32 protein-coding genes are annotated in these 46,085 nt (G+C 65.9%); 8 read left to right on the top strand and 24 right to left on the bottom strand.

Translation table 11 applies throughout. From position 1 onward, the window contains the following. The 3 genes from atsR to G3N93_RS04095 all read right to left on the bottom strand — a co-directional run. Positions 1-1,437: hybrid sensor histidine kinase/response regulator AtsR (gene atsR / locus G3N93_RS04105; RefSeq protein WP_206132317.1), on the bottom strand; the 1,437-nt coding region annotated here is incomplete at its 3' end. Beyond that, entirely contained in the window at positions 1,434-1,937 is a 504-nt protein-coding gene (locus G3N93_RS04100) for a molybdopterin-dependent oxidoreductase (RefSeq protein ID WP_206121798.1), read from the bottom strand. The genes G3N93_RS04100 and atsR, both read right to left, overlap by 4 nt. Positions 1,938-1,979: 42 nt before the next feature. Beyond that, positions 1,980-2,852 carry a helix-turn-helix domain-containing protein gene (locus G3N93_RS04095; protein WP_174939507.1) on the bottom strand — a complete coding sequence of 291 codons (873 nt, stop codon included), beginning with the start codon at positions 2,850-2,852 and terminating at the stop codon, positions 1,980-1,982. A gap of 360 nt (positions 2,853-3,212) precedes the next feature. Here G3N93_RS04095 and G3N93_RS04090 point away from each other — a divergent pair, with 360 nt between their 5' ends. The 7 genes from G3N93_RS04090 to G3N93_RS04060 all read left to right on the top strand — a co-directional run bounded on the left by G3N93_RS04090 (position 3,213) and on the right by G3N93_RS04060 (position 13,883). Beyond that, a complete protein-coding gene (locus tag G3N93_RS04090) occupies positions 3,213-3,800 on the top strand; it encodes a tetratricopeptide repeat protein (RefSeq protein WP_039369757.1) in 588 nt (195 codons plus the stop codon). 120 nt (positions 3,801-3,920) lie between these two features. Further along, positions 3,921-4,748 (top strand): hypothetical protein, encoded by an 828-nt coding sequence (locus G3N93_RS04085; RefSeq protein ID WP_206132316.1) that lies wholly within the window; start codon positions 3,921-3,923, stop codon positions 4,746-4,748. A 129-nt stretch (positions 4,749-4,877) separates the two neighbouring features. Further along, positions 4,878-5,891, top strand: a complete 1,014-nt coding sequence (locus G3N93_RS04080; RefSeq protein WP_174939503.1) for a hypothetical protein — start codon at positions 4,878-4,880, stop codon at positions 5,889-5,891. A gap of 342 nt (positions 5,892-6,233) precedes the next feature. Further along, entirely contained in the window at positions 6,234-9,293 is a 3,060-nt protein-coding gene (locus G3N93_RS04075; RefSeq protein WP_206132315.1) for an ATP-binding protein, read from the top strand. A gap of 109 nt (positions 9,294-9,402) precedes the next feature. Further along, on the top strand, positions 9,403-9,594 hold the full coding sequence (locus G3N93_RS04070) for a hypothetical protein (RefSeq protein ID WP_244132463.1): 192 nt from the start codon (positions 9,403-9,405) through the stop codon (positions 9,592-9,594). A gap of 442 nt (positions 9,595-10,036) precedes the next feature. After that, positions 10,037-10,711: a response regulator gene (locus G3N93_RS04065; protein WP_174939499.1), complete on the top strand. Its 675-nt coding sequence runs from the start codon at positions 10,037-10,039 to the stop codon at positions 10,709-10,711. Between the two features lie 133 nt (positions 10,712-10,844). Continuing rightward, entirely contained in the window at positions 10,845-13,883 is a 3,039-nt protein-coding gene (locus G3N93_RS04060) for an ATP-binding protein (RefSeq protein ID WP_206132314.1), read from the top strand. A gap of 114 nt (positions 13,884-13,997) precedes the next feature. Here G3N93_RS04060 and G3N93_RS04055 read toward each other — a convergent pair whose 3' ends face one another. The 18 genes from G3N93_RS04055 to G3N93_RS03970 all read right to left on the bottom strand — a co-directional run bounded on the left by G3N93_RS04055 (position 13,998) and on the right by G3N93_RS03970 (position 41,843). Beyond that, a complete protein-coding gene (locus tag G3N93_RS04055; protein WP_206132313.1) occupies positions 13,998-16,616 on the bottom strand; it encodes a fimbria/pilus outer membrane usher protein in 2,619 nt (872 codons plus the stop codon). A gap of 198 nt (positions 16,617-16,814) precedes the next feature. Continuing rightward, on the bottom strand, positions 16,815-17,558 hold the full coding sequence (locus G3N93_RS04050) for a molecular chaperone (protein WP_174939493.1): 744 nt from the start codon (positions 17,556-17,558) through the stop codon (positions 16,815-16,817). A 75-nt stretch (positions 17,559-17,633) separates the two neighbouring features. Further along, positions 17,634-18,179 (bottom strand): fimbrial protein, encoded by a 546-nt coding sequence (locus tag G3N93_RS04045; protein ID WP_307873385.1) that lies wholly within the window; start codon positions 18,177-18,179, stop codon positions 17,634-17,636. A 608-nt stretch (positions 18,180-18,787) separates the two neighbouring features. Continuing rightward, a complete protein-coding gene (locus G3N93_RS04040) occupies positions 18,788-19,798 on the bottom strand; it encodes a fimbrial protein (RefSeq protein ID WP_206132312.1) in 1,011 nt (336 codons plus the stop codon). Positions 19,799-19,915: 117 nt separating this feature from the next. Further along, on the bottom strand, positions 19,916-20,524 hold the full coding sequence (locus G3N93_RS04035; protein WP_206132311.1) for a hypothetical protein: 609 nt from the start codon (positions 20,522-20,524) through the stop codon (positions 19,916-19,918). Positions 20,525-20,694: 170 nt separating this feature from the next. Next, entirely contained in the window at positions 20,695-24,081 is a 3,387-nt protein-coding gene (locus G3N93_RS04030) for a GLUG motif-containing protein (RefSeq protein WP_206132310.1), read from the bottom strand. 163 nt (positions 24,082-24,244) lie between these two features. Beyond that, positions 24,245-26,797, bottom strand: a complete 2,553-nt coding sequence (locus tag G3N93_RS04025; protein ID WP_206132320.1) for a filamentous hemagglutinin N-terminal domain-containing protein — start codon at positions 26,795-26,797, stop codon at positions 24,245-24,247. Between the two features lie 172 nt (positions 26,798-26,969). Beyond that, positions 26,970-28,535 (bottom strand): ShlB/FhaC/HecB family hemolysin secretion/activation protein, encoded by a 1,566-nt coding sequence (locus tag G3N93_RS04020; RefSeq protein ID WP_241026389.1) that lies wholly within the window; start codon positions 28,533-28,535, stop codon positions 26,970-26,972. Positions 28,536-28,942: 407 nt separating this feature from the next. Next, positions 28,943-29,977, bottom strand: coding sequence for an acyltransferase (locus G3N93_RS04015; RefSeq protein ID WP_206132309.1), 1,035 nt, complete (start codon positions 29,975-29,977; stop codon positions 28,943-28,945). Between the two features lie 7 nt (positions 29,978-29,984). Then, entirely contained in the window at positions 29,985-31,097 is a 1,113-nt protein-coding gene (locus G3N93_RS04010; protein WP_206132308.1) for a hypothetical protein, read from the bottom strand. Then, entirely contained in the window at positions 31,087-32,379 is a 1,293-nt protein-coding gene (locus tag G3N93_RS04005; RefSeq protein ID WP_206132307.1) for a lipopolysaccharide biosynthesis protein, read from the bottom strand. The genes G3N93_RS04010 and G3N93_RS04005 overlap by 11 nt, the downstream gene beginning before the upstream one ends. Beyond that, positions 32,373-33,605: a polysaccharide pyruvyl transferase family protein gene (locus G3N93_RS04000; RefSeq protein ID WP_206132306.1), complete on the bottom strand. Its 1,233-nt coding sequence runs from the start codon at positions 33,603-33,605 to the stop codon at positions 32,373-32,375. The genes G3N93_RS04005 and G3N93_RS04000 overlap by 7 nt, the downstream gene beginning before the upstream one ends. Further along, positions 33,602-34,849, bottom strand: a complete 1,248-nt coding sequence (locus G3N93_RS03995; protein ID WP_206132305.1) for a glycosyltransferase family 4 protein — start codon at positions 34,847-34,849, stop codon at positions 33,602-33,604. Before G3N93_RS03995 ends, G3N93_RS04000 begins: the two co-directional genes overlap by 4 nt. Next, positions 34,846-37,140 (bottom strand): polysaccharide biosynthesis tyrosine autokinase, encoded by a 2,295-nt coding sequence (locus tag G3N93_RS03990; protein ID WP_206132304.1) that lies wholly within the window; start codon positions 37,138-37,140, stop codon positions 34,846-34,848. The genes G3N93_RS03995 and G3N93_RS03990 overlap by 4 nt, the downstream gene beginning before the upstream one ends. Next, complete coding sequence (locus G3N93_RS03985) at positions 37,137-37,616, bottom strand: low molecular weight protein-tyrosine-phosphatase (protein ID WP_206132303.1); 480 nt, start codon at positions 37,614-37,616, stop codon at positions 37,137-37,139. The genes G3N93_RS03990 and G3N93_RS03985 overlap by 4 nt, the downstream gene beginning before the upstream one ends. Further along, the gene (locus G3N93_RS03980; protein WP_206132302.1) at positions 37,613-38,782 is read right to left on the bottom strand and encodes a polysaccharide biosynthesis/export family protein; all 1,170 of its coding nucleotides are present in this window, start codon (positions 38,780-38,782) and stop codon (positions 37,613-37,615) included. Before G3N93_RS03980 ends, G3N93_RS03985 begins: the two co-directional genes overlap by 4 nt. Before the next feature lie 52 nt (positions 38,783-38,834). Beyond that, positions 38,835-40,247, bottom strand: coding sequence for an undecaprenyl-phosphate glucose phosphotransferase (locus G3N93_RS03975; protein ID WP_241026388.1), 1,413 nt, complete (start codon positions 40,245-40,247; stop codon positions 38,835-38,837). A gap of 579 nt (positions 40,248-40,826) precedes the next feature. Beyond that, positions 40,827-41,843 (bottom strand): 1-aminocyclopropane-1-carboxylate deaminase, encoded by a 1,017-nt coding sequence (locus G3N93_RS03970; protein ID WP_174939840.1) that lies wholly within the window; start codon positions 41,841-41,843, stop codon positions 40,827-40,829. A gap of 197 nt (positions 41,844-42,040) precedes the next feature. Between G3N93_RS03970 and G3N93_RS03965 the strand changes: the two genes are divergently transcribed. Further along, positions 42,041-42,541 carry an Lrp/AsnC family transcriptional regulator gene (locus tag G3N93_RS03965; RefSeq protein WP_174939459.1) on the top strand — a complete coding sequence of 167 codons (501 nt, stop codon included), beginning with the start codon at positions 42,041-42,043 and terminating at the stop codon, positions 42,539-42,541. Between the two features lie 178 nt (positions 42,542-42,719). Here the strand turns inward: G3N93_RS03965 and G3N93_RS03960 are convergent, their stop codons facing one another. The 3 genes from G3N93_RS03960 to mdeB form a co-directional block, all read right to left on the bottom strand. Beyond that, positions 42,720-42,923, bottom strand: a complete 204-nt coding sequence (locus tag G3N93_RS03960; RefSeq protein ID WP_174939844.1) for a hypothetical protein — start codon at positions 42,921-42,923, stop codon at positions 42,720-42,722. A 94-nt stretch (positions 42,924-43,017) separates the two neighbouring features. Continuing rightward, positions 43,018-43,389: a hypothetical protein gene (locus G3N93_RS03955; protein ID WP_241026387.1), complete on the bottom strand. Its 372-nt coding sequence runs from the start codon at positions 43,387-43,389 to the stop codon at positions 43,018-43,020. A 167-nt stretch (positions 43,390-43,556) separates the two neighbouring features. Continuing rightward, positions 43,557-46,085 (bottom strand): alpha-ketoglutarate dehydrogenase (mdeB, locus tag G3N93_RS03950; protein ID WP_206132301.1); only part of this gene is annotated, 2,529 nt, incomplete at its 5' end.

The following is a 46,085-nucleotide window of genomic DNA, read 5'->3' as shown; positions in this document are numbered from 1 at the left end:
GTGCGGCAGCGCGGGCGCGTCGCCGGCCGCGGTGCCGGCGGTGTCGATGCCGGGCACTTCGGCCGGCAGCGTCACGACGAACTCGCTGCCTTCGCCGACCACGCTGCGCACGTCCACATGCCCGCGCAGCGTCGTCACGATTTCGCGCACGACGGCGAGCCCCATGCCGATCCCGTCCACATGCAGCCCGACCGCGTCGTTCGCGCGATAGAACGGCTCGAAGATCTTCGACAGGTGTGGCTTCGCGATGCCCGCGCCCGTGTCGCGCACGGCGATTTTCAATTGCTGGCCGGCCGGTGCGTCGGCGAGCGTGATCGACACATCGATCGATCCGCCGAGCGTGTACTTGACCGAGTTCTCGATCAGGTTCGACAGCACCTGGCGCAGCAGCTTGCGATCGGAACGGATCTGGAGGTCGTGCGGCTCGACCTGCTGCGCGATCGCGATTCGCTTGGCCGCGATCCTCTCGCGCAGCGGGTCGAGCACCTCGGCCAGCAGCGACGCCATGCCGACGGTTTCCCGTTCGGCGAGGCGCTTCGTCGAGCGCAGCTTGATGTAGTCGGTCAGGTCCTTGACGAGCGCCTCGAGCGACAACGCGGAATTCTGCAGCCGCCGGATCGTCTTCAGGTTCGCATCGGACTGCGGGCGCGCGAGCAGGATCTCGACCGATCCGCAGATCGCCTGCAGCGGCGTGCGCAACTCGTGGCTGACCATCCCGAGGAACGCGTTCTTCGCCTCGATCATTTCGAACGCGCGGTCGGACGCCTTGCGTTCGGCGTCGAGCGCCGCGTCCTGCCGTTCGAGCAGGTCGTCACGCGTGCGCATCGTATAGAACAGCAGCAGGAACAGCGCACACAGGATCACGCCGAGCACGATGCCGAGGATCAGGATCGCGCGCTGCTTTTCCTTCAGCTGATGGAACGTGAAGTCGCGCTGCGCCATCTCGATCGCGCGGAAGTAGTTCGCGAGGCCGTTGACCTTCGGCCAGTACGCGTTGACCTCGTCGATGACCTGCTGCGCGCTTTTCGGCGAGTCGCGCAGCAACGGCACGCTGCGCTTCAGGCGCGTCATGAATTCGCCGAGCGCGTCGATCTCGTTGCGCGCGCGCGGGATGCGCAGCCAGTATTGGGACACTTCCGATGGCCGCTGCAGAAAGCCGAACGACACCGACAGGCTGTCGAGCTGCATCTGCACGTGATCGAAGTCGTCGTCCTGGTGCGTCGCGTAGAGGATCAGCTGCCGGTCGAACCGCGTATAGACGTTCCGGTATTGCGCGGCGGTCCAGAACACGCCTTCGCGCGGCCCTTCGAGCACGCCCTCGTTGACCGAGGTGGCGAGCAGGTCCCACAGCAGGAACGCCCACGCGGCGAACCCCATGATCCACAGCGAGCCGAGGACCAGGATGATTTTTCTATTTTTCCATCGCCCGCGTTTCATTTCACCGTCAGGCCGATGATCTGCCACGCGAACTTGGCTTCGCCGAGCGGCGTCTTCAGTTCATCGGGATACTGGTCGCGCGGGTACATGATCCACAGCGGGCCGTAGTTGTCGTTGCCGAGCACCTTGCCGTTCATCGTCCGCGCGAGGATCACGCCGTAGCGATCGGCGTCGGACACGGGAATCGTGAACGTGTACTCGTCGATACAGCGGAACTCGATCTGCGTGCCGTGCGCGCCGACGGTCTTCAGGATGTCGGACAGGCGCGGGCCGGTGAAGGTCGCCTTCGGCGTCCAGCTCGTCGACGTGACGATCGTGTGCTGCGGCAGCGCCATCAGCGCCTGCTCGGAAAACACGTACGCCTTATTGCCTTGCTGGTTGTGCTTGTCGATCTTGCCGTCGACGGTGAACGTGAACGACGAAGCGGCCCAGGTCGCGGCAGCCATGCCGAGCAGGCAGGCCGTCAGCAGGCTCTTGGTCCAGATGGTCGAAATTCGCATGTCTTGCCCTCGGTCGTGCGGTGGTGATTTGTCGTTGTGGTCTCAGTTCGCGGCGGCCGTGGCCGGCAGCGTGATCTTCAGTTCGCGCGCCACTTCGGCGAACAGGATCGGCAGGCGCACCGGCTTTTCCTCGCAGCGCGCGTTGTAGTGCGACACGATGTGCGCGATTTCGTCTTCGCTGGCTTCGCCGGTCGAGATCTTGCCGGTCAGCAGGAAGATCGGCGCGCCGCTGTTCTCGCTCGAGCGGATGCCGCGCACGAGTTCGGCGGCGGTCTGGTCGCCGAGCATCCAGTCGAGGATGTAGCCGTCGAAATCCTCGACTTCCAGTGCCTTGCGGAACGCCGCGCCGTCGAAGTACGGAATCGCGTTCACGCCTTTCTCGATGAAATATTCACACACGGTTTCGGCAACGTCCTGCGAATCGTCGACCACGGCGATCCGCGCCGCATACACGTTCGGCTGGGTCGAGCGCAGCTCGATGACGTCGACCGGATACGTGCGGCCCTCGCGCGCGTGCTGACGCTCGGTGATGAGCCATTCGCCCTGCCACTGCAGCGCGACGAAATCCGTTTCGATCTGGCTGCTGGCCTTGGTCGAGATCGCGGCGCGGCAGCGGAAGCGCCGCGACTCGATCACGAGCGTCGCGTCGATCATCTCGGCGGCGGCCGGCTGCGTGCCCTTGTCGTCGAGCAGGATCGCGGGCGGCACGCCGAAGTGCGTCGCGATGTCCTGCAATTGCGACAGGTTCCACGGGATCAGGCCTTTCATCTTGCGCGTGACGACCGAGAAGCTCAGGCCGAGCACGTTCGCGATCGTCGTGTTGTGACTTCGCGGCGGAATACCGTTCCGGTTCAGTAGGTCGCGCACCTTGTTGGCGGTGATCAGATCGACGTTGGCCTGCTCGGTGGTGGACATCTCGATGGGGTCTCCAGGGGTTTTTGGCGAGGGTGAGCATATCAAAACTGACGTGTCACGCAAACTTCGAAAAAGCGAATGACCTTGACATGCCATTTTTCTTCATTATTATTGCTCACCACGTCACTATTGTTTGTCGCGTCATGTTTGGAGATCATCGACGACAACAGTCGATACAGCGAAAAGCGACAACAATGAAACAGTGACGGAACGATTCGAAGAGAGAACCTGAGAGAGCCTTGGAGTGCGTGTCGGCGTCGGCGGATTGTATCCGTTGCGCCGCGCGCCACCGGGTGCGAGCTCGCGGGGGTGGGATAGCTCGAAGAATTGCGGCGCCAATAAAACTTGAGGAAGGTAACAATGTACCGCCGTTTACTCGCACCGGGGCTGCTGTTGCTATTGGCCGCGTGCGCGCAGGATCCGTCCATCACCAGCAACACGGTGCGGATCTGCGACGACACAGGTTGTTCCGACCGTCCTAAAGATCAGGTGTCCTATCAAAAAAGGGACGATTCGGAAGACCAGGAAAGCCCGCGCATCGCTGCGCTGAAGCAGACCGCGAAGACCCAGCCGAAGGCCGCCTACGACCTCGGCCTGCGTTATTTCCGCGGCGACGGCGTGCGCCAGGACAGCTACCAGGCACTCAAGTGGATGCGCGAGGCCGCCGAGCGCGGCGACCTGCAGGCGCAGAAGGCGCTCGGCAGTTTCTACCTGTTCGGCCTCGAGGAAATGGGTTCCGACGCGCGCGAAGCGGAAAAGTGGCTGTCGATCGCGGCCGGCCGTGGCGACAAGGAGTCGAAGAAGCTGCTCGACCTGGCGCGCAAGGCGAAGAAAGAAGACGAAGAAGACTGGAAATGGCGCACGGAATGGCGTGACCGCTATTACGGCTACTGGTACTCGGGCTATCCGTACTACGGCGTCTGGCAGCAGACGTACTGGTACTACTGACCGGGCCTGAAGCAACGGGGGCAGCAGCGGGGAGACCACCATCGCGCGCCAGCCGGGGGGCTTATCGAAGTTCGCACGAACACATAAGCCGAACAACGACTCTAATCGATCGACAACGACATGAAGACCATCCTTTCCCAACGTCTCACTCAAGGTGCGCTGGTGGCAGCGCTTTGCGCGTCCGTCACGGGCTGCGGCGGCGTGGTGAAGCCCGGCGGCCAGAACGCGGGCGTGACCGGTGCCGCTGCGGGCGGCACGAGCGCCGGCGCCGATTCGTGGCTGCAACGCTGCGCATCGCCGCTCGGCACGATCGCCGTCGATGACGGCCGCAACGCCGACTGGTGGGGCCCGTTCGGCAGCGCGACCAAGATGACGACGATCGACCCGCTGCTGCGCCTGGCCGTGCAACAGTCGAACTGCTTCGTGATCACGTCGATCGGCAACCAGAAGAGCGATGCGCGCCTGTCGCGCATCACGCAGCTGCAGCGCAACTCGGGCGAATACCGCGCGGGCTCGAAGCAGCAGAAGGGCCAGCGTGTCGCGGCCGACTACTACATGGAACCGCAGATCGTCATCAACGATTCGCCGATCGGCGGTATCGGCAGCATGATCGGCGGGCTGATCGGCAACGGCGCGGTCGCGGCGGTGGCCGGCCACCTGCAGACGAAGGCGTCGGTCGTCACGCTGACGCTGTTCGACGTGCGCTCGGCCGTGCAGATCGCGGCGTCGGAAGGCAGCTCGACGGCGACCAACTACGGTGCGGCGCTGGGCGGCTTCGGCGGCGGCGTCGGCGGCGCGCTCGCCGGCTTCTCGACGACGCCGGAAGGCAAGGCAACGGTCGTCGCGTTCATCGACGCGTACAACAAGATGGTCGTTGCACTGCGCAGCTACAAGGCGCAGGACGTCAAGGGCGGCCTCGGCCGCGGTGGCCAGCTCCAGGTCAACTGACGTTCCCGGGCCGGCGGTGCGCCGCCGGCCGGTTCCTGATTCGTGATTCGTGATTCGTGACTGTCCGTGCGCGCGGCGTGATCCGCGCGTACCGGCTTCGTTCGTCCTTTTTGCATTGAGGTGATCCCGATGAAAGCCGTTGCCCTGATCGCATTGACCTGTCTGGCGCTGACCGCTTGCGGCGGCGACGATTCCTCGCCCGCGGCGTCCGGTGGATCGGGCACGAGCAACAACGGCGGCACCGGTGGGACCGGCGGCACGGGAAGCGGCGGCAGTGGCGGTTCGGGCGGTTCCGGTGGCTCGGGCGGCGGCACGCTGACGTGGCGCTACGAGGCGCAGCCTGTCTCGGCCGACAAGGCGAGCTTCCTGACGCTGGTCAACAGCGAAGGCGCGAAGGGCTATCGCTATCTGGGCGACTACTACTACAGCTCGAGCAACGGCGGGACGCAATCGATCTTCGTGAACGACGGCACCGCGCAGACCTACACGTACCAGCTGCAGACGGCGCCGGCCGACATGACGTCTTTCGTCAACACGGCCAATGCGCAAGGGTCGAGCGGCTACCGCTACGAAGGGCCGCTCACGTACGGCGATCTCTACCGCAAGGATGGCGGCTCGTCGGCCACCTACACGTACACGACGACGGGCCTGCCGGCCGATGCCAATGCGTTCCTGACGCAGGCGAACGGCCAGGGCCAGTCGGGCTACTGGTTCCTGGGGCCGATCGCGGTGGCGTCGGTGCAGGCGAACATCTACATGAAGAACAACGCGTCGAGCGCGACCTATACGTACGACGCGCTGGCGCCGACGTCGACCGTCAACGACTTCATCGCGCAGGCCAACAGCGAAGGGGCGAAGGGCTATCGCGCGAAGGGCGCGATGGCGTTCGGCATGGCGATCTCGTGGGTCTATGTGAAGGACCAGACGCAGTCGCCGACCTTCACGTACCAGTCGGCCGCGATCCAGTCGACCGGCGCGAGCTTCGTCCAGCAGTCGAACACGTTCGGCGGGCAGGGCAGCGCGTATCTGAGCGACATTGCGCTCGGCACCACGCCGCCGCTCGCGATGGCATCGTTCTATTTCACGCCGAAGAACTGCACGGGCTTCCTGTGCACGACGCTGAATCCGCTCACGCAGAACTGAGCGAGCATGGCGGCTGCATCGCGCGGCCGCTTTTCTGATTTTTCCGAAGCGGGGTGGACGCCGACGGGACGGTATCCACTCCGCTTGCTTTTGCTCGCTCCCGATCGGGCCAGCGTCCGTAACGTTCTGACCCCTGCAGGCCGGATCGGCGCGCAAATATCGTTCAAGTTCAAATCTGCGTTCAAATCATATTGGACATGTACTAAACCGTTCATTCTGGACTGATTTTAGGCAGGCCGTTTGGCATGATCGTGGCATTCCAATCTTCCTGGGCCACCTTCCTGCACGATGCCGGAGCCGGATGCATATGCACGCCGGCGTCCGGCATCGTCGCATCGCGACATGCCTTACAGCCCGCTCCAATCGATCCGCCGTTATCAGAACATCTCGGTGTTCGGCGGCGGGATCGTCGTCACGATCCTGATCCTGATCGCCTGTGCGCTCGGGATGGGTTCGATCGTGTATGGCTATCTCGACGGCGAGCGGCACAATTTCCTGACGGGCATGGTGCAGACGCTCAACGAGATCAAGGTGAGCGAGACGTCGTTCCGCAACGGCGTGACCAATGCACAGCTGATCTGGCGGGAAACCGCGCCGGCACCCGACGGCGTGGTCGACGCGTTTTACGAAGGCGGGGAGCGGGCCGCGATCAAGCCCTATCCGTCCGTCGTGTTCGGCGTGTCGAAACAGCCCGCCGACCGAACCGAGGTGGCCCGCTACCTGTCGCTGTCGGTGCTGTTGGCGCGCATCTGCGCGGCGAGCTCGATCAATCGCGGGCAGACGCTCGTCGGCTATCACTACAGCACGCGCACCAGTCTGCTCGGGCTCGTGCCGGATTCGGGCGCCGGCGGCGGCGTGCTCGAGACGCCGGAGAGCCGCGCGCGCGTGATGGAGGCACTGCGGATCGATTTCGGTGCCGGCCCGACGCAGGTGGCCGGGTCCATCGGTCGCCCGCACGTGCGCTGGCTGCCGCCATTCAACGATCCGATCTCGGGTGCCGCACGCATCCGGCTGGCTGCGCAGGCGCAGGTCGACGGCGAGCCATTCGCGGTGCTTGTCACCGAATATGCGCCCGAGCACCTGCTGTCGTGGCAGCTCGAGCATCCGGTCGACGGCGCGTTCTTCATCACGACGGGCGACAACCGTCTCGTCGCGGCGAGCCCCGGCGTGGCCGGCGACGAAGCCCGCATCGGCCGCCTGCTGGCGCTCGATCCATCGCGCGACAACACGAAGCCCGAGCAGGCCGCATTCCGTGACGGCTTCGTGATCTTCCACGGCACCCTCGATGCAACGGGCTGGATGCTTGCGTATGCGTTGCCGTGGGCGGACGTCGTCGCGAACGTCGCGTGGCGTGCGAGCCTGCTGCTCGGCGCGTCGCTGCTCACCATCGCGATCATGTGGATCCTGCTCGTGCGCTTCCATCGCCGGGTGTTCGCGTCCGTCTATGCACGCTCGCAGCGCGTGTTCGACAGCGAAGCGCTGTGCCGCAGCGTGATCGAGACGGCACCGATCGGGCTCGGCCTGATCTCGCGCGCCGATGGCCACTTCATGCTCGTCAGCCCTGCGCTGGCCGAGATGCTCGCGCGGCTCGGCAGCGACTATCGCGCACTGTCCGCACAGGCAGTGGCGCGCTACGACGCGTTCATCGCAGGCGGCGCGGCCGGCGGTTCGCTGCAGACCGATTTCGTGCTGGCCGATGCGGATGCAGGTGCGACGCCGCTGCATCTGGAGGTGAGCGCGTGCGGCGCGCGTTACCAGGAGATCGACGTGCTGATCGTCGCGGTCGCCGACGTCACCGCACGGCGGCAACTCGTTCAGCAGCTCGAGGAAGCGGTGCGCGCGGCCGATTCGGCGAACGCGGCCAAGTCGTCGTTCCTCGCGGCGATCACGCACGAGATCCGCACGCCGCTCAACGTGATCCTCGGCAATCTCGAACTGCTCGCCCGTTCCGCGCTGGATGCATCACAGCACGGCCGCGTGCAGACGCTGCGCACGGCAGCGTCGGGCCTGCTCACGCTCGTCAGCGACATCCTCGATTTCTCGAAGATCGAAGCCGGTGCGATGACGGTCGAAGCGATCGAGTTCGACGTGATCGGCGTGATCGAGCGCACGCTCGGCGCGTTCGCGCCGGTCGCGAAGGCGAAGGCGCTGTCGCTGTTCTGCGAAGTCGACGCGAGCGACACACAGCAGATGCGCGGCGATCCGACTCGGCTCGGGCAGGTGCTCGGTAACCTGCTGAGCAACGCGATCAAGTTCACCGCCAGCGGGCACGTGCTGGTGCGCGTGTCGGTCGCGTCGGCCGGATGCGGCGGCGCCGAGCTGTCGATCGCGGTCGAGGACACCGGCATCGGCATCGCGGGCGCCGATCGGCACAAGCTGTTCAAGGCGTTCTCGCAGGTCGATGCGTCGATCACGCGCCGCTACGGGGGCACCGGGCTCGGGCTCGCGCTGTGCGATCGCCTCGCGGCCGCGATGAGCGGACGGATCGACGTGGCGAGCGTGCCGGGCACCGGCAGTCGCTTCACGTTGACGCTGCCGCTCGGGATGGCGGTCGTGCCGCTCGATGCGCATCCCGCGCGCGGCGCACGCGTGCCGCTGATCGTCGTCGCCCGTACGGAATGGCAGCGCTTCGCGTTATCGCATCTGCGTGCATGGGGCTTCGACGTCGACGCGTACGAACGTCCGGCGCGGATTCCGGCCGACCGTCGTGCGCGGGCCGCCGCGATCGTCCTGCTCGGCGATTCGGATGCGTGGTCGCGCGCGGAGCTCGACAGCCTGGGCGGTGGCTGTCCTGTCGTGCTCGCCACGCCGGACGGCCCGCCGCAAGCGTATCGGGCGGGCAGGACGATACGCGTGTCGAGTTATGCACTGGGTGGCTTGAAGGCTTCGCTCGTGCAGGCGCTGGCCGACACCGGCGGCCCTGCCGTGCAACGGCTGACTGGCACGCCCGCGGAAGCCGTTCGTCCGGGTGCGAGGCGCGTAGTGCTCGCCGGCCTCGATTCCGTCGGCAGCACGCTGTTGCGGGAGCAGCTTCACGTGCTGGATTGCGAGGTGCAAGCGGCGGGGTCGGCCGAAGCGGCGCTCGGCCTGATGGCCAGCGGCGCGTGGCACGTGCTGCTGGTGGATGCCGGTTTGCCGGACATGTCGGTCAGCACGCTGGCGAACGCCGTGCACGCGCTCGGCGTGGATTGCGACGTGATGGTCGTGACGTCGCATGTCGCGCCGGATGACGGGCAGCGCTATGCCGACGCGGGAATCGGCTGTGTGCTCACCAAACCGGTGACGCTCGCGCACCTGCGCGGCGCGCTGGCAGGCCTTGGCCGGCGCCGCGGCGTGCCGGAACGCGGAGAAGGAATACAAAAACAGGGCATCGCGCATTTCGCGCATGGCGACATGGCATGAATGAGGATCGTGTGTCGCGGCCGATGATGCCGGGGGCAAAAAAATGGAAGGCAGCGCGCCGCATCGGCAGGAGCGGCGCAGATCAATCAGGAGAAAAGAGGGGAAGACCGTGCGCTATATGGTGAAAGTCTTCGCAATGCTGCTCGATTTCGCCACGCTTCCCGAGAAGTCCAGAAAGGATTTTCTCGGCAAGATGAACGAATTCATGATCATGTCGCCGATGCAGAAGCGGCGCGCGATCACGGAGTGGAAGCAGGTGCTGGAGGAGCGGGGCGAGTCGGATGAGGGGATGCGCAGATAGTCACGGCGGGTAGAACGCACGGTGCGCAATGATTGAGCGACGGGTGCGCCTCCGGGCAGGCGGTCACGATGGCGCTGCGGCAGGCCGGGCGGTGCGGTGCTCCTCACCGGGAGGCGGCGGCGTGCGTCATCGTCCGCTTTGCCCGCGCTCGTGGTGCCTGTTCGCAAGCGCATGCCAATCGTCAGCACCCGGGCGCATGCACCCGGTATCCGAACGCAGGTCGGGTCGCGGGGTGGCGCGGAACACAGCCCGCCTCTGCCGGTCAGCCAATGCTTACGGTCTTGCCAGTGTTTTATCTTAAAATCGAGGCGCGCTAGCATTCTCCGATGTATCGAAGCGACGGTCGACTCGACGGCCCGTCCGCTGGATGGAACGGAATCGCGGCCCGCATTGGCGGCCGCCGACGGATGCGCGATCGAAAGCCTCGGGGAGAACAGGGACCATGGATGAATTCTTTGTGCGTGTGATGGTGGCGGACGACCACCCATCATCCGCGATGGGCATGTCGCAGGCGCTCGCGGAGAGCAGCACGATCCGGCTCGTCGGCTCCGTGTCCAATTCGACCGATCTCGTGGCGGCACTCGACGAGAAGCCGAGCGACGTGCTGGTGGTCGACTACGTGATGCCTGGCGGCAAGTTCGGCGACGGGCTTGTGCTGCTGTCGTTCCTGCAGCGCCGCTATCCGGCGCTGAAGCTCGTGACGATCACGATGATCGACAACCCCAGCGTGCTGCATGCGATCCGCAAGCAGGGCGTCGGCTGCATCCTGAGCAAGTCGGATGCGATTTCCCATCTCGTCGGTGCGGTGCATGCAGCGTACGTCGGCGCGAACTACCTGTCGCCGCACATCAAGCAATTGCTGGAATCGACGGGCACGTCGGATACGGCTCGCCCGCTGACGACGCGCGAGATCGAAGTGGTCCGTCTGTTCGGCGCCGGCTATACGGTGGGCGAGATCGCCACGCAGCTCCATCGCAGCAAACAGACGATCAGCTCGCAGAAAACGAGCGCAATGAAGAAGCTCGGCATCGTGCGCGATGCCGATCTGATCCGCTATGCGAGCGACGGCAACCTGCCTGACGCATCCGCGCCCGATGCGCCAGTCGCTGGCGAATAGCCGGCACGCCGAACGTGGCCCTGCCGGATGCATCGACCATCGCGTTGCGCGACGATGGGCGATCCGGCCGAGCAGCATGGCGGACGCGCATACCGAACCTGACTTTTCCGTCCTGCGCCGCCGATAACGATCCATGCCCGCAAAACTGAAAAAACTCGCGTCGCACGCGGCCACGGCCGCGACCGGCCACAAGGCGTTCGATCCGTACCGGGTCCGGCGTCAGCAGCAGTTCCTGCTGTACGGTGGCGGCGCGGCGGTCACGTTGTTCATGCTCGTCTGTGCGGCGCTCGTCATGCGGCTCGACGTGCAGGATTATTACTCGCGGGCCCGTTCGACGTTTCTGCAGCGCGAAACCGTGTTTTACGCGACGCAGCGGACTGCGGACCGGCTATTGCTGGATCTCGGGAACCGGTTGGAACAGGCCTGGAACCGGAACGCGCAACCGTCGCCGGAAGTGTTCCGGGCATTTTCGGCGGAGCAAGGCCGGCTGCCGGTGCGGACCGAGGGCGGAGGGCAGTCGATCCTTTTGCTGGCCGGGATCGGGGCGGACCATTCCGCCGAATCATATACACGGTACCTCGGCACCGTGCTCGGGCTGGTCGGCACGTATGCGCGATTTCGGCCCCAGCCGGCCGGTACCGAACCCTTCGGCGGCTATCTGATCGGGCTCGACGCTCCGTTCCTTGCCGTGCTGGGCGAAGGGCTCGTGGCGCGCACACGTGCGCTGCCACCCGATACCGACGTGAAGGCGCTGATTGCCGCGCTGATGCCCACCGGTGCGGCGAAGCAGAAGGCCGACATGCAGGACGTCACGTTCATGCTCGATCGTCGCTTCGATCCGGTCGTCGGGCGCTCGCTCGTGCGATTCGCCCGGCGGCTCGACGACGCGGCCGGGCGGCCGTTCGGCTGGGTCGTATTCAACGGCACGTTCAAACTCAGCGACGTCATGTCGCCGGACTCGGACGACGAGGAAATCGCCGTCGTCGACGCGCGCCGGAATATCGTGTTCGGGAGCCTGCGCGATCCGGCGATGATCGGGCACGCGCTGGCCGGCGCGCGCGATCCGATCGGCGAGCACGTGATCGTGCGCCGGATCGGCATGCGGTTCGTCGTCAGCGACCGGCTGCCCAATTCGAGCCTCGTCATGCTGACGACTTTCTCGTGGCGCAGCGTGGCGCAAGCGACGTGGGTTCGCGTAAGCGTGACGCTCGGCATTGCGCTGTTCGGTATTGCGCTGCTCTGGTTCACGATCGTCCTGTTCGACCGGCGCGCCCTGCTGCCGGCGAACCGGCGCGCGATCCGCCTGATCGAAAGCGAGGCGTTCAACCGGACACTGATCCGCCATGCGCCCGCCGGGCTGCTGCTGCTGTCGGTGGCCGACGGCGACACGGTCGTGCGCAACGAAGCCGTGCTTGCCTACGACAGCGACACAACGGGGCTGCCGCTCGGCAAGCGCATCTGGCAAGCCTATCGGGAGCGCGACGACGGCGCGGGCGACCGGCACCGCATCGTGCAGCACGAGTTCGCCGTCGAGCGGGCGGGACGCGATACGGTCTATCTTGCCGTTCATGTCGTCAGGACCAAGTTCCGCGGTGTCGACGTGCTGCTTTGCACGCTGACCGACGTCACGACCCGCAAGCTGACGGAAGACAAGCTGAGGGAAGCGCGCATCGCGGCGGATGACGCCAACAAGGCGAAGTCGACGTTTCTCGCCACGATGAGTCACGAGATCCGCACGCCGCTCAACGCGATCGTCGGCAACCTGGAACTGATGGAGCGGGCCGATCTGCCGGCGGCCGAGCAGCGCCGCCTGAAGACGATCGTCTCGTCGTCGGATGCGCTGCTGCGCGTGATCAACGATGTGCTCGACCTGTCGAAGGCGGAATCGAACCAGATGGCGCTGGAGCACATTCCGTTCGATCTTCGGCGCGTGCTGCAGGACGTCGCGGCGATCTTCCGGCCGCTCGCCGAAGCGAAGGGGCTGGCGCTCGAATGCCGCGTTGCACCGGAACTGGCCAGCGGCTATACCGGCGATCCGACGCGCTTGCGCCAGCTCGTGTCGAACCTCGTCGGCAATGCGATCAAGTTTACGGAACGCGGCGGCATCGCGATCGATGCTCGGCTTGCGGGCGATAACGTCGGCGCGGGCGACGTCGAAATCGCGGTACGCGATACGGGTGTCGGTATTCCCGAGGAGGCGTTACCGACGCTGTTCGACGTCTACATGCAGGCCGACGCATCGATCTATCGCCGATTCGGCGGCACCGGGCTGGGATTGCCGCTGTGTCGCCGCATCGCGCGACTGATGCAGGGCGAACTGACGGTAGAGAGCCGCGTGGGTGAAGGCTCGACGTTCGTGGCCAGATTGCCGCTGCCCGACGCGCCCGCCGGCTGGCGTGGCACCGAGCCGGAGCCGGATGCGGCGCTCGTCGCGCAAACGCCGGACCGACGCGACGACGTGCAGCCGCTGCGCGTGCTGGTGGCCGAGGATCACCCGGCCAGCCGTGCGCTGCTGCGGGATCAGCTCGACGCACTCGGTCACGACGCGATGATCGTCGAGAACGGTGTCGAAGCGATGCGTGCGTACTTCGTGCATCCGTTCGATGTCGTGCTGACCGATCTGAGCATGCCGCAGCTCGACGGCTTCGCACTGGCGAACTTCCTGCGCGAGCAGGGCGCAAAAGTGCCGGTGATCACGATGACCGCGCACGCGACTGACGACGATCGTCGCCGCTGTGCACAGGTCGGTGCGGTCGAGGTGGTGCTCAAGCCATTGTCGATCGATGTGCTCGATGCGGTGTTGCGACGGCATGGTGGATCGCACGCGGTGCGTGACGAAATCACCGGCGATGCGACGGCCACGCATGCGCAACATACAGCGCTCGTCGTGACGGATGAAATCCGCCGGACGTTGCGTGGGGCCACGTTGCACTCGCTCGGTGTGCTCGAAGCGGCTCTGTCTGCCGGCGATATCGCATCGATCGGTGTCGAGCTGCATTCGATGCGCGGTGGCTTCGCATTGGTCGGCGACAACACGGCGCGCGATGCCTGTGCAGCGATGGAGAAGGCTGCGGCACTCGACGACGATCTGGTCGCGTTCATGGCGAACTGGCCGGGATTCCGTCGCAGTATCGATGACGCATTGACCCGTCTGGCGGATGCCGGGCGCTGATGCGGCCTGACGCACGTGTGAATCGCGCAACCCGGGCGATTGGGCCACGCGTTCGGCGCCCGGAAACGACAACGCCCGCTGAAGCGGGCGTTGTCTGCACATGAAGGCGTCGAATCAGATTGCGCCGAGACGGCACATGCTGGTGATCTGCTGGTACGACGTCGATTTGCGCTTGCTGGCCTTGACCGGCAGGTCGTACGTGATCCGGCAGACCGAGCGGCGATCGTTGCCCCACTTGACGAGGAGTTCGCCGTTATCCTTCAGGCCGCGCACGAACAGCTTGCTGCCCTGACCGACAATGCCGAGTTCCTTGCCAGCTTCGTCCGTGACGGCCGCGCCGAACGGAATCGGCGTGCCATCCGACTTGCGTGCCACGATCACGGCCGAGCGGCCGGTATCGGTCTCGAACTTGAGGAACGGTACGGCGCCCGCGCGCGGCGCAACCTGCTGGCTCGTCTCCTTCAGCTCGACGTCCATCGAAATGCCCTTCGGATCGAGTTCGACGGTGTTCAGGTTATACGGTGTCAGGAACGGCACGATCGCGTAGCCACGGCTGTCGACGCGCACGCCCGAAGCGTTCGTCACCCGCGCGCCTTCCGCCCCCTTCGCCTCGACGATGCCGAACGTTTCCGACAGCGGCTGCGACAGCGTGACGCCACCCGGGTGGGCAACCGCCGCGCCGCGGATGTTGACCGAGCCTTGCTGGTAGTTCGAGCTGCCGCCGGCACTGAGGTTGAGTTCCGCGAAGCGGGCGCGATACGTGATGTTGCCGTTGCCGTCGGTGCTCGAGCCGCCATTGCCGTTCGTGTGGTTCGCGGCGACGCTGTAGGACAGATCGTTGTCGACGCCGAGCGAGCCGGACAGCACCGACTGCACCTGCGTGCGGCTTTGCGTGTCGTGCGAGACGTTGCTCGTGAGTGTCGTCGGTCTGGTACGGCCGAACGGAATTGTGACGCTCGCGTAATACAGCGTGCTCATCTCGCCGCCAAGGTTGCGCTGGCGCGTGGCGGATACGCTGTACGAAATATTTCGGAACGAGTTGTTGTAGCCGACCGAATAGTTGACGTCGGAGCCGGGGCGATTCCAGTAGTTCGCGGCGGATGCGGTCAGGCTGAGCTGGCCCGCTTTGTCGCCGAGGCGCTGGCTGAGCATCAACGACGCGCGGTTGCGCTGTCGCCACACCGTATCGACGGGATAGCCGATACGTACCGCGTCGCGGGCGTTCATCGCGTCGTTCAGGTTGAAATAGCCGTTCGTCGAATAGCGGTAGGCCGCGATCGAGACGTTGGTGCCGGTCGGCACGATCGATTTCGAGTAGCTGACCCGCAAGCTCGACCCGTTGAAGCGCTTGACGCCCGGAATCGACGTGGTGGCCTGCGTGAAGTCGAGGCCGAGTGCGCCGAACGGCGTGTTGAAGGCCCCACCGAGCATCGCGGACGCGTACCCGGCGGCGACGGTGATGCCGCCATAGCCTGTCAGCAGGTTGGTCAGGCCGCGCTGATACGTTGCCTGCGCGAACAGTGGATTGCTGGAGTTCTGCTGGTTGCGCAGCGCACCCGCGACAAAGCTGTAGCGCTGGATGCCGGGCCGCAGCGACAGCGGAACGGCCGCGTAAGGCACCGAGAACGTGTGTACGGAACCGTCCGCCTCGGTGACGGCAACCTGAAGATCGCCGCCGTAGCCGGTCGGATAGAGATCGCGGATCTCGAATGCGCCGGGCGAGACGGTCGTCTCGTAGAGCGTCATGCCGTTCTGGCGGATCGTGACCTTTGCGTTGGAGTTGGCGACGCCGCGCACGACCGGCGCATAGCCGCGCAGCGAATCGGGCAGCATCCGGTCGTCGGTGGACAGTCGCACGCCGCGGAACTGTGTCGAGTCGAACAATTCGCCGGAGGTGAACGTTTCGCCGAGCACCAGTTGAGACGACAGCGACGGAAGATCCCGCTGCACGTAGGTCGAGAGGTTCTCGTACTGACTGCCGTTGCGCTGCGACCAGGTGTACGAACCCTGATGACGGAAATGCCAGTTGCCGATGTTGACGCCGCCGTTCAGGCCCAGGTAGGCCTGCGTGTCGGTGCGGCTGTCGCGAACCTTCGAGCTGTAGACGTTCAGGTTGTAGTCGACCATGCCGACGGGCACGCCGGCATCCCATTGGTCGGGGCTTACATAGCCCCGGGCCCGGTTCACGAGCGAGGCTTGCGGGATGCTGAGCGTGAGCCGTTGCTCGCTGAAGTCGAACGATACGCTCGCTTCGGGAATGATCTGCCCGATCCGGCGGCATTCTCCCTTGACCGTGATCGCGGCAACGGTCTCGGCCGCGAGCTTCTGGAAATCGACGCCGATGCGACGCAGCAGCTTCTCGTCGAAGCAGGGCTGTGCGTCGGGCGTGCCCGGGGCACTGTTGAACGTGATGCTGTAGCGCCCGACCCAGTCGGTACCCACGACGAGGTCAACCGTATACGTGCCGGGTTGCACGACGTTGCCGCGCGAGAAGCGCGAGATGTCGACCGCTTGCCCGCCGCCATTGTTCAGGAAGCCGGGATCGAAAGTCGCCTGGGCGAAATCGGTTTGCGCAAGCTGGATTCGCTCGACGGCAGGCTGGGCCGGCTCCAGTACGTCCGCGCGACCTTCGGCCGACCATGCGGCAAGACTCGACAGCACCAGCGCGTAGACAGGTTTCAGCCGCGGCAGGCTGGATACCTCGACGCACGAACGTTGAATCGGCGAAATCATTCCCCGGCACTCCAGTTGAGGGTTGTGCGTGCGTTTCCGTTGGCGCATACACATGCGACGCATGCGTTCGCGATATCGAACAGGCCGCGTTAGAACGAAGAAGAAGGTGGGTCAGTCGGCGATCGGCTTGAGTGGGCCTGTCGAGCGGGCCTGACAGGCCCGCTTCGCCGGTGATCAGGGGCGTGGAATCAGCCGGCGTTACGGCTGGATCGACAACGGCTGCTCGTTGTTGGCCGACGTGCCCCAATCGTTGATGCTGTTGAATTGCACTTTTGCATCGGCAGCCGGCTTTGCATGAAGCTTGGCGACCGGAAATTCCTGGGTGGCGCCGGGCAGCACGTAGCCTGCGCCCGCGTCATACTTTTGCCCGCCCGCATGCAGCAGGATGCTGCCGATATTGACGACAAACGGCGTAGGGTTCGTGGCTTTCAGGACGTAGGCGCCCTGCTTGCCGGGTGCGACCGCCCAGCGAACCTGGGCCGGTGCGGCGACTGCTTCGCCCTTCAGGCCTTCCGGGCGGAAGATGATCTTGATTCGCGTGCGCAAGGCGATCTGCAACTGGTTGCGATCGGCGCCGTCTTCCGCTTTCGGCGGGATTTCGAGCACGTTGAGCCAGTACAGCGATTCCTTGTCGGCAGGCAGCGGCTCGTTCGTATAGACCAGCCGCAGCGTTTGCCCCTTGTTCGGTTCCATCCGGAACATCGAGGGCGTCAGCGTGAAGGGCACGTTGATGGTTTCCGGCGACGCATTCTGATCGCCGGTGTCGATCCAGGTCTGGACGAGCGCGGGTGTCTTTCCGTCGTTCGTCAGCTTGATCGTCACTTCACGCTCGTTGCTCGGGAAGATGACGCGGGTGCCAGAGATCACCACGCTCGCATAGGCTTGCGAGGCGATCAGGGCAGAGATCAGCGCAATGGATTGGAGCGATTTGATGACTTTCATGGCGGCTTCTAATAGTTTTATGGAAGGCGGTGCACCGGAAAGCGAGACCCGCCGGGTAACGGGCCTCGCAATGCTTTACTGGTAGACCACCGAGTACTGAACCTTCGAGTTCGCCGAACCGCCCGTGGCGACACCCGTTGCCCGGTATTCCGCGAAGAAGTTCAGCTTTGCGCCGCCATCCGAACCGATCGTCACGACTTGCGAGTTCTGGTTCTCCGCGTTCGCGCCGACGACGACCGGATTCTGCTGGTCGTTGAGGATCTGCAGCACGACGTTCTGGGCTTCAGGTGCTTCCGCCGTGCCCTTGTCGAGCGACAGCTTGCCGTCGGGCGTGACGTTCGTCGCGTTTTCGAATGCGATTTGAACCTTCGTCGGGTTGCCCTTGGTCGTTTCGGTATCCACAGCACAGCCGGACAGCTGGAAACCGAATGCGGTGCGGCCTGCCACTGCGCCTTCCTGATTCAGTGCGCCCGAGCTGACCGTCGGCATCGGCACCGACTTGTTCGACGTCGCGCCGGCGGCGGTGCCGTCGATCTTGCAGGTTGCGGCAGTGACGTTGCCGGTGAACGTGATCGTGCCGTCCGCCGCATTGGCAGCCGACGCCAGGCCGAGGCCTGCCACAGCCAGAAGCGTCGAAAGGAGGTGAGTGCGCGTTGCGATTTTCATATTCTCGTTCTCTAACGATAAGTTGACAGGGTGAAAGGTAGAGGCGTTGCCCGCCTGTTTCGCTGGTGAGCAGTGCCTTACATTTCGGTGTCAATTATCGAAATTCGCCGGAATCGAGGAAATTGGACGAGATCGAATAGAGTTCAATAATCACTAGTACACGTACTAGTTAATGAATTTTCCCGGGGCGTTCGAGCGTTTGCGCCAGAGTGTTAGCCAGATTTGACGATGTGCGCGCATGCGGTCCGATTCTGTATCAGGGATGCAAGCCTGATCGGCGATGGCTGGTCGGGATGTATGGAAAATTGGTCATCCAATATTGATTTGGATGGCGAATCAATATGGTCGGAAATCGGTCGTGATGGATAGCACGATCGACGTTTCGATCAGGTGGGTGCAATACGTCGGCGCGAAGCGAACCGGAGGCGAAAGGGGCGTGAGAAGGAGAGGGGGTAACCACCATCTCGGCACGCATGCCTGAGCGATGAGCGATAAAGCGCGGATGTCGGCCGACGAATGCGGCCGAGCGTGTGTGACGGGCGCCGACGGCGGCCCGACGCAGCTTACTGGTAATTCATCGTGAACGAAGCGCGCGCGTTCACAGTGCCGCTGTTCATGATCCCGGTACGCACGTAGCGCGCGCTCAGCGGAATCTCGAGTACGCCGTTCTGCGTCGTGCCCGTATAGAACTGGCCGGGGTTGCCGGTCACGCTGCTGTCCGGTCCGAACGAGACCGGCTTCGTGCCGTTCAGCACCTGCACGCCCAGCCCCTTCGCGGAGGTCTCGGTGGGCGACAGCGTGAGCGTATCGCTGAGATTCGCGTTGTTGTTCACGTCGGTCAGCGTCATGTAGGTTTTCGTGATGCTGCCTTCTTCGCCGCCGTCACAATCCAGCACGATCTTGAAGGGTTTCGCCTCCGACGTGGAACCGACCGTCGGCAGGACCTTGTAGGCCGCGATGTCGCCGAGCGGCACGGTGAGCGTCTTCTCCCGGACCTTGCAGGTCGGCACGCGGGGCGTGATGGTGATGCCGCCGCCGGCAACCCGGAATGACATGAACTTGAATAATTTGTCGCGAGCCCAGCCGGCTCCGATTTCGCCCACAAGTGCCCCGCCTGCGCTGATGGGCCCCGTCTTTACAAACTCGACGAGCAATTTTCGGTTGCCATTGTATTCGCCGGTAATGACATTCATGGAGTCGTTGCGGTACGGCCACCATTCGCCGATACCGCCGCCGCTCCCGGTAAACTGAATGCGCACACCGATTCCGGCGACATTGGTTGGCCACGTGTTGTACTGGCCCTGTACACCCTCCCGGGTGAACTGAGTATTCCGGATACTACCGTCGCAATGCAGCGTAAAGGCTTTTCCTGTGGACAGCAGTTCCTGCCGGATCAATACCGTGCCAACAGGTACCAACGGGCTGAAGCTGGGAGGGGACATGGACGGGATCAACGCGACCGACGGCTGGTCAGTCTTAATACCGTCGACTATGTTGTAGCATTTCACATCCGCCCACGCCGTTGCGGGCAGGAGTGCCCCGATCATCAAACACGCACGATACGCGGCGGACATTCCGATTCTCATCTACTTCCCCTTTCCTGAACAATGATGGCCGAGCGTTGACCGGATTCGACTGATCGCCACGCCTTCGGCTGGAGGGCGAATACCAAACGCTAAATTCTTGTCGTTTCAAGGCCGCGTGGAAATGAGACAAGAACGAATTTCTTTAAAAAACGCGTCGTACACGACCGTATCGGTTGAGGGCCATACCGGAACCCGGTATGTTGCTGCGGCGGAGGCCGGCTTGCCGTTGTGCTTCCCCGCGCTGGCCTTCGTCCATTCCCCCACTTGGTCTTTCAAGAGGCCGCGGTTGCTACCGACCAACGCGACACGGTTGCTGTTCGCGCAATTGCAGCTCGGCGCCCTGTAGTGGATTCCCGCGAGTGCGCCGTAAGTCTGGCTTGGGGACGACGTCGTCGCAGGGCGTGCCGGACGGACGGTTTCGACGTCGCGCAGCGACTGCATGGCATTCGGCACCTGCGTGTGCGGGAGATCGGGAAGCGACAGTGCGATGCCGGACGGATGAAGCGTGCGGCCGGGGTCGGGCATGGCGTGGGCATGAAGCGTGGCCGAAGGTTTGCCGTCGGGTAAGGCGATCGCCTGATGAACCGTACCGCGGATGAAAAACGGACGGGGAAGCCGCGAGCGAAGCGATTTTCTGACTTCGAGCGTGTGGGCATCTGCCCGTGCACGTTGGCTGTCGTGCCGGTTCTTCAGGATTCCGACAGGCCGAATCATCGGCGTGCCGGATGAAGAAAAGGAATCGCGAAGGCATCGGGCGGCGGCCGAAACCGCCTCGTCGCAAACCGCATCGAGACGCTACCGCGATGCGATCGCGAGTCGGCCGCGCCTGGCACTCGCGGAAGCCGCTCGCTGGTCTTGCGAGCGGCTTCCGCTATCGTCGGCGCCTAGCGATCGATCGACGCGAGACGGGACCCGACGAGCGGCATCGACGCGTCGAACCGGTAAGCCGTGTCGCCGACCAGTTCACCCTCGTTGACCCCCGCCAGCGCGCCATAACGCTGGCCCGCGTTACCGGTGAACGCGACGCGACTCGTGGTCGACGATTGACCGACGTAGCCGACGTTCGTGCCCACGAGGCCGCCGAGCGTCGCAAGCAGGCCAGCGGAAACGGTGCCGCTCGACGACGACTGCTTGATGGTTCCATGGTTTCTCCCGACCAGGCCACCTACGTCGCTGAAATCGCCACCGTGCACGGCGCCTGTTGCGCGAGACCCGAACACGGTGCCGGTCGAATGGCCCGCGAGCCCGCCGACCCGGCTCCTCACGCCCGCGGCAACGCTGCCCGCTGCCTGCGACTGCTCGATAGTCCCGAAATTCAGGCCAATCAGGCCGCCAGCATCGGACTGATCGTCTGCCCGGACATCGCCCGTTGCGGACGATGCGCTGACGGACCCGGTGTTCCGGCCCGCCAGGCCGCCGATCTCGGCATGGCGACCGGCAGACACGTTGCCCGACGCGTGCGATTGACGGATGCGCCCGCTGTTGTCGCCAACGAGGCCGCCGACGCGGCTCACGTTGCCCGCCGTGACATTGCCGGATGCGCGGGACGCATCGATGGTGCCGTGGTTGGTTCCCGCGAGGCCGCCTGCCGTACTGTCGCGACCGGCGCGCACGGCTCCGGACGCGCGCGATGCGTCGATCTTGCCCCGGTTGTCGCCGACGAGCCCGCCGGCGGCGCTATCGTCGCCCGCCGTGACGGCGCCTGCGGCCGAGGCCATGACGATATCCCCATCGTTGGCGCCGGCAAGGCCGCCAGCCGACGATCGCCGTCCGGCGTTCACGCTGCCGGTCGCCGACGCGGCTCTGATCATGCCGGCGTTGTATCCGGCAAACCCGCCGACCAGGCTCGCGTCGCCTGCCGTCACGTTGCCGGTTGCCTGCGATGACGTGATCTCGCCGGTGTTCGAGCCGACGAGTCCGCCGGCCTGGCTGAAGTCGCCCGCCGTGACGTTGCCGCCGGCGCTCACGCCGTCGAGCTTGCCGAAGTTGAAGCCGGCGATGCCGCCCGCGAAGCTGCCGTGACCGACCTTGACCGCACCGGTCGCGCTCGACGAGAGAACGGTACCGGCGTTGACGCCGACGAGACCGCCCGCGATGGCGTTGTCGCGCGTCTCGACCGACGCAGTCGACGACGACTCCACGATGACACCGCCGTCATTGATGCCGACGAGCCCGCCGGCCGTGGCCGAATCGCCGGTCGCGACGACCGTGCCCGCGCTGGATGCGGAATCGATCCGGCCCGAGTTGATGCCCGCGAGGCCGCCCGCCATGCCGCTGCCGGCAACGGAAACACGCGTGTCCGCCCGAACGTGCCGGATCGCAGCGGTCCTGCCTGCCCGATCGACGTTCTCGCCGACGAGCCCGCCGATCGCGATCGTGTCGCCGTCGCCGTCGATCTGCCCCGACACGCTTGCGTGATCGATCGTGCCGCCGCGGTTCGAACCGACCAGGCCGCCGACCATCGAGCGGCCGCGCGACTGGACGGAGATGTCGTGCGCGACGATGTCCGATATGGAGCCGGTGTTGTAGCCGGCCAGCGTGCCGACGGCGCCGTGCGAGCCTGAGGCTTTCACGGTGATGTCGCGCAGGACGAGATGCGTGATTCGTCCGGTATTTGCCGCGAACAGGCCGACGTTCGATGCGGTATTGAAGAGCGACAGCCTGCCGATCGTGTTGCCGAGGCCGTCGAACGTGCCGGCGAATTCGGCGTCGCCGCCGATGCTGCGGAAGCTGGCGTGATTGCCGTCGATGGCATTGCCGAGTACGTAGCGGCCGCCGAGGTTCGCATCGACGTTGCGCAGATCGTCGAGCGTGTGCAGCACGGTGTAGTCGTCGCCATTGGAACGGTACGATGCGTTCCGGCCGGACAGCGTGACGACGGCCTGCTTGGACAACGCATGACCGGCCTTCGAATTGAGTTCGAGATGGGCATTTCGGCCGGTCAGCGTCACGGCGTCGTCGATGTCGATGCGGTTCGCGGCGTTGACCAGCAGGCGTGCATCGTTGCCGGAGGCGGACAGCGACTTTCGCAGGTTGACGTTGCCGGTGGCGGAGGTCAGCGTCAGCGTGTTGTCGCTCGACCACGAAACCGGCCCGCCGACCGCGAGGTCGTGCTTCGTGCTGGTCAGCGCGACGTTGGTCGTACCGAGGTTGCGCGACAGCGTATCTGCCGCGATCGAGGTGTTCGACGTGCTCGAAGCGCCACTGCCATCGCCGACGCTTGCGTTGGCCGCTTCGATGGTCCACGTGCCGGCGGTATGGCCCGCCCGCGTGTCGACTTGCACATCGTTCGCGACGACCACGCGCTCGCCGCGGGTCGTGACCGACCCTGCCGGCGCACCGGCATCGGCTGCGCTTGCATCGAGCGTGCCGCCGACCTTCACGGTACCGCCATCGAGCGTGATTTTGCCGCCGTGTCCGGTCAGGCCGAGGGCTTCAACGACACCTGTATTGTTGACCACGGCGTCGAGCAGATTGCCTGCCGCACGCGCAGTCATCAGGACCTCGCCGCCGTCGGCCTTCAGCAGCCCGCCGTTGGACGCCTGCGCATCGACCGCGCCGCCGTCGACCTGCACGCTCAACAGGCGGTTGCCGTCGAAGTTCACCGTGAATGCGCTGCCGGCGCCCAACGCGACACGGCCGAGCTTTGCCTGGATAACGCCGTTGTTGGTCACGCGTGCACCGAGCAGCGCAATGCCGCCTCCGTCGGCGGCCGTCAGCGTGCCGTCGTTGACGACAGCTTGCGACGACGAACCGGAGAAGCGGTAGTTGCCGGCGAGGAAGTCGGCATCCGACAGGTTCTGCGTGGACGCGACGAGGCCGCCGACGTTGACCTGCGCGCCGGCGCCGAACATGACGCCGTTCGGGTTGACGAGGAACACGCGGCCGTTGGCGCTGATCTGGCCGTCGATGCGGCTGCCGTTGGTGCCGATCACGCGGTTCAGCGCGAGGGACTGGTCGGTCGGCTGGTGGAATGCGACGCGTTCGCCATTCGCGACGCTGAAGTCCTGCCAGTTGGTGATGAGCTTGTCGGTGTGCTGGTTGATGTTCATCGTGCGACCGTTGTCGGTGCGTACGATGTCGGCCTTGCCGGAGACGATCGCTTCGCCGCTGGGCAGGGCGAATGCCGGAAGGGCGGCGAGGCCGAGCAGCGAGACGGCGGCAGTGGCGAGGCGCTTGCCGCCGGTCTTGCCACGGCGGCGTGCGGTTTCCCCGACCGCCGTCCAGGTGCCCTGAGTGTGATTCCACACCAATGCGTAGGTCTTGTTCATGGTTGTGACGTCCTGATGACTGGATTGATTTGCACGAAATGACCGGATCATCCGCTCGATGCGCACGGCATCCAGATGCCCCGGTTGAACGGATCGGATGCGCGGGGAAGTGCGCGTGCGCCGCCCCGCGCCGTTACGGCATGACCGATCCGAAACGCGATGGTTACTTCACGGACAACATGGCTGTCTTGTCGTCGACCTTACCGATATTGACTTTGACCGCCGGATAATTGGCTGCCGGCCCGGACGCCGAGCTCGATTCGATGACGCCCTCGTTGAACCAGACGAGACCGCCGAAGTCGGTCGGGCTGCCGCTCAACGTCACGCGCGAATGCGATGCGCGAAGTGTTCCCCGGTTGATGGCGACGAGACCGCCTTTCGAGTCGCGGCCGCCGATCGTGGCCGATGACGAGGCGTTTTCGATCAGGCCTCCCTTTTCGTTTTCGCCGGCAATACCGCCGATGAACGATTCGGATGCCACGAGCGTGTTGTCGGTCGATACGTTGCGGATGACGCCGCCGGCGGCGTTCGTGCCGACGAGTCCACCTACGGTCGCGTATTTTTCAGCCGTGACGTTGCCGCTCGCGGTCGCGTTTTCGATCGTGCCGCTGTTGTATCCGACGAGGCCGCCGACGTAGCCGCCGATGCCGGCCGAAACGGTGGCGTTGGAAGAAACGTTGCGCAGGGTACCGTCGTCGTTTCGACCGACGAGGCCGCCGACGCTGAGGCTATCCGTGCGTCCGGACACCTTGCCCGCGAAGCGAACGTTCTCGATGGTGCCGCGGAGGTTGCGCCCGACGAGGCCACCGACGATGCCGGACGCGCTGCCGTTGCCGTTGACCGTGATATTCGTCGCGTCGACGTTCCTGATCTGGCCACCGACATTCATGCCGACGAGACCGCCAAGCGCCGCGGCGTAGCGTGCACCCGTGGTGTTTGCGACGAGGGAATCGAGCCGAAGGTTGCCGATCCAGCCGGTGTTTGCCGCAAACAGGCCGACGGCGTTGAAGCCGGGGTTGGTGATGTTCAGGCGGCTGATGGTGTTGCCAAGGCCATCGAACTTTCCGTTGAAGAAGCGGGTGCCGCCGATGCTGCGGAAGCTGGCGTGGTTGCCGTCGATGGCATTGCCGAGTATGTAGCGGCCGCCAAGGTTCGCATCGACGTTGCGCAGATCGTCGAGCGTGTGCAGCACGGTGTAGTCGTCGCCATTGGAACGGTACGACGCGTTCCGGCCGGACAGCGTGACGACGGCCTGCTTGGACAACGCATGACCGGCCTTCGAATTGAGTTCGAGATGGGCATTTCGGCCGGTCAGCGTCACGGCGTCGTCGATGTCGATGCGGTTCGCGGCGTTGACCAGCAGGCGTGCATCGTTGCCGGAGGCGGACAACGACTTCCGCAGGTTGACGTTGCCGGTGGCGGAGGTCAGCGTCAGCGTGTTGTCGCTCGACCACGAAACCGGCCCGCCGACCGTGAGGTCATGCTTCGTGTTGGTCAGCGCGACGTTGGTCGTACCGAGGTTGCGCGACAGCGTATCTGCCGCGATCGAGGCGTTCGACGTGCTCGAACCTCCACCGCCATGGCCGACGCCCTCGTTGCCCGTGATATTCGAGTTGTTGTTGAAGCCGCGCGCATTCGATGCCCCGGCCGTATCGCCGACGCTTGCGTTGGCCGCTTCGATGGTCCACGTGCCGGCGGTATGGCCCGCCCGCGTGTCGACTTGCACATCGTTCGCGACGTCCACGCGCTCGCCGCGGGTCAGGATCGAGCCCGTCGGTGCGCCGGCATCGGCTGCGCTTGCATCGAGTTTCCCGCCGACCTTCACGGTGCCGCCGTCGAGCGTGATCTTGCCGCCGCGCGCATTCAGGCCGCGCGCTTCGATCGTGCCGGTGTGGTTGACCACGGCGTCGAGCAGATTGCCCGCCGCGCGCGCGGTCATCAGGACTTCACCACCATCGGCCTTCAGCAGGCCACCGTTGGATGCCTGTGCATCGACTGCGCCGCCATTCACTTGCAGGTTCAGCAGGCCGCTGCCGTCGAAGTTGACGGTAAACGCGTTGCCTGCGCCGAGCGCAATGCGGCCCATCTTCGCCTGGATCACGCCGTTGTTGGCCACGCGTGCGCCGAGCAGTGCGACGCTGCCACCGTCGGCAGCCGTGATCGTGCCGTCGTTGGTGACGGATTGCGTCGAGGAACCGGAGAAGCGGTAGTTGCCGGCGAGGAAGTCGGCATCCGACAGGTTCTGCGTGGACGCGACGAGGCCGCCGACGTTGACCTGCGCGCCGGAGCCGAACAGCACGCCGTTCGGGTTGACGAGGAACACGCGGCCGTTGGCGCTGATCTGGCCGTCGATGCGGCTGCCGTTGGTGCCGATCACGCGGTTGAGCGCGAGGGACTGGCTGTCCGGCTGATGGAACGACACGCGCTCGCCGCCGCCGACGCTGAAGTCTTGCCAGTTGGTGATGAGCTTGTCGGTGTGCTGATTGATGTTCATCGTGCGACCGTCTTCGGTGCGCAGGATGTCGGCTTTGCCGGACAGGATCGCTTCGCCGGAAGGCAGTGCGAACGCGGGCAGCGCAGTGAAACCGAGCAACGAGACGGCGGTGATGGCGGCGCGCTTGCCGCCGCTCGCCTTGCCGCGGCGGCGCGCGGTTTCCCCGACCGCGCTCCAGCAGCGCTGTGCGCCATTCCACACCAATGCATAGGTCTTGTTCATCGTTGTTGTTTCCTCATGGTTGGTTCGCTTCGCCGGCACGACCTCGCCCGTGTGCGCGACGAATCGAAGCAGATGGGCGGATGACCCCGCCCCTTCGGGTGCGGGCAGCGAGGCTGCCCGCCGGTGTGGTCCGGCCGACGCGAAGCCATGGCCAGACCGCGTTACCGGCCGCTCAGAAATACTGCGCGGCCTGTAACCAGACACTCGGGGCGCGGGTGACCGACTGTGTGCGGTCCGCGTTGCCGAGCGGCCAGGCGGCGGTGACGCTGATCTGCCGGCTGGCGCCGTACCAGCTCGCGCCGACCCCCGTGCCCGACAGTTGCAGTGTGTTGAGTTCGTCGCGCATCCACGGCTGCTTGTTGATCTGCATCCGGCCCGTGTCGACGAACGTGCTGACCTGCCAGCCGGGCGCGACGAGATAGCGCAGCTCGGCGCTCGCCTGCCAACCCTGGTCGCCGCTACCCGCGCCGAGTGCGTAGGCGCGCACACCGTACGGGCCGCCGAGGATGAATTTTTCCGATGAGTCGAGATTGCGCGATGCGAGCTGGGCACTGAATTGGGTGGTCAACTGCAGCCGCGAGCCCAGCGCCTGCAGCCGCATCGCGTTCACGTTGAGCTTCGCGAAGCTGCCGAGCGTGTGAGAGAACCGGTTCATGCCGAGCGGATCGTTACCGCTCATCCGGCCGATACCGAGCGTGGCCGAGAACACGTTCCGACCGCCGCCGAACCGTTCGTCATTGCTGTTCGCCGTGACGACGAATGACCACAGGTCCACGCGTTTGTCGCTGACGAGCTCGAACACGCCGTAGTCGTCGCGCAGGTGCTTGTTCTCGTAGATGACCTGCGTGCTGGCGCTCGCGCGCCGGCTGCGCAGCAGCGGCTGCGTGACGAACGCGCTGCGCACGCTCGCGCGGCCGTGATAGCCGAGCGGGCGCATTTCCTTGCCGAGCCGGTAGCCCATGTCGGAGAAAGCGACGCCGATCCGGGTCGACGCGGGACCGACCGGCACCTGGTACATGGCGCGGTAGTACTGCTGGTTCGTATTGCTGGTGAGGCCGCGCAGCGAGAACTGGTCGCCGAGCCGCAGTGGCGAGTTGACGGTGACGGCCCCGGTGGCGCGATAACGGCCCGTAACCGGATCGCCGAAGTTGTCGAATTCGAGTGAGCCGGTGGCAAACGGGCCGGGGTCCACATCGATCAGCAGGTCGGTCGTGCCGGATTGCTGGCCGGCACGCAGCGTGCCCTTCGCGGCGACGCCGGGCAGTTCGTCGAGCAAGGTCAGTGCGCGTTCGAGATCCGCGCCGCGCACGATGTCGCCTGCCTGCACGGCGCCGAGCGGCTGGCGCAACACGCCGTCGCGTACGCGCGAGCGGTTGTGCAGTTCGACCTGCCCGTAGCGGCCTTCGACGACGGCAATGCGGACGACGCCGTTCTCGATGTCCTGATGCGGCAGGTAGGCGCGGGCCAGCGCGTAGCCGCGCTTGCGGTAGTAGGCGGTGATCCGGCCGGCCGCTTCGTTCAGTGCGGCGAAGTCGAGCGCCTGGCCGACGAGATCGGCAAGCAACGCGTGCAGTGGCGCGGCGTCGATTGCGTGGTTGCCTTCGATGTCGAACGCGCTGACTGAAATGCGTGGTCCATCTGGTGTCGCGGGCGCGGATTCTTTGCCCGGTGCGGGAATCGCGAGGTCGGGTGCGGCGGGGGCCGGCAATGTCGGGCGGACCGTTTCGACGTCGCGCAATGACTGCCCCGCATTGGGGACCTGGACTTGCGCATGCGAGACACCGTGAAGCGACAGCGCGAGACCGGTCAGGCATGCGATGCGGAACGGGCCGACTAGCTTTCCGGCATTTTGCCCCGATCGACGTAACGACCGGGCACGGCGCGGGGACACTGATGTGGTGCGGGGAGAAACGGGTGCTTGCACCGGCGTCGGGGGCGGCCCGGGCACGGCGATCAGAGAACGGACAGAGCGAATTTTCGACCTCGAACGGATGGGCCTGTCAGCCGATGCATGGTCTCTCGATCGGCCGTTTGGATTGCCGACGATGTTACGAAATGGCCCTCGGGATGAATATGGAACGAGTACGAGTAACTTGTTCCCATCATTCATTCCTGTCAGATTCTTCGATGCAATTGCATCCGTGCTCAAGACGCCGATGCGCGGCGCTTCCCCGATATCCGGTGCTTCAACGCAGCAAGCATCGGCCGCTCGATCCACGCATGACAGGCATAGCCGCATGCGCAAACAGCGGCCAGCGTCGCGAGTACGGCCGCCATGCCCGACCAGGTGCCGGCATCGAGACGCACGCCGACGATCTTGTTCGCAGCGCCGATCACATACGGATGCAGCAAATAGATCGAATAGCTCGCATCGCCGAGCCGGGCGAGCATCGTGTTCCGGATTGACCATCCCTGCAGATCGAGCGCGATCACAGCGACGATCAGCATGCAGGCCGGCATGCCCCACCAGAAAACACGTTCAAAGCCGGCCGGCGTGCCGGACAGGGTGCCGGCGAGCGGTATCGTCGCGAGCGCTGCTGCGGCCGCCGCGAACCAGACAAAGCGAGGAAGACGCCCGGCGATGCCGGTTTCCAGCAGGCGGCAGGCGAGCACACCGAGCCCGAATTCGAGCACGAACGGTTGCCCCAGGTGAGCGACGACTTCGCCTGCCGGGCCACCGACGGCCACGTACGCGCAGAACAGCGCAAGCGCGAACGCCGCGAACGTCGTTGCATGACGCGCGCGGACGAGCCACATCGATCCGGCGATGACGAGGTAGAACAGCATCTCGTATTCGAGCGTCCAGCCGTTGAGGTTCAGCGGTCCCCAATGGCCGTTCTCCTTCACGTAGGGTACGAACAGCAGCGACTTGACGAGATAGTCGAGGCCGGCCGTCGTCGAATTCAACCATTGGGGCTTCACGACCGCGATCGCGAACACGCCCAGCGTGGTCAGCCAGTAGAGCGGCACGATCCGGATCAAACGCCTGCGCAGGAACGCGCGCCCCTCGCGTGGCGCGACGACGGACATGATGAAGCCGCTGATGACGAAGAAGACGTCGACGCCGGCCTGCCCGAACGGAAGCACGCCCATGTGATAGCCGACGACGGCGAGCGCCGCGACGGCGCGTGCGCATTGGAGGTTTCGGAGGAAGCCGGATGGGATGGGGAAGGTCTGCATGTGGGGCTCAGCGTGGCGTGTCCAGGTGTGATGGGTGGGCGAGCGCGTTCGGTTGCCGTGTGCCGTTCGTCGCTGCATCGCGCTTCGGCCGGCGTCGACCGGCACGCGAATCGAATCCCGCGAATTGAAGCGCGCACAGCAAGGCGACGCTCGACAGGTGGCGTGTATAGCTGCCGAGATCGGGTTCGAACAGCATCGACACCGCGACGTGACCGATGACGACGCAGGCGAGCAGGTCACGGGCCGGATGCGCACGATCCCGTGCACGGCGCCACACGGCGGCCAGCGCGATCCACACGAACAGCTGCATCGCGAATTCCTTGGGGCCCACGTCGAACAGCAGCGGTAGATTCAATCGCAGCACCGCATACACATAGTTCGCGCAAAAGGCGAGGAACGAATCGGGCACGACCGGGTTGTAGAAACTCGTGCGCGCGCCGAACGGCGAACCATAGGCGAGATAGTCCGCTGCCATGTCGCGAGGATGCTGAAGCAGGTAGTACACATCCGACGGCAGCAGGAACAGTGCAATCGCGGCAGCGCCGGTCAGCACCGTCCTGCCGCGCCATGACACGTGCCGGAACAGGAACGCGGCCAGCCCGATCGCGAGAATCAGCGCGAAGTAGCTGCGCACGACGGCCGCATAGCCGGCGTAGAGCGCAACGACGGCCACGAAGGTCCACACGGTCGCGCGACGCTGCACGGTGCTGGCCAGCACGAGCGCCATCAATACGACGAGGGTGTCCTTGCTCGCGACGAACAGGTTGAAGAACACGCACGGCGCCAGCAGCACGATGATCGCGGCCAGCGACCCGACGCGGCGGCCTTCGCCGACGATCCGCCAGATGAACGCCGTGCCGATCGCGGCCACGAACAACGACGTGCCGTCCGGCCCGAGCAGTGCATAGAATTTCGCGACCGCATCGAACGACGTGCCCTCGTAGGTGCTGCCGCCGCCGATCTGGCTCTGGATCTTTTCGGCGTCTCGGAATACGAACTCGGGCAGGAACGCGCCGGCCTTGGCGTAGACGATCCAGTAGACGAACACGATCATTGCGCCGACCGCGCGCGTTACGCCACGGCTCAGTGCCGGGCTGCCGGCAATCAGGTTACGCAGCATGCAGGGCCGCCTCCGTGCGTGTGGCCGCGCCGTACCGGCCGGTGCGCGCGACGATCAGCGCCAGCGTGGCAACGATGCCGACACTTGCCGCGAGATGGGCGATGGCCGCTCCCATCGCGCCAGCGTGAACGATCAGGCTCCACGCAAGCGGCAGGTACGACAGCGCGAGCGCGATCATCGACAGCATCACCGCGCAGCCGGTGCGCAGCGCGATGGCGGCCGTCCACAGCACGTCCGCCGCGCCGCGCAGCATGAACGATGCGAGCAGGGTCGCGAGCAGCGCGAACTGGCCGGTGGCGGCCGGTTCGTGCGCGAGCGCGAGCAGGTCACGATGCAGCGCAAGGATCGCGATCGCCGCGATCGAGGTGACAGCCACGCTGGCGATCGTCGCGCGCACGGCGAGCCGGGAGAAGGTGTGCGGCGCGTCGGACAGCGCGCGCACGAACCGCGGGCCGGCCGTCACGACGACGGTCGAGAACGCGAGTGCCTGAATCGCGTTGGCGATCGACCACGCGAACACGTATCGGCCGAGCGCGTCGGCGCCCAACTGGCCGCCACCGATGAACCGCTCCGCGTATTGCAACGACGCGAGCACGATGCCGGCTACGTAGAACGGCAACCCGTGCCGCCAGACCGACAGCACACCGCGCTCGCGCGCGGCCGGTGCGTGAGCTGTCTGCGGGCTGCCGTGCGCGTGGCTTGCAACCGCGCCGATACGCCACCACGAAAGCGCAACGACGCACACGTTGGCTGTAAACCACAGGGCCAAAACCGACTCGATCGAATGCAGCGCACCGACGAGCAGCCCCGTGCATGCGAGGCCGGCCCACGCACCGGTGCGGACGAACATCAGCAGCGAGCCGGCGCGCGGTCGATGCAGCGAGAACAGCCAGCCGTTCGCCTCGAATGCCGCATGCTCGGACAGCGCGACGAACAGTACGCACCACGCGAGCCGTGTCGACAGGCCGAAGTGGGCGAGCAGGCTGGCGTCGCCGTTGGCCGTCGCGATGGCGAGCGTCGCAATGAGCAGCAGGTACAGCCCGCCGTATGTGATGCAGAGGGCGCGTATTGCGCCGAACGCGGGCAACGGATCGGACTCGCTGAGCCGCCGGTTGAGTTCGGGACTGAAGCCGAGGCCGAGCACTTTCGATGCGATCACGGTAGCGGCGACCGCGAGACCGTACGCGGCGACTGCGTCGAAGCCGAGCGTGCGCGCGACGATGATCGCGAGCGCGAATTTCAGGCCGAGCGCCAGGCCGCGCAGGAGCAGGCGCGTCAGCATGGCGCGGCCTCGTCGATGGCTGCGGTTGCTTTTACGTCGGCTTCGGCATTCGTTTCGACGTCGGAGCCGGAATCGACGCGATGGACCGCACGCAGCGCGTCGATCACGCGTGCGCGTGCGGCACGGATGCGCGCAAAACCGCCCTGTGCGGCATCCCAGAACGCCTGGGGCGCGCCGGGGGCGAGGATCGTCCGGCAAACGCGCGCCGGATCGAAATCCGCGCCGTTGACGACCCAGTCGCCGAGCTTCATGTCCGCATACGCACCGAAGCCCTTGCGCTCGTAGCTGACGTGGAACGCGGGTACGCCATGCAGGATCGATTCCATCGCGCCGTGCAGGCGAACCGATACCGTGACGTCAGGCCGATCGGTTTCGAGGAGCGTCTTGAGCGGAGTCAGCGGTTCCTGAATGCCGAGGCGGCGGTAGTACGCGGGATCGTCGTTGCCGCGCCCCGTGCTTTGCACCGCAAAACTGACCCGGCACGTCGCGCGCACCTGTTCGACCAGCTGCGCGATCGACGCGTCATAGCGCGCGCGTCGTTTCGCACTCCACGCGGGCGCGCGGCGCAGCACGAAGGCGACATGGCGGGCGGTGTCGCTTTTCGGCGATGCGTGCCGAAGGATGGTCTCGCTGCGATGCCCGAAGTCGAGCACCGCGAGATCGGGCGCGCGCCGCGTATTCGGATTCGCGGCGAGAAAGGCGGCGGAACGATCGTCGCGCACGAACACCGTATCGAACGCGCCGAGCAGCGACTGAAGATGCGTGCCGACGGCGCGAGAGGACAGCACCGGGCCGATGCTTTGCGGCAGATAGACGGCGGGTTTGCCGGAAGCGAGCACGGCGCGCATTTGCAGCAGGTGGCCGGCTTCGAGCTTGAGCGCTTCGAGGGTCGTGCGTGCGCGCAGATAGCCGCCGCCGACGCCGACGATCAGGTCGACTTCGTCGAGCAGGCCGCGCAGCGTGTTCAACCTGCCGTTCATTTGAATGGGCAGTGCCGCAGCTGCGGCACCGATCAGCCGGCTCTTGCCGCGTTCCGCGAGCACGGGCGCACCGCATACGTCGTCGTACGCCGGAAACGAAGCCGGATCGGCTGCGACGATCGACACACGGACAGCATCGCCGAAGGCTTCACGGAGCAGGCCGACGGACAGGTCGACCAGCAGGCCGTCACCGGAATTGCGCGCGCTGTAGGCATGCAGCAGCGCGACGTGAATAGGGGGAGTCATGCCGGGCCTCGTCGGGAAAGGGTGTGATAGAGGTCGAGCGTGTGCGCGACCATCGTTTCGGCCGAGAAGTGCTCGAAGGTCGCGGTGCAGTTCGCACGCATCGCGTCGCGTGCGGCTGGATCGTTTGCGAGCGCGACGATCGCGCGGGCGAAGCGCGTCGTGTCGTCCTCGTTCGGCACCACGACGCCGATGCCGTGCGTGTCGATCAGCTCGGTCGCGCCGGACACGCGGGTGGCGACGATCGGCACACGAGCGGCCATCGCCTCGAGGCACACGTAGGGAAAGCCTTCATAACGGCTCGGCAACGCGAACAGGTCGAACGCGGAGAAATAGCGGCTCGCGTGGTTCACGCGGCCGACGACGTGGAGATTCGGCGGCAGATCGTCGGCCTCGTTGGCGGCCGCCGTGATGAAGTCGCCGGAACCGATCGCGACGATCTGCACGGTGCGGCCGCATTGGCGATACACGCCGCGCGCGATCCGCACGAGACGGTCGACGCCCTTCTGATGATCGAAGCGCCCGACGAAACCGACGACGTGCGCATCACGCGCGATGCCAAGGGCCCGTCGTGCCTCCTCACGAGGCATCAGCGCCGGCGGTCGGACGCCGTTGACGATCGTCTCGATCCGCGCGGCTGGAATGCCGAGCGCTTCGTTCAGGTGCCGGGCTTCGTCGCACGAGACGGCGACGATCCGGTGCGTGCACAGGCGGCCGAGCAGCCGCTCGATCGTTCCGTAGAAACGGCGCTGGCGGTTGCCCAGCGTCGGGTTCAACGTATAGACCGCGTGTGGCGTGTACACCTGCCGCCACGGCCCCGGGCACAGGCGTGCGATTGCGCCCGCTTTCGAGCTGTGGCTGTGCACGATGTCTGGACGGATGCGCAGCAGGTGGCGATACACGTGGCCGACTGCGAGCGCGTCGCGCCAGCCGACCGCGCGCTGCATCGGCACCGCATGCACGCTCGCGCAGCGTGACAGCACGCGTGCGTCGAGGATCGTTGCGTCGAAACGCGGGCCGTGCGGCACGATCAGGTGCAGTTCGATGCCGTCGGTTGCGCCCAGTCCGTCGATCAGGTCGGCGAGATGGACGGCCACGCCGCCGCCCGCGGCTTCGACAACGAGCGCGATCCTCAGGCGCGCCGCACGGGCGGGCGCTTGCCGGGCGCGCAATTCGGTCGTGGCGGAAGCGCCCGCCGGCGCGGTATCGCGTATCGCGACATGTTCGAGATGACGGGTATCGCTCATCGCGGCTCTCCGCGGCGGCGGGACACGAGCGCGCGCACCTTGCGGCCGACCGACGATGCCAGTCCGCAACGCGGCGGCGCGTATCGGTATTGCGTATAGCGATAGGCGCCGTAGCGCGAGCCATACCGGCCGACGTGCGGATCGACGCCGTTGAGCAGCACGCCGCTTGCGGCGACACCGTTGTGCGCGAGGCGGCGCGCGGCTTCGCCCAGCTCGGCGACGCGAGTCGACGCGGCGCGCGCCGTGAGCAGCACGGTGCCGGCGTGGCGGCCGAGCGTGACCGCATCGGTCACGGCGAGAATCGGCGCGGCATCGATCACGACGACGTCGTAGCGGGCCGACAACGCGTCGAGCAGCGCGGCGACGCGTTCGTCGGCCAGCAGCTCGGACGGATGCGCGGGCACCGCGCCGGTCGGGATGAAATCGAGGCGGGGCACCACGTCGCGGTGGGTCACGTCGGCGGGCGCGGCCGTGCCGGACAGCAACTCGGCGAAGCCGCGTTCGCGCGGGACGCCGATTGAATCGTGCAGATGACCCTTGTGCAGGTCGCCGTCGACGAGCAGCACGCGCTCGCCGTTGGCCGCGAGCAGCGCCGCAAAGTTGGCGGCGACGAACGACTTGCCCGCGCCTGGTGCGGGGCCGGTCAGCAGCAGCACGTTGTTGCGCGCGCCCTGCATCGCGAAGCGCAGCGCGGTGCGCAGGCTCCGCAGGCTTTCCACGGCCGGATCGTGCGGATGCCGCGCGCTCAGCAGGTTGGGCCCCGGTGCGTGCTGCGCGATGCGTCGCGCGATCTGCCGCTGCGCCGCCGAGTCGGGAATCGTCGCGTAGACGTCGATGTCGAGATGCCGTTCGATCTCGTCTGCATCGCGGACGCCGCCGAACAGGAAGTCGCGGGCAAAGGCGAGCGCGATGCCGAACACGAGCCCGATCAGCGCGGCCGCCGCGATCACGACGGGCCGCCTCGGGCGCACGGGATCCTCCGGCACGATCGCCGTATCGACGAGCCGCACGCTGCCGGTCTTGCCGGCCTTCACGAGTTCGAGCTGCTGCGTATTCGCGAGCAGCGCCGTATAGAGATCGGTATCGACCTTCACGTCGAGCATCAGCCGCACGGCGTTCTGCTGCAGGTCGGGCAGCCGTCGAACCTGATGTTCGAAGCCGCGTTGCTCGCGGCCGAGCGTGGCGAGCTGCGCGTCGAGCGCGACCATGTCGGGGTGGCCCGACGCGAAGCGCGTGGCCATCTCGTCGCGCTTTTGCTGCAGTTCGAGGCGGCGCGTGGTCGCATCGGCCGTCTGCTGCAGGATCAGCTTCGCTTCCTCGGTCAGGTCGATCGTGCCGTTCGCGTTGCGCATGTCGGTGTAGCGCTGTTCCGCGTCTTGCAGCTGGCGCTTGAGCACCGGCAACTGCGCGTTGAGGAACACGAGCGATTGCGCCGCGTCGGCGGACTTGCGCTCGATGTGCTGGCGCACGTAGTGGTCGGCCACGGCCTGGAGCTGCGCCTGGATCCGTTTCGGATCGGGGCCGCGCAAGGTCGCGACGATCACACCGGACTGCTTGATCTTCTCCTGGACGTCGAGGCCGCGCCGCAGGGAGTCGATCGTCTCGGCGCGGGATTCGCGCACGAGCGAGAAGCGGGTGGCCGGGTTCGCGTCGATGCGCACGACGTCGATCGCAATCGGGCCGCTCGCGGTCGGGAAGGTCTCCAGGCGTCCGATGCGGCCGGTGACGGCCGACGGCAGTGCGGGCCCGGTCAGCCGGTAGCGCTGGCCGTCTAGCAGCGTCAGCTCGAAGTGCTCGCCTTCGAGCGGCCTGGGTACGTCGAAGCGTGCGAGCTCGGCCGCTTCCTCGCCCCATGCGTAGCCGCCGAAGCCGAGCAGACCCGGACGCGCGAGGCCGGTGTTGAAGCGCGACACGAAATCGCCGACCAGCGGAAAGCGCTTCGGCTGTACGACGATGTAGCTGCGCAGCTCGTCGACGGCGCGCGTGACGACGAGCCGCGACGCGAGAATCTGCGCTTCGGCCGCGGCGCTCGACTTGATGTCGAATAGCGACGACACGTCGCCGAGCATGCTTTTCGCGGTGGATGTGTCGCCGGTGTCCTCGACCTGGAGCAGGATGTCGGCCTGGTATTGCGGCGGGGCAAGGAACGCATACAGCGTGCCGGCGCCGACGCAGGCGGCGGTTGCCAGCGCGACCAGCCAGCGTTGGGAGGCGAGCACGTCGACGACGCCGGCGAGGTCGAGCTCGGCGCCGCGATCGTGCGATCGCTCGCGGGAAACGGGAGAGGTCATCGATTCGGTCCGGAAAGCGGGGTGGAGGGGGAGGAGGCTGGCGCGATGCGCGTGCACCACGCGTCGACGCCGTGCTCGATGAGCCGCAGGCTGTGTTCGAATGACGCGCGCGGACCGAGATACGGATCGGGTACGTCGAAACCATGAGCGGCCCCGCCGAGGCGGAATACGCGACCGCACAGGAACGGGTGGCGGCGCTCGAGCCAGCGCTTCTGCTCGAGGTCCATCGTCAGGATCAGGTCGGCACGCGTGACGTGCCGGGACGACACCTGGCGTGCGTGGTGCGTGGCGAGGTCGAGGCCGCGCTCGCGCATCAGGTCGATGGCGTACGGGTCGGCAGGGTGGCCTTCGAGCGCGCCGATGCCGGCCGATTGCACGTCGACGCCGGGCAGGCGCGCGCCGAGCAGCGCTTGCCCCATCGGGCTGCGGCAGACGTTGCCGACGCACACGACGAGCAGCGTGGCGATGGCGCTCATTTGACGGCGAGCGCCGCGGTGGCGCTGGCGTTGACGCCGGGCAGCAGCAGGCTCAGCACGCGGCTGAAGCGCACCAGGCCGTTGCCGTCGACGTAGACGATGTCCTTCGGCTGCAGCGCGAACTCGTTGGCGAGCACCATCGACACAGGCGAGCGCGCGTCGAGGTGGAACACCTGTGGATCGCCCGTCTGCGAGCCGCGGATCACGAACATCTGCGCGGTGTCGGCGGTATTCGCGTTCACGCTGCCGGCCTGCGACAGCGCGTCGGACAGCGTCAGCCGGCCGTCGCGCAGCGGCACTGCGAGCGACGGTTTGTTCACTTCGCCCATCACGTACACGCCGTAGTCGCTGCGCGCCGGCACGTGCAGCAGGTCGCCGGCCGACAGCACGACGTCGGCCGGATTGCGGCCGTCGCGCAGCATGCGCGTCAGGTCGAGCGGATAGGACACGCCGTCGCGCACGAGCGTCATGCGGCTCTGGTCGGCGGCCGTGCCGAGCCCACCCGCGCGGCCGAGCGCTTCGTAGAGCGTCATCGGCACGTCGTTGACGGGCTGCGCACCGGGCGTGCGGACTTCGCCGTCGATATAGACTTGCTGCGAGCGGAACGACGCGACGCGCAGTGTTACTTGCGGATTGCGATAGACGCGCGACAGCGCAGCGGCGATGCGTGCCTGCGCGGCGGCGGCCGTGAGACCCGCGACCGGCACGCTTCCGGCGAACGGGAACGCCAGTCTGCCGTGCGGATCGACGACGAAGCCGGCGACCGGGTCGGCCGTACGTGGTGCGTTCTGTTGGGCGGCGCCTTGCGCGGCCGCGAGTTCTGGGTGATCCCAGACGGTGATCTGCAGCACGTCGCCGGGGCCGAGACGGTAGGCGCCGGGTGCGGCGACCAGCCGGTCGGATGGCAGGTTCTGCTGCTGCGCGGCCTGTGCGTCGAGCTGGCGAATCAGGCTGGCGTCGATCGCCGTGATCCGGAACGGAAGGGCGCTCCCGTTTGCGTTCGAGTGTCCGGCAGGCTGGCCGTCGGTGGTGGCAGGCGGTGCGCTCATCTGCATGCCGGGTGCGAATGCACAGGCAGACAGTGCGACGCTGACCGCTGCGGCGAGCAGCGTGCGCACGCGGTAGGGACGTGCGGATCCAGCCCGCTCGATCATGGCGGAAGTCATCAGTCATCCTTATCGTGGTGCGGCGACGCGCGGTGGCGGTGCCGCGGGCGTATCAGTACGCGTTGCGGTGGGACCAGCCGCGCAGGGCGGTGGCCAGGACGATGCGCATGTCGAGGGCGAACGACCAGTTGCGCAGGTAGTGGAGATCGGCTTCGACGCGGCGCTGCATTTTTTCGACGCGGTCGGTCTCGCCGCGAAGGCCGTTGATCTGCGCCCATCCGGTGATGCCGGGCTTGACGCGGTAGCGGTGGATATAGCCGTCGACGATCTTCCGGTAGAGGTCGTCATGTTCGAGCGCGTGCGGGCGCGGGCCGACGACCGACATGTCGCCGCGCAGCACGTTGAGGAACTGCGGCAGCTCGTCGAGGCTCGTGCGGCGCAGGAATGCACCAACCCGCGTGATGCGCGGATCGTCGCGGGTCGCCTGGTGCACTTCGCTGCCGGCGTCGTGCAGCCGCATCGTGCGGAACTTGAAGATTGTGAACGCCTGGCCGTCCGCGCCCTTGCGTTGCTGGCGGAACAGCACGGGGCCGTTCGACGACAGCCGGACTGCCGCCGCGATTGCGAGCAGCAGCGGCGCCATGCCGACGAGGACGGCGGCCGCGAATACACGATCGAAGATCGCCTTGTGCAGCAGCGCGCGCGACGACAGCGGCGACGCGACCAGGTTGATCGCGGGTGCGCCGACGAGGTCGATCATCTCGCCGTCGAACATCGCGAGCTTGCTGACGTCGGGCATGAAGCGGATGTTGACGAGATCGTCGCGGAACGCGTCGAGTACGGCCATCACGATGCGCGCCTCGCCGATCGGCAGCGCGAGCCAGACTTCGGGAATCGCGTGCGTGCGGACATGCGTGGCGAACATCTCGAGATCGCCAAAGCGCGGCATGCCATCAGGGCTCGCCGTGTTGGCGTTGGCGATATCGAACATCGCCGCCGCGCGGAATCCGGCCGACGGCACACTGGCGATGCGGTCGAGGACGGCGTCGCGATGGGCGCCGGCGCCGACGATCGCGACGAGGCGATCGCTTTCCTGCGGGCGGCCGATTCGTTCGAGCGTCGTGCCGGCGACGACGCGTGATGCGACAAGTGCGATGCCGCTCGTCGCCGTCCAGAGCAGGTACCAGGGCAGCGGAATGGCCAGCGTCGGCGCGAGCACCCGCATCACGAGCGCTGCGCCGGCCTGTGCGGTCAGCCAGGCGAACGCGGTCAGCAGCGCGGTGCGGTGTGCGGGGGTACGGGCCGGCACGTGGTAAAGGCGGAATGCGGGAAACAGCATCAGCGCAAAGGTCGCCGCGCAGGCGACGGCGGCCAGTTCGGACAACCGATCGACGTCCGAGCCAGGCAACACGAGCGCGGCGACGAGCGCGCCGAACGAGATCAGTGCGACGTCAGCAATGCGCGCGATCAGACCGCCGGCGGCACGCGCGGCATGCGCGTGCCGTGGTTCGAATGAAATGTCCATATACCCTTCTGCTGCCGTTCCGATTGTGATGGACGTCCCTCGTTCCGATTGCGACGCGATACCGCGGGGCTGGCCGAAGCGGATTCGCGGCCGTGCTTTCCACTACATGGGAAAAGCCATCGACGAAGGAGACGCTGCCTGGGGTGCCGGTCGACCTGATGCAGTGCAACGGGGCCTTTCGTGCTGGTCGCCATGACGGGCGAATGCTTGCGAAACGTTGCGGCTGACTCGACGGGATCAATTTTCGGGAAGCAGGGGCGTGATTTAAATAGAACGCCTACTAAATGCCGTCTAAAGAGATTCGTACGCGTACGAATCAGTCGGAATTCGGTCTGAATGAGCGAATAACGGAGTCGGACTCGTCTTTATAGGGACGCGCAAAGTCGGATCGCCGAGGCGAGCGATTTGCAACAAACGGGGAGCGGCGGCCGGAAAGGCGACGGGTGCTGGAAGCCGAAGAAATGGCGTGCGGGACGGCGGGTGTGTAGAGGGCACAGCAACAGCGGCGATCAGGGCGATCGCCGCGATCAAGGCGCCGGCACGCGACCCACGGCGCGCCGGCGTTTCATGTCGATTTCTTCAACCGTTCCGGAAAATCTCGCTATACGCGCTCAACGCCGGCACACCGCCGAGATGCGCATACAGCACCTTCGACCCCGGTTCGAATTCCCCAAGCCGTACCTTGTCGATCATCCCGTGCATCGACTTCCCTTCGTAGACCGGATCGGTCAGCATGCCTTCGAGCCGCGCACACAGGCGGATCGCGTCGAGCGTGCCGTCGTTCGGCAGCCCGTATTCGGGGCCGGCGTAGCGTGTGTCGAGCACCACGTCCGCCGCGGTGATCGGCCGGCCGAGATCGACGAGCTCGGCGGTGTGCCGCGCGATGCGCGTGATTTGTTCGTGCGTGCGCTCGGGCGTGGCCGACGCGTCGATTCCGATCACGCGGTCGGCGCGACCGTCGGCAGCGAAGCCGACGACCATTCCCGCCTGCGTGCTGCCCGTGACCGAGCACACGACGATGTAGTCGAACTTGAAGCCGAGTTGCGCCTCCTGCGCCCGCACCTCTTCCGCGAAACCGACGAAGCCGAGCCCGCCCAGCGGATGCTCGGAACAGCCGGCCGGAATCGGGTAAGGCTTGCCGCCCGCCTGCCGCACGCTCTCCATCGCTTCTTCCCAACTGCGGCGAATGCCGATGTCGAAGCCATCGGACACGAGCCGCACGTCCGCGCCCATCATGCGCGACAGCTGGATGTTGCCGACGCGGTCGTACACCGGATCTTCGTAGTTGACCCAGTGCTCCTGTACGAGCACGCATTTCATTCCGAGATGCGCGGCGACGGCCGCGACCTGACGCGTCTGGTTCGACTGCACGCCGCCGATCGACACGAGCGTATCCGCGCCTTGCTCGAGTGCGTCGGGGACGAGGTATTCGAGCTTGCGCGTCTTGTTGCCGCCGAACGCAAGGCCACTGTTGCAGTCCTCGCGCTTCGCATACAGCTCGACCTTGCCGCCGAGGTGCTCGCTCAGGCGCTTGAGCGGCTGGATCGGTGTCGGGCCGAACGTGAGCGGATAACGGGGGAAACGTTGCAGGTTCATCGGCGTGCTCCGGAAAGCGGTGGACAGGGCGAATCATCGGTTTGCTCGGGCGCGGCCGGCAGGCCGTGTCCCGACGAGAAAAATGATAGGCAGAAGCGCGAGAAATGAGCTTGCGAAATAAATTGAGACGGCCTACGTTATCGACGATACGAGAACGGCAGAAACAATTTCGATTCGTTGAAATGGAGGATGACGCAATGAAATTAGATCGAGGCAGCGCGCCGCCGGCCGATGCCGCACCGGTGCTCGATCGCATCGACCGCGCGATCCTGCGGCAACTGCAGCAGGACGCGTCGATCTCCAACGTGAGCCTCGCGGCGAAGGTGAAGCTGAGCGCGCCGGCGTGCCTGCGGCGCGTCGAACGGCTGAAGGAAATGGGGCTGATCCGCGGCATCGTCGCGTTGCTCGACCCGAAGCCGCTCGGTGCGGGGATGCTGGTCGTGATCGGCTTCGTGCTCGATCGCTCGACGCCCGAAGCGTTCGCCGCGTTCGAGAAGGCCGCGCAGAAAGTGTCGGGGTGCGTCGAGTGTCACGTGGTGACCGGTGAGTTCGACTACTTCATGCTGGTGCGCACACGCGACAACGACAGCTTCAACCGGCTGCACGCCGAGCAGCTGCTATACCTGCCGGGCGTGCGGCAGGTGCGCTCGTTCATGGTGCTCAAGGAGATTCTTTCGACGCATGCGCTGCCGTTGTAGCGCATCGCGATGCGGCTGACGGCACATGCGGTGTTGGCGGCATGCGCACAAAACGAAGTGAGCACGATCGGCACTGGCGTCTCACCTGCGGCGCCGCATGACCAAGGCCAACCTCCACGCGTTCGAACACGGCGGTAAAGGCATATCGCCCCGCTCATCGCCGTGACAAATCGACTCGCTACCGCTTCCGCCTTCTCGGGTCGATGCCGTTTTGTTCCAGTAGCTTTCGCAGGCGTGTGTTTTCGCCCCACAGCGTAGCGAACGCGATCAACATCATCAGGGTGGGAAACCACTCGCCGGTCGCGGCGATGATGGTCCATCCTACGACGGCGCAAATCAACGCCGTGACGATGAGAAGCAAGTGATCCACAATCCACTTCATCGCGCACCCCGGATTGCCGTGTTTGCCTTCAATCCGAGATAGCTATGCGGGCCGGGCGCGAGAACTTCGGGATGCCGCAGGATTTGAGCCATGATCAACGGATGAACCGCAAGGCGGTAGCGCGTGCCCCATTGTGCGACTGCCAAGGACAGGTTGCTCCGTGTTTGCGGATGCCGCATGCCGACGCAGCATCTGTCGCGACCATCAGGCTACCGATGACCGCACCCAGATAGACGCTGCCGAGGATCGCCCCCGTGACGGTTGCCACTTCGAGTTTTGTGGTTGCGCCAAGCAATTCTGCGACCGTCGCATCCGGACCGAGCGTCTTTAGCGCGCCCATCATCGTGCCGATACTCGCCACCGCTGTTTGCAGGGTCGCGAATAGCGTTGTGGGAACCGGCATCTGCAGCGCGGTCATGTTGGCTTGAAACGCTTCCGAAAAGCTCAAACATCTCGGTGTTGTCACGGGCAATTCTCCTGCCGAATCGACTTATTCTACCGATTCGTCTTCGCCCACCATCTCAAATTGTGTGCTCGTGTTCCGTGACTATCTCGCGGGAAATGTGTCGAGTGGAGACTCGACGAAAATTCTTGATACGGTTGAAAAAGCGCTCGACAACATTGCGTGTGCGCTCAGCGTTGCCACGGCGCTCCGCAAGACTGCCGCGCCGTCTTGCCGAGTCGATCGCGCGCCGTGTGCAGCATCGCCGCATCGAGTTCACCGTCATCGGCAAGCGCCTTCAACGCAGCCAGCACGATGCTCCCCCGATCGACTTCGAAGAACGCACGCAGCGCCTCGCGCGTATCGCTGCGGCCGAACCCGTCGGTGCCGAGCGTCACGTAGCGGCGCGGCACGTACGCGCGGATCAGCTCGGGCACCGCGCGCACGTAGTCGGTCGCCGCGATCACGGGGCCTTGCGTCGCGGCAAGCATCGCTTCGACGTACGGCCCACGCGGCACATCGCCAAGCCGTGCCAGCCGTTCGGCCTCCATCCCGTCGCGCTGCAACTCGCTGAAACTCGTGACGCTCCACACGGCGGCATCGATACCCCAGTCGTCCTTCAGCATCCGCTGCGCGGCGAGCACTTCGCCGAGGATCGCGCCCGCGCCGAGCAACTGCACGCGCGCCGTCGCGTTCGAGCCGGACGGCAGCCGGTGCATGCCCTTCAGGATGCCTTCGCGTCGCGCGGCCGGATCGTCATCGGGCATCGACGGCTGCGCGTAGTTTTCGTTCATCACCGTCACGTAATAGAACACGTCGCGCTGTTGCTCGACCATCTCGCGCATGCCGGCATCGACGATCGTCGCGACTTCGTACGCGAACGCCGGATCGTACGCGCGGCAGTTCGGGATCGTGGACGCCGCGAGATGGCTGCTGCCGTCCTGGTGCTGCAGCCCCTCGCCGCCGAGCGTCGTGCGGCCCGACGTCGCGCCGACGAGGAAGCCGCGCGAGCGCTGGTCGGCGGCGGCCCAGATCAGGTCGCCGATGCGCTGGAAGCCAAACATCGAGTAGTAGATGTAGAACGGCAGCATCGGCAGGTCGTGCACGCTGTACGCGGTCGCTGCGGCGATCCACGACGACACCGCGCCGGCCTCCGAAATGCCTTCCTCGAGAATCTGCCCGCGCGTGTCCTCGCGGTAGTAGAGCATCGAGCCGAGATCCTCGGGCTCGTAGCGCTGCCCGAGCGGCGAGTAGATGCCGACCTGCCGGAACAGGTTCGCCATGCCGAACGTGCGCGCTTCGTCCGCGACGATCGGCACGACACGCGGGCCGAGCGCCGGGTCTTTCAGCAGCGCGGCCAGCATGCGCACGAGCACCATCGTCGTCGACATCTCGCGGCCGCCCGCGTCCAGCGCGAACGCACCCCAGGCCGGCGTCGGCGGGACGGTGAGCCCCTCCGACGCCACCATCCGCCTTCTGGGCAGATAGCCGCCCAGGGCAGCCCGGCGAGCGTGCAGGTAGCGCATCTCGGGGCTGTCTTCGGCCGGTTTGTAGAACGTGAGCTGCTCGACGTCGAGATCCGACAGCGGCAGCCGGAAACGGTCGCGGAACGCCTTCAGGTCGTCGACGTCGAGCTTCTTCTGCTGGTGGGTCGTCATCCGGCCCTGGCCGGCCGTACCCATGCCGTAGCCCTTCATCGTCTTCGCGAGGATCACGGTCGGCTGGCCGCGATGAGCCAACGCGCGCGCATACGCGGCGTGCAGCTTGCGTGCGTCGTGGCCGCCGCGGCGCAGGCGGTCGATTTCCGCGTCGGTGAGCTGCGCGGCGAGTGCGTCGAGCGCCGGGTCGCGGCTGAAAAAGCGCGCGCGGTTGTACGCGCCGTCGTTCGCGGAGAAGGTCTGGAACTGGCCGTCGACGGTGTCGGCGAACGCACGGGCGAGCGCGCCTGCATGGTCGCGCGCGAACAGCGGATCCCAGTCGGACCCCCACAACACCTTGATCACGTTCCAGCCGGCGCCGGCGAACAGCGCCTCGAGTTCGTCGATCACGCGGCCGTTGCCGCGCACCGGGCCGTCGAGCCGCTGCAGGTTGCAGTTGATTACGAACACGAGGTTGTCGAGCCCCTCGCGCGCGGCGAGCGACAGTGCGCCGAGCGATTCGGGCTCGTCCATCTCGCCGTCGCCGAAGAAACCCCATACGGTGCGGTTCGTGGTGTTCGCGAGGCCGCGATGCTGCAGGTAGCGCATGAAGCGCGCCTGGTAGATCGCGTTGATCGGGCCGATGCCCATCGAGCCGGTCGGGAATTGCCAGAAGTCGGGCATCAGCCACGGATGCGGATACGAACACAGGCCGGGCCCGGCGATCTCGCGGCGGTAGTGCTTCAGGTGCGCTTCGTCGAGGAAGCCTTCGAGATACGCGCGCGCATAGACGCCCGGCGACGAATGCGGCTGGAAGTAGACGAGGTCGCCGCCCGTGCCGCGTTCGCTGCATTCGCCAGTTTCGCCGCTGCCGTCGCCCGTTGCTGCGCGGAAGAAATGGTTGAAGCCGACTTCGAACAGGTCGGATGCCGACGCGTAGCTCGCGATGTGGCCGCCCAGCTCGCCGTACGCGCGGTTCGCGCGCACGACCATCGCGAGCGCGTTCCAGCGCAGCGCGGCCGACAGCCGCTCTTCGAGCTCGACATCGCCCGGATAGGGCGGCTGGTCGTGCGCGGCGATCGA

The sequence above is a fragment of the Burkholderia sp. Se-20378 genome (genome assembly GCF_017104665.1).
Classification (GTDB): Bacteria; Pseudomonadota; Gammaproteobacteria; order Burkholderiales; family Burkholderiaceae; genus Burkholderia; species Burkholderia lata.
The sequence above is the reverse complement of the archived record's forward strand: the minus strand, read 5'-3'. Positions and strand labels throughout refer to the sequence as shown.

Bases quoted from the DNA above. Each gene is read 5' to 3' on its own strand.
- G3N93_RS04100 (WP_206121798.1), bottom strand. From the start codon at position 1,937: ATGCGAATTTCGACCATCTGGACCAAGAGCCTGCTGACGGCCTGCCTG.
- G3N93_RS04095 (WP_174939507.1), bottom strand. From the start codon at position 2,852: ATGTCCACCACCGAGCAGGCCAACGTCGATCTGATCACCGCCAACAAG.
- G3N93_RS04090 (WP_039369757.1), top strand. From the start codon at position 3,213: ATGTACCGCCGTTTACTCGCACCGGGGCTGCTGTTGCTATTGGCCGCG.
- G3N93_RS04085 (WP_206132316.1), top strand. From the start codon at position 3,921: ATGAAGACCATCCTTTCCCAACGTCTCACTCAAGGTGCGCTGGTGGCA.
- G3N93_RS04080 (WP_174939503.1), top strand. From the start codon at position 4,878: ATGAAAGCCGTTGCCCTGATCGCATTGACCTGTCTGGCGCTGACCGCT.
- G3N93_RS04075 (WP_206132315.1), top strand. From the start codon at position 6,234: ATGCCTTACAGCCCGCTCCAATCGATCCGCCGTTATCAGAACATCTCG.
- G3N93_RS04065 (WP_174939499.1), top strand. From the start codon at position 10,037: ATGGATGAATTCTTTGTGCGTGTGATGGTGGCGGACGACCACCCATCA.
- G3N93_RS04060 (WP_206132314.1), top strand. From the start codon at position 10,845: ATGCCCGCAAAACTGAAAAAACTCGCGTCGCACGCGGCCACGGCCGCG.
- G3N93_RS04055 (WP_206132313.1), bottom strand. From the start codon at position 16,616: ATGATTTCGCCGATTCAACGTTCGTGCGTCGAGGTATCCAGCCTGCCG.
- G3N93_RS04050 (WP_174939493.1), bottom strand. From the start codon at position 17,558: ATGAAAGTCATCAAATCGCTCCAATCCATTGCGCTGATCTCTGCCCTG.
- G3N93_RS04040 (WP_206132312.1), bottom strand. From the start codon at position 19,798: ATGTCCGCCGCGTATCGTGCGTGTTTGATGATCGGGGCACTCCTGCCC.
- G3N93_RS04035 (WP_206132311.1), bottom strand. From the start codon at position 20,524: ATGATTCGGCCTGTCGGAATCCTGAAGAACCGGCACGACAGCCAACGT.
- G3N93_RS04030 (WP_206132310.1), bottom strand. From the start codon at position 24,081: ATGAACAAGACCTACGCATTGGTGTGGAATCACACTCAGGGCACCTGG.
- G3N93_RS04025 (WP_206132320.1), bottom strand. From the start codon at position 26,797: ATGAACAAGACCTATGCATTGGTGTGGAATGGCGCACAGCGCTGCTGG.
- G3N93_RS04015 (WP_206132309.1), bottom strand. From the start codon at position 29,977: ATGCAGACCTTCCCCATCCCATCCGGCTTCCTCCGAAACCTCCAATGC.
- G3N93_RS04010 (WP_206132308.1), bottom strand. From the start codon at position 31,097: ATGCTGCGTAACCTGATTGCCGGCAGCCCGGCACTGAGCCGTGGCGTA.
- G3N93_RS04005 (WP_206132307.1), bottom strand. From the start codon at position 32,379: ATGCTGACGCGCCTGCTCCTGCGCGGCCTGGCGCTCGGCCTGAAATTC.
- G3N93_RS04000 (WP_206132306.1), bottom strand. From the start codon at position 33,605: ATGACTCCCCCTATTCACGTCGCGCTGCTGCATGCCTACAGCGCGCGC.
- G3N93_RS03995 (WP_206132305.1), bottom strand. From the start codon at position 34,849: ATGAGCGATACCCGTCATCTCGAACATGTCGCGATACGCGATACCGCG.
- G3N93_RS03990 (WP_206132304.1), bottom strand. From the start codon at position 37,140: ATGACCTCTCCCGTTTCCCGCGAGCGATCGCACGATCGCGGCGCCGAG.
- G3N93_RS03985 (WP_206132303.1), bottom strand. From the start codon at position 37,616: ATGAGCGCCATCGCCACGCTGCTCGTCGTGTGCGTCGGCAACGTCTGC.
- G3N93_RS03980 (WP_206132302.1), bottom strand. From the start codon at position 38,782: ATGACTTCCGCCATGATCGAGCGGGCTGGATCCGCACGTCCCTACCGC.
- G3N93_RS03975 (WP_241026388.1), bottom strand. From the start codon at position 40,247: ATGGACATTTCATTCGAACCACGGCACGCGCATGCCGCGCGTGCCGCC.
- G3N93_RS03970 (WP_174939840.1), bottom strand. From the start codon at position 41,843: ATGAACCTGCAACGTTTCCCCCGTTATCCGCTCACGTTCGGCCCGACA.
- G3N93_RS03965 (WP_174939459.1), top strand. From the start codon at position 42,041: ATGAAATTAGATCGAGGCAGCGCGCCGCCGGCCGATGCCGCACCGGTG.
- G3N93_RS03960 (WP_174939844.1), bottom strand. From the start codon at position 42,923: ATGAAGTGGATTGTGGATCACTTGCTTCTCATCGTCACGGCGTTGATT.